A 53,616-nucleotide genomic window follows, 5' to 3' on the forward strand; every position below is an offset into this window, starting at 1 on the left:
TCAATCTCCCAGGTCAGCACCAGATGCCGCTGGCCCTCGAGCTCGAGGGCCACCCAGGGCCGCCCCTGGCCGGGGGGGGGCCGCGGGGTTTCGGTCAGCAGCCCTTCCGATATGAGCTCGGCAACGGCTTCACTCACCGCAGAGGGCGAGAGGCCCAGCTTGCGGGCCAGCCTAAGCCGGGAGATTCCCTTCTCGGCCCGGATGGCCCGCAGGATGCGGGTGCGGTGCCAGCGCCGAAGCTGCCGGGTGCCGCCCTGGGGGGTGTTCTTGATTGCTTCAGACATAACCTGGTTATAGATGGGGGCCTGGGGAGGAATTTTTTCTTATGCCGAAATAATATCGCCACCCGCCCATGAAGTCAATCTGGAATCCCCAGGAAAAACAGCGTTCTGGCTAGCGGATCGCGACCCAGCCTCCGTTCTGGGCGCTCTGCACCACCGCCTCAATCACCTTTTGCGCGGCCAGGCCGTCTTCCAGGCTCGGCTCGGGCTGCTGGCCGGTGCGAACCCCCTGAAGGAAGCGCCGGGCCAGCTCGACAAACTGGAAGTAGCCCCAGGGGCTCTCGGGGTTGCGCCCCCGCAACAGGCTGGGGTCGGGCGCAACTTCCAGAAACTGACCGGGACGCCGGGCCAGCAGAAGCCGGTAGCTCTTGCCCTGCCCCCACAGGGCAGGGGAAAGCAACAGGGCCCCCTTGCTGCCCTGGATCTCCAGCTTTAGCTGTTGGTCCTGGCCCACGTGCACCCGCGAGAGCGAGAACGCCCCGCTGGCTTCCCCCAACCGGGCCAGCAGCGCGCCCTCGTCGAAGTTGGTGACCGGGTCGGCCCGCCGGAAGTGGATGTGGGCCTGGGCCATCACCTGGGTGAACTCGAGGCCCGTGACCATCCGCACCAGGTCGAACAGGTGGGCCCCCAGATCGGCCAGCGCCCCACCGGCCCCGCCAGTCTCGGCCTTAGCCCGCCAGGGGGTCGGGCCCTCCGGGTCGCCCATAAAGCCCCCGTGGAAGTGGCCGCGCAGGTAGAGCACCTCCCCAATCTCGCCCGAACGCACAATCTGCTGAGCGGTTTCGGCGGCCAGGTCGCCCCGGCTGGTCAGGGCGGTCAGGCCGATGCGCCGGTGCTGCTGGGCGGCCTGCACGATGGCCTCGGCCTCGGCCAGGGTGCGGGCCAGGGGCTTTTCCATAAAAAGGTGCTTGCCTGCCGCCAAAGCCTGCAAGCCCAGCGGGGCGTGGGTGTCGTCGGTGGTGGAGATGGCCACCGCCTCGCAGTCTTGCAGAAGCTCCTGGTAGCTGGGGTAGGCCCGCAGGCCAAACCGCGCGGCGAGTTCCCGGGCGTGGGCCGGGGTACGGCTGTAAACGCCGCTCACCTGGGCCCCTGCCGCCTGGAAGGCCGGCAGGTGGGCGTACCCGGCCCACCAGCCCGCGCCGACGATGCCAATGCGCATAGGGAGTCCTCTCTTTCGGCGTTAGCCGGTGGGTAGGGGTGTCTGGGCTGGGCGGGCGTTTTTGGGCATCACACCGCCGATAATCATGCCCAGCACGTCGTCGTGGCTCACGTCCTGGGTGTAGACCGTGCCCACCACCCGTCCGTTTTTCATCACGGTAATCCGGTCGGCCAGGTCAAACACGTCGTGCAGGTCGTGGGAGATGAGAAAAATTCCCACCCCCTCGGCCTTGAGGGCTTTGATTAGCTCACCCACCTTGGCGGTCTCCTCAGGGCCCAGGGCGGCGGTGGGCTCGTCCATGATGAGGCAGCGGGCCTTGAAATAAAGCGCCCGCCCGATGGCCACCGTCTGGCGCTGGCCGCCCGACATCTGGGCCACCGGTACGCGTAAGGAGGGGATTTTAACCCTTAGGCGGTCAAGGGTTTTGCGGGCTTCCAGCTCCATGAAATCCTCGTCCAGCCTTATTCCCCGCACCTTTTCCCGCCCCAGGAAGACGTTGGCCACCGCGTCTAGGTTGTCGGCTAGGGCCAGGTTTTGGTAGATGGTTTCGATTCCCAGGGCCTGGGCGTCTTGCGGTGAGCGGATTTGGACCTCCCGCCCATCTACCCGAATCTGTCCCGAGTCAGCCTGGTAGGCGCCCGAGAGCACCTTGATCAGGGTGGACTTGCCGGCGCCGTTGTGCCCCAGCAGGCCGACCACCTCACCGGGGTATAGGTTGACCGAGACGTTGTCTAGGGCCTGGTTTCCACCAAAGCGCAAGCAGATATTCCGCATTTCCACAAGGGGGGTCATGCCTACCTCCGGTTTCTCAGGTAGACCGAGTTCCAGATCACCGCAGCCAGCAGCACCAACCCCAGCACCACGTTTTGCCATTCGGTTGGCAGACCCATCAGCACCATTCCGCTGCGCAGCGAGGACATCAGAAGCGCCCCCAGTGCGGCTCCCACAATGGTGCCGCTCCCGCCCGAAAGCGCAGTGCCGCCAATCACCGCCGCGGCGATTACGTCGAGCTCGAGCAGGTTCCCCATGCTGTTGGTCACAAAGTTGAGCCGTGCGGCCTGCACCGCCCCGGCCAGCGCGGCTAGGACCCCCATCAGGGCAAAAACCGCCACCAGCGTGCGCTTGACGTTGATTCCGGCCAGCAAAGCTGCCTCGGGGTTGCCGCCAATGGCGAACACATACCGTCCGAAGCGGGTGTTGAGGGCCACCCAGTTGAGCGCGAAGAGCACCGCCAGGGTAATCAGCACCGGCACCGGCATTCCCCGGGGGGTGTTGGTGCCGGGGTAGGGAAAGGCATTCATCACCAGCACAAAGGCCAGAACCACCAGCACGAGGAAGCCGTTCACCACAACTTCAGCCCAGAGGGGCCGCACCGGAAGGCCGTTCTTGAGCCGGCGGCTGCGGTTGCTCAGGGCTTGATAGACGATGTAGACCATCACCAAAAGCCCCACCACCCAGGTCCAGAACTCTCCGATGGAGCCGTTGAGCCCACCCCCCAGCACCTTGAAGTTGTCGTCGAGGGGGCCGATGGTACGACCGCTGGCCACAATGAAGGTGGCGTTGCGAAAGATGAGCAGCCCCGCCAGCGTGACCACAAAGGCCGGCACCCCCCAGTAGGCCACCCAGTAGCCCTGAAAGGCCCCTATCAGGGCTCCAAGCAGCAGTCCTGCCAGAAGGGCCAGCGCCCAGTGCCCGCCCCAGCCCAGCGGAGGGACTGTCTGAATAAGGGCCATGATCATCCCAGTGAAACCCAGGACGGAGCCTACCGAAAGGTCGATCTGGCGGGCGACAATGACCAGCACCATGCCGCCAACCATGATGCCTACCACAGCGGTTTGAACCGATAGGTTCCAAAGGTTCTGCGGGCTTAGGAACTGCCCCGGCTGGTTGAGGGTTAGAATTTGAAAAACCACCCAGACCACTGCCAGCACCACCAGCATGGTCAGGACGCGTACGTCCACCCCCAGGCTGCTAATCAGGTCGAGGCGGGCCCTTGTGGCGCTATGCATCTGCATGTGAAGGCTTCCTCCCGAGCACGGTTTTGTTGATTATAAGCAAGCGCTTTCTGGTCTTATGAAAAAGGGCAGGCCCGGCCCGGCCCACCCTTTTCGCTTTAGTAGAACTTCAGCGGCAGGCCGCAGGCGCAGTCGGGCCGCTCACCCCTTGACACAGAGCTTGCTTGCTGATCCATCCGGCTTTCAGCACCACATCCAAGTTGTCTTTGGTGATGGGAATGGGCTTGAGCAGCACCGCATTCATGCGCACCTTTTTAGGCCCATCGGCGAAGACAGTGCGGCCCGGGATTTTGTCCATAGGGGTGCCGCGGGCCAGCAACACCGCAATCTCGGCAGCGCGGCGGCCTAGTTCGCGGGCGTCTTTCCACACGCTCACGGTCTGAAGGCCCCGCGCCACCCGGTTGAGGGCGGCCTGGTCGCCGTCCTGGCCCGAAACCGGAACCTTCCCGGCCAGCCCCACCGCGGCCAGCGCAGCCACCACGCCCCCGGCGGTGCCGTCGTTGGAGGCCACCACCGCGTCTACTTTGTTGCCGTTAGCGGTGAGAATTTGCTCCATGTTGCGCTGGGCCACCTCGGGCTTCCAGCCTTCGGTGTACTGCTTGCCCACCACCTTGATATCCCCCCGCTTGATGGCCGCGTCGAGCACCTCGAGCTGCCCTTTGTGCAGGAAGTCGGCGTTGGGGTCGGTGTTGGCTCCCAGAATGAAGGCGTAGTTGCCCTTGGGCCGCACCTTGTATACCTCGCGGGCCTGCATCCGGCCGACCTCCACGTTGTCGAAGGTGATGTAGAAGGCGTAGTCGTTTTCGATCAGGCGGTCGTAGGCGATGACCGGGATTCTAGCGGCCTTGGCTTTGTCAATGGCGGGCAGGATGGCGTCTTTGTCCCAGGCCAGGATAATCAGGGCCTTGGCCCCCCGGGCAATAAGGGCATCAATGTCGTTGAGCTGCTTTTCTGAAGAGCTCTGGGCGTCGGCGCTGATGTAGGTTGCCCCCATTCGGCCAAGCTGTTCGCGGATGGCGCGCTCGTCAATCTTCCAGCGCTCTTCCTGGAAGTTCGACCAGCTGACCCCCACAATTAGCTGCTGGGCAAAACCAGGGGCTAACATTGCAAAAAGCAAAAGCACCAACATCTTGGCGAGCGACTTCATGTCCTCTCCTCCTTGGGTTGAGCCGAGACCTACAGGCACGTCGGAGAAGGCCTTGGTTTTTTCGACTCAAAAAAAAACTACCACTGCCTCATATAGATGTCAACATCCCAAACGCTTGTGCGCTTCAAAGCCGTGCCAGACGCTATTTCACATGCTCCGGTTGCCGGTGTCGTGGTGGCGGACCAACCCGGCCGTTGGGAGTGCCGGGGCTCGAGCTCAGGGCTCAAGCGGTGCAGGAAGGTCTCGAAAATAACCCGCTTCCCGCCAACAGCCTCTGGACTAGGCGGAATGAGGCCGCAGACCACCAACCTTGGCTTTCAGTCCTCGAGGTAGGTGTACCCCACCAGCTCCCGCGCGTAGAGCTCCATGAAGGCGCCCTTCTCGGCGGGGGTGAGCTTCCTGGAGGAGCGTACCAGCTTCTCCACCGCCTCAGCCAGCTCGCCCTCTTCGTAGCCCATTTTCTCAATGACCCGTCGCGCCTTTTCCCCCAGGATAAACCGCTCAATCTCGTAGCCGTCCTCGCTGACCACCACGTGGGCCTCCCCAATCCGCCCGAACAGGTTGTGGCTCATGCCCAGCACATCCTGGTAGGCTCCGGTGAGGAAAACCCCCAGGTAGTAGGGTTCGCCCGGGCGAACCTCGTGCACCGGCAGGGTGTGGCGCACATCGTGGGTGTCGATGAAGCGGTCTATTCTGCCATCCGAGTCGCAGGTGATGTCGACTAAGGTGGCCTCCCGGGTGGGCCGCTCGTTGAGGCGGGAGAGTGGCACGATGGGGAACATCTGCTTGATGGCCCAGGTGTCGGGGAGGCTCTGGAAGAGGCTGAAGTTGCAGACCAGCTTGTCGGCCAGCATCTTTTGCAGGTCCTCGAGCTCATCGGCGGGGTAGTCGAACTCCTGGGCGAACTGCAGGGTTTTGCGGGCGATTTGGTAAAAGAGTGCCTCGGCCGCGGCCCGATCGCGCAGCGAGATGAGGCCCAGGTCGTAGAGGCTCTGGACGGTGTCCTTGTTGGCGAAGGCGTCGTGGTAGACCTCCCGGTAGTTCTTGGCCGAGATGCTCCGGGCCAGCTCCTGCATCTCCTGCACCACCGGGTGGGCGTTCTTGGGGACCTCCACCCGCTCTTCCCCAGGGGGGCGGATGGTGTCGACGACCTGCAGCACCAGCACGCTGTGGTAGGCGGTGACCGCCCGGCCCGACTCGGTGACCAGGATGGGATGGGGCTCTCCGTGGCCGTCGCAGATATCCCGGGTCACATAGACCAGGTCCTCGGCGTACTCCTCCAGGGTGTAGTTGGCCGAGGCGTAGAAAGCGGTCTTGGAGCCGTCGTAGTCCACGGCCAGGCCGCCCCCCAGGTTCAAGTAGCGCACCGGGGCCCCTAGCTTGCGCAGCTGCACGTAGGTCTGGGCAATCTCCCGCACGGCCTGCTTGATGCGCCGGATGTCGGTGACCTGGCTGCCGATGTGGGCGTGCAGCATGGCGATGGTGCCGAGCATCCCGGCCTCCGCCAGTATGTCCACAGCCCGGATGATCTCCGGGGTGGTGAAGCCAAACTTGGCCGACTCCCCTCCCGACTCCTCCCACTGGCCTGAGCCTCTGGTCTTGAGCTTGTAGCGGATGCCCAGCTGGGGCTCCACCGCGAGCTCCCGTGCGATGCGGATTACCCGCTCCAGCTCGGCGAACTTCTCCAGGGTAATCACCACATTCCTGCCCAGCTTCTTGCCCATCAGGGCTAACCGGATGAAGTCGTCGTCCTTGAAGCCGTTGCAGGCGATGAGGGCCTCCCTGTGCAGGTCCTGGGCCAGGATAAGGGTCAGCTCGGCCTTTGAGCCAGCTTCTAGGCCATAGGCGTAGGGTTTCCCGGCCTTGGCTACGGTTTCCACCACGATTCGCCGCTGGTTGACCTTAACCGGGAACAGGCCCTGGTAGCCCCCCTGGTATCGGTACTTTTCGATGGCCCGTCGGAAGGCTTCGTTGAGGGCCACCACCCGGGCTTCTAGAATCTGGGGGAAGCGAAGCATTACCGGCAGGGGCCGGCCCTCGTCACGCAGGTCCTGCACGATCTCGAAAAGCGAGGCGCTGGGGCCTTTGGGACCCAGCGGGGTGACCTCGAGCTCCCCGTCCTCTCCTACGCGAAAAAACCCCGCCCCCCAGTGGGGGACGAGGTAGGTCTCTTCAGCGTCCTTGGGGGTGTAGCGCTTGAGCTTCTCCAACTTGAATCGGCTTCTCCTCCCACAGGCTACGGTGGGGATGTCGGCGGCATCCACCGTGCGCTGTCCAGCCCAAAGTCTAGAGCAAAACGCCTCCGGATGCCATAGCCCAAGCCCTGACAGAACCCCCTTTACTTCACGAAGAGCATCTCGCGGTAGCTGGGCAGGGGCCAGTACTTGTCGGCCAGCAAGCGCTCCAGCGCGTCGGCGGCCTTGCGCACCTCGGCCATCGCCGGGAGCACGTTGTCCCGCATGTGGTGGGCTTTTTCGTGCACCTCGTCCCCACCCAGCTCAGCGTTCTGCGCCTTGAGCTTTTCCAGCGCGTCCGAGAGGGCATCGGTGGCCTCTACCAGCTGCTCGATGGTGCGCTTTGCCGCGCGGGACTCCACCTCGATCTCGCTGAGTTCGGCCAGGTAGCTCAGGGCCCCGGGCAGAATCTGGGTTTGGGCAATCCACTCGGTGGTCTCGCCCTCAATGTTCACCTGCTTGAAGTAGATGTCGTACATGATCTCCTGGCGGGCCCGGATCTCCCGTTCGGAGAGCACCCCCAGGCGGCTGAAGAGCTTGAGGTTCTTCTCATCGGTGAAGCGCTCGATGGCATCCACCGCAGTGCGCAGGTTCAGAAGCCCCCGCTTGGCCGCCTCCTTGTGCCAGGCCGCTGAGTAGTTGTCGCCGTTGAAGACGATGCGCTTGTGCTTCTGGAAGGTCTCCCGGATTACCTCCAGCACGGCCTGCTCGAGGGTGCCCTTCTTCTTCAGCCGGGCCTCGAGGGCGTCGGTCATCTGGTCGATGGCGTCGGCCACGATGGTGTTGATGACGGTGATGGGGAAGGAGATGCTCTGCGAGGCGCCCACCGCGCGGAACTCGAATTTGTTGCCGGTGAAGGCGAACGGCGAGGTGCGGTTGCGGTCGACGGCGTGCTTGGGCAGGGGAGGCAGCACCGGCACGCCCAGCTCGAGCACCCCCGCGCGGCGGCTGGAACCCGCCTGGCCGTTGCCCAGGCCCTCAAGAATCTCGGTGAGCTGGTCACCCAGGAAGATGGAGATGATGGCCGGTGGGGCCTCGTTGGCCCCCAGGCGGTGGTCGTTGGAGGCCGAGGCCACGCTAAGCCGCAGCAGGTCCTGGTGCTCGTCCACGGCCTTTATGACCGCCGTGCAGAAGAAGAGGAACTGCAGGTTCTCGTGCGGCGTCTCGCCCGGCTCCAGCAGGTTGAGGCCGGTATCGGTGCCCATGCTCCAGTTGCAGTGCTTGCCCGAGCCGTTCACCCCGGCAAAGGGCTTCTCGTGCAGCAGGGCCACCAGCCCATAGCGGCGGGCGGTGTTCTTGAGCACCTGCATGATGAGCTGCTGGTGGTCGGCGGCCAGGTTGGAGGGCTCGAAGTGGGGGGCAATCTCGTACTGGCTGGGGGCCACCTCGTTGTGGCGGGTCTTCACCGGGATGCCCAGGGCGTACAGCTGGTTTTCCACGTCCGTCATGAAGGAGAGCACCCGGTCGGGGATGGAGCCAAAGTAGTGGTCCTCCAGCTCCTGCCCCCTAGGCGGTTTGGCCCCAAAGAGGGTGCGCCCGGTCATGACCAGGTCGGGGCGGCGGTAGTAGAACTCCTCGTCGATCAGGAAGTACTCCTGCTCGGGCCCTACGGTGGAGAAGACCTTGTTCACCTCCACCCCGAAGTGCCGCAGGGCCCGCTTGGCGCTTTTGTTCAGCGCCTCCATAGAGCGCAGCAGGGGGGTTTTGAGGTCGAGGGCCTCGCCTGTCCAGCTGGCGAAGGCGGAGGGAATGCAGAGCGTGGCCCCGTTGGAGTGGCGCATGATAAAGGCCGGCGAGGTGGGGTCCCAGGCGGTGTAGCCCCGGGCTTCGAAGGTGGCCCGCAGCCCACCGGAGGGGAAGGAGGAGGCGTCGGGCTCGGCCTGGATCAGCTCCTTGCCGGAAAACGAGGCGATGGCCTTGCCGCTGGAGACAGGCACGAAGAAGCTGTCGTGCTTCTCCGCAGTGTAGCCGGTGAGGGGCTGGAACCAGTGGGTGTAGTGGGTGGCTCCCCGCTCCAGGGCCCACTTCTTCATAGCCAGGGCGATGGTGTCGGCGATGCTCGGATCCAGCGGCGCCCCCTTCTCGATGGTGGCCTGAAGGGACTTCCACACCGGCTTGGAGACCAGCTCGCGCAGCTCGTCCAAATCGAGCACATCGCTGGCGAAAACCTCTCCGGCGATGTCGCTGGATACCTTGCGCACGTCCTTGAACCGCCAGTTTTTGGCCGCTGAGATTACGTCAAACTCGTGGGTCACACTGCCTCCTTATGCGCCGGGCTCCTGCTTATATGCACTCCGAAAATAAGTTGTGTGCAACTGACCCTCGCGCACGCTCCCACAATACCACAAAATCCCAAAAGTCAAGCCAGATGTTTCAGGTTATTTTGACAAACGACCAAGATTTTCTGGACGGCTTGCCACATACAAGGGGAAAATTTGGCGAGAGGGGCAGTTGACTTATTAGCGCAGTGCTTATATGCTTCTTGCAACTAAGTTTTGGCTATGCCGCCCAGCCGAGAGCCCCCCATAGAACCCCTAGACGCTGCCCTCTACGACCGCCCTTCGGTCACGGTAGATGTGGTGGTTCTTACCCTGCGCGGGGGGTGTTTGGAGGTTCTCCTGGTTCGGCGCAAGGAGCATCCATTTCTTAACTATTGGAGCCTGCCGGGGGGGCTTATCTGGAAGGGGGAGTCGCTGGATGAGGCGGCGGCGCGGGTGCTCAGGCACAAAGCAGGCCTCGAGGCGGAGGTCGGTCGGACCCGTCGTCCGGGGGGGCACCCCATCTACCTGGAGCAGCTTTACACCTTCGGCAACCCCAACCGCGATCCGCGGGCCCGGGTGATCAGCGTGGCCTACTACGCCCTGGTGGAGCAGAGCCATGTCCGGGAAATTTCCGAGGAAAGCGCCCTTTTTCGCCTTTTGCTCAGGGATGAGGAGAACGTGGCGGAGATTTATGATGCAAAGGGGAAAAAGTACTCTTTGGCCTTTGACCATGCCGAAATTCTGGCGGTTGCGGTGCGGCGCATCCGGGGTAAGCTTTCCTACACCTCCATCGGCTTCGAGCTGTTGCCCGAACGCTTTACCCTTCGGGAGTTGCAGGCCGTCCATGAGGCCATCTTGCAGAAGAAGCTCAACAAGGCCTCTTTCCGGCGAAAGATGCTGGCCTCGGGGCTGCTTCAGCCCACCGGAGAGTTTGAGCGCGGTACAGGCTTTAGGCCCGCCGAGCTCTACCGCTTCCGGAGGGAAGTGTGAAGACCGCAGTGTTCATAGGGCGCTTTCAGCCTCCGCACCGCGCCCACCTCGAGACCATTGAGCGCGCTTTGGCCCGCTACGGGCGTCTGGTGGTGGTGCTGGGAAGCGCCTTTGCCTACCCCACGCCCAAAAATCCCTTCAGCGAAGCGGTGCGGGAGGGGATGATCCGGGCCTGCCTGGGTTCCCAGCAGGAAGGTCGGCTTCAATTTGTGGCTGTTCCGGACGATTACTACGACGACCCCCGCTGGTTCCGTGCGGTGCGGGTGGCCGTGGAGGCCATTGCTGGCCCAGGGGCTGAGGTCTGCATCACGGGCTACCACAAGGATGAGAGCAGCTACTACCTGCATGGCTTTGGCAACTGGCCTTTTGAGCCGAGTGGGGTGGTGAGTTCTCTGAGCGCCACCGATGTGCGGAACAGCTACTTTGCTGGCAACAGCGACTGGAGGCTCATGGTGCCGGAGGCTGTTCGGCGATTTATGGAGCGGTTTGCCACCACCGCCGAGTTTGCCCGTTTACAGGCCGAGTGGAAAGCCCTGCAGCACTACCGCGCGCTCGAGGAGCGCTACCCTTACCCCATCCTCCACGTGGCCGCTAGTGCCTTTGTGCAGGCCCAGGGGCAGGTCTTGTTGGTGGAGCGCAAGGGGCCGCTGGGGCAAGGGGCCTGGGCCCTACCAGGAGGCTATGTGGAGCCTGACGAGACCCTGCTCGAGGCAGCCCTGCGGGAGCTGCGGGAGGAGACCGGTTTGCAACTGGAGCCCGCTGCCCTGAAGGCCACCAAGGCCTTTGACTACCCAGGCCGCAGCCTGCGGGGCCGGGTGATTAGTTTCGGGCACCACTTCAGCCTGGAGGGCCCCCCGCCCCGGGTGGAGGGCCGGGACGGCGCGGCGCGGGCCTTCTGGCTGCCCATAGCCGAGCTCGACCGGCACCAAGCCCGCTTTTTCGAAGACCACTACCAACAGGTCTGCTGGTTTTTAGGACGCGCACCCCAACCCCCAGAGGAGTTCAGATGAAAAGCCTCAATCCCCACAACCTAATCCTGAACACCGACAGCTACAAGGCCAGCCACTTTGCCCAGTTTCCCAAGGGCATGACCTACGCAAGCTGGTACATCGAAAGTCGCGGCGGCGACTACAACTTCGTGCGCTTTTTTGGGCTACAGGCCTTCCTTATCGAGTACCTAAGCAAGGGGGTGAGCCTGGCCGATGTGGAGGAGGCCCGGGAGGTCTTCCTGGCTCACGGCCTGCCCTTTCCCTACGAGGGCTGGCGCTACATCGCCCAGGAGCTGGGGGGGCGGCTGCCCGTGCGCATCCGGGCAGTGCCGGAGGGGATGGTCATCCCGGTGCACAACCCCCTGGTCATCATCGAGAGCACCGACCCCAAGGTGCCCTGGCTGCCGGGCTGGCTCGAGACCGCCCTCCTGCGCGCGGTCTGGTACCCCACCACGGTCTGCACCCTTTCCTGGGCCATCAGGAACACCATCCGGGAGTACCTGGAGAAGACCGCCGACGACCCCGAGGCCGAGCTGCCCTTCAAGCTCCACGACTTTGGCGCCCGGGGGGTGAGCAGCCTGGAGAGCGCAGGGCTCGGGGGAATGGCCCACCTGGTCAACTTCCAGGGTACCGACACCGTGACCGCGCTGGTCTACGCCCGCAACTACTACGGGGCGGAGATGGCCGGCTACTCGATTCCCGCCATGGAGCACTCCACCGTGACCAGCTTTGGGCCGGAGGGGGAGGCCCAGGCCTACCGCCAGATGATCGAGACCTTTGGCAAGCCGGGGGCGCTTTTTGCCATGGTCATAGACTCCTACAACCGAGAGCGGGCCGTGGGGGAGATCATAGGCGAGGAGCTGCGGGAGCCCATCCGGAACTCCGGGGCGACCGCGGTGATCCGCCCCGACTCGGGCGACCCGCCCTTCGTGGTGCTGCGCACGGTGCAGACCCTGGAGGCCAAGTTCGGCGCTACCCTCAACCGCAAGGGCTACAAGGTGCTCAACGGGGTGCGGGTCATCCAGGGGGATGGGGTCAACGCGGATACCATCCGCAAGGTGCTCTTCCTGCTCGAGCAGTGGGGCTACAGCGCCTCGAACGTGGCCTTTGGTATGGGGGGAGCCCTCCTGCAGCACCCCCACCGCGACACCCAGAAGTTCGCCCAGAAGCTGCACCTGGTTACCGTGGATGGGGTGACCTACGGGGTGGGCAAGAGCCCGGTGGACGACCCCTCCAAGCTCTCCAAAAGGGGCCGGCTGGACGTGATTAGGGACGAACGCGGCATCCGCACGGTCGAGCTGCCCCCCGAGCAGGAGGCCCCTCACCCCCAAAGCCTCCTGCAGGTGGTCTTTGAGGACGGCGAGATCAAGAAGCGCTACACCTGGGAGGAGGTGCGGGCCAACGCCTAGAGGACGCTGACGCCAGGACCAGCCCAGGAGAGCCCGAAGGCCTTGGCCCAGCTCGCCCCCAGGTCGGCAAAGGTGGCCCGGGTGCCCAGGTCGGCCCCGGCCATCCCGGGTCCCACCACCAGCAGCATCCCGTACTCCCGGGTGTGGTCGGTGCCGCGGTAGGTGGGGTCGTTGCCGTGGTCGGAGACGATGAAGAGGTAGTCCTCGGGGCCCAGGGCGGCCAGCAGCTCGGGGATGCGGGCGTCAAAGGCCGATAGGGCCTCGGCGTAGCCGCTGGGGTCGCGTCGGTGGCCGTATCTGGCATCGAAGTCCACCAGGTTGGTGAAGACCAGGCCGGCGAAGGGCTCGCGCATCAGTTCAAGGGTGCGCGCCAGCCCCTCGGCGTTGCTGCCAGCCTTGACCTCGCGGGTGAAGCCCCGGTGGGCGTAGATGTCGGGGATTTTGCCTACCCCCACCACCTCGAGCCCGGCGCCCCTAAGCTCGTCCAGCACGTTGGGAGGCGGCTCCAGGGCGAAATCCTTGCGCAGGTCTTCGCGGCGGTAGAAGTTCCCCGGCTCGCCCTCAAAGGGGCGGGCGATCACCCGGGCGCAGGCCAGCGGCCCCACCAGCATCTCGCGGGCGGTCTGGCACCAGGCGTAAAGCGTTTCCAGGGGCACCTTGCCGGTGTGCGCGGCTACCTGGAAGACCGAGTCGGCCGAGGTGTAGACGATGGGGAAACCGGTGCGCAGATGCTCCTCGCCGTAGTCGCGGATGGCCTCGGTGCCCGAGTAGGGCCGGTTGAGCAGGTAGCCTCCTACCCCGATGCGGGCGCAGTAGGCGGCCAGGAAATCCTCCGGAAAGCCCTGGGGGAAGACCTGGAAGGGGTGCTCGAGCCGGATCCCCACAAACTCCCAGTGGCCGGTGGAGGTATCCTTGCCAGGGTTCAGCTCAACCATGCGCCCGAAAGCGCCCAGAGGCGCTCCCACCTGGGGGAGGGTGTGCACCCCAGGCACCGAGCCCAGCCCCAGCGAGGCCAGGTGGGGTAGCTCGAGGCCGGTCTTGAGCACGGTGTGGTCCAGCGTGTCGGCCCCTTCGTCGCCAAACCGTGCGGCGTCGGGCAGATAACCCAGGCCCACCGAATCCAGCACGATGGTGGTGATTTTCATGCCCCCAGCATAGAGCAGGGGTCAGGAAGCCAGCATTTCCCGCAGGGCGTCGGCAGCGGGGTTGCCTGCCTCTTTGGGGTAGATGAGCCAGAAAAGCCGCCTCAGCTCCATCCCCTTGATGCGCAGGGTTCGCAGGTTGCCCACCTTTAGGTTGGGCCGCACCACCACGCTCGAGACGATGCCCACCCCAGCCCCTTCTAGCACCAGCCGCTTGGTCACCTCGTGGTTGTCGGTATAGAAGACCGGGTTAATCTCCAGTCCGGCCTGCTCGAGCGCCGAGCCCAAGACGCGGTAGGTCATGGCCCCCGGCTCGCGCACAATCAGCGGAACCTTGGCCAGCTGCTCGGGCTCAACCTCCTCCCTTTTTGCCCAGGGGTGCTCGGGGGGCACAATCAGCACCAGCTCATCCTCGTAGAAGAGGGTGCGCTCAAAGCCCTCCATGTGCTCTACCGCCTCCACCACGGCCATCTCGATCTCGCCCTGCAAAAGCCGCCGGGTGAGCTGCTCGGAGCTGCCGCTTTCCAGCCTGATGCGAATTTCTGGATGCAGCCGCTTGAACTCGGTCAGGTAGCGGGGGAGCACGTACACCGCCATGGTGGTGGCCGCCCCGATCTCCACTTGGCCTCGCTCGAGCCGCCCAATGGCTTGGGCGGCCTGCATGAACTCCTCCAGGGCCTGCACAGCCCGCCGCGCCTCGGGGAGCAGGTTCTGTCCGGTCTTGGTCAGCACCAGCCGGCGGCCCTGGCGGTGGAAGAGGGCTCGGCCGATTTGGGCCTCTAGGGCCCGTAGGTGCTGGCTCACGCCGGGCTGGGTCATGCCCAAGCTCAGGGCTGCGCGGCCCACGCTGCCTTCCTGGACCACACACAAAAAAACCCGCAGGGACTGAGGGTTGGGGAAGGGGCGCCGCTCTAGCATAAGCAAAGATTATCAAAAATCCCCAAAGCAACCCCGCACTACTTATCAATGGGCCCTCACCCAGGGCCTCCGGCTGCGGCCCTGAGCGGCCCCTCGCCCTCCTGCGTGCCCATTGGAGCCACCCCACCCCTCACCGCTTGCCATCGCGTATCATCTACGTATGCGCGAGCAGGCCATTCGAAAAGGAGCCTCGGCCTATGCCTAAACTTCTGGTGGCCCCCTCCATCCTCACCGCCGACTTCGCCCGGCTAGGGGAGCAGATCCAGGAAGCCGAGGCGGCAGGGGTAGACTGGATTCACCTGGACGTGATGGACGGGCGTTTTGTGCCCAACCTGACCTTTGGCCCTTTGGTGGTGGAGGCTGTTCGTAGGGTTACCAGGCTCCCTCTGGACGTGCACCTGATGATTGTAGAGCCCGAGCGCTACCTGCGGGACTTTGCCCAGGCCGGTGCCGACTGGATTACGGTTCACTTTGAGGCCACCCCTCACGCTCACCGGGCGGTGCAGCAGGTGAAGGAGCTGGGCAAAAGGGCCGGTCTGGCCATCAACCCGGCCACGCCCCTGGAGTCCCTGCTGCCCCTGCTGCCTGAGCTCGACCTGGCCCTTCTGATGAGCGTGAACCCTGGCTTCGGTGGTCAGAGATACATCCCCGGAACCACCGAGCGCATCCGCCGCTTGGCTGGGCTGCGCGAGCACATGAACCCGGCCTGCTTGGTAGAGGTGGACGGAGGTATCAAGCCTGAGAACGTCGCCGAGGTCTACCGGGCTGGGGCGGATGTGGTGGTGGTGGGCAGCGCTTTGTTCAACAACCGGCCGGTGGCCGAGAACATGGAGAAACTCCTAGGAAGGGTGTATGCCGTTGGCCCCAGGTGAGGACGCGCTGGAGAAGGCGCAAGGGGAAGGCTACGCTGCACCCAGCCGTGGCGCCGACCTGCCCCCGACCTTTGCCGCGGGCATCCGCAAGGTGGTGATGGGCAGCCCCAAGGGGTTCGGCCCGCGTAAAATAGGGGCGGGAGCACCTGAAGCAGGTCTCCGTTGGGGGGTTTGGGCTAGTGGGGAGGGTGGGAAGGGTTTGAACCGCCTTGAACAGCTCATCCAGGGCCTGCTCTGGCAGGCCCGCTGGGTTATGCTCCTACCGGTGGTGGGCCTCCTGGTCGGTGCGGTTTACTTCGCGGTGCAGACCGCGGTGGAGGTCTGGCGGGCCCTGAGCCTGGGTAGCCTGGAAAAGGCCCTGCCCCTCATGGTGGGCGCGGTGGATCTGGCCCTTCTGGCCGCGGTGCTCATCATCTTTGCGCTTGGTATCTATGAGCTTTTTATTGCAGAAGTGAACCGCTCGGAAGGGATCAACAATGTGCTGGTGGTGCGCAGCCTGAACGACCTGAAGACCAAGCTGGGCCAGGTCATCCTGATGATCCTGGTGGTGAAGTTCTTTGAGAAAGCCCAGGCCTTCTCCCCTAAGGGGGCGCTGGACTTTCTTTACTACGCTGGGGCAGTGGCCCTTCTGGGGGCAGCTTTGTGGCTGGTACAGGCCAAGGATAAGGCGGAAAAATAACCGCTGGTTACTAAGCGAATAACCACGAGTTAATCAGCAATCACTTGCAGGAAGGGCTTTTTCGGTCATACTGTTGGGGGGAGGTGAACAGCTTGCGCAGAGTTAAGCTTATCTTGAAAGCCGCTTTGGTCCTGGGACTGGGGGCGCACCTCCTTGGCGCCCAGAACGCCCTTGCCCAGGCCACCCCCCTCTACGCCCAGTGCCAGGGCTGCCACCAAGCCAACGGGGCTGGGATTCCCGGGGTCTTCCCCCCGCTGGCAGGCCATGTGCCTGAGATACTGGCCGTCAAAGGCGGCCGGGAGTACCTGATCCAGACCTTGCTCTACGGCCTGCAGGGGCAGATCACCGTCAAGGGGAACAGGTACCAGGGTGTGATGCCAGCCTACGCCCAGCTCAAGGACGAGGAGATTGCCGCCCTCCTAAACCACATCTCCACCCAGTGGGGCAACAGGTTCCCCCCTGGTCAGGGGCCCTTTACCGCTGCTGAGGTCAGGGCTCAGCGGGCCAAGCCCATGACCGCGGCCCAGGTGCTGGAGGCCCGCAACAAGCTCGGCCTCAAGTAGCCCCCGCCCGACGGGTAGGACCGCCCAGGGAGCCCCCTGGGCGTGTTTTGGTGGGGCTACTCCGGTAGGTAAAGCCGGCCGCGAACGGCGGCGATGGCCAGCTCATGGCCCAGCTCCTGTCCTACCCTTTGGTAGGCGCTCACCCACTCCTCGTCGCTCATCTCGCTGTCGGTGACCAGCCGCAGGAGCAGGTTGTAGGCGTGGGTGCCCTCGGCTAGGGCCCGCGCGGCGTCAGTAAGGCTAGCTGCGTCTTTGAGCTCCCGCATCAGCGCCAGGGCGTCAAATTGCACTGTGGAAAGGGGCAAAAACTCCTCTGCGCCTCGGTAGGCCAGGCTGCTCACCCGCTCCAGCACCCCTACAGCCCTGCTTCGCAGGGCAGCCTCCTCCAGGGCCTGGCGGTGGGCCCTCAGGGCCCCTAGGGCTTTTGGTAAGTCCGGCTCGAGCGGGGCTGGTAGGATGCGCTGGACCCGCTCGAGCCAACCTTCAAAGGCTTTGGTGGCCTCAATGAGGGGCGCTGCCGCGCCAGGGGAGGGCGGCTGGCCTTGCTCGAGCCGCTCCGCGGTCTGGCGCAAAGCCTGGGCCAGCTCGCCCAGCCGCTCCTGCAGCACCAGTCCCTCGTTCAGCAGGCTTTCTACCTCGCCGATGCATTCTGGCCCTTCAGGCGGTGCGGTGGCCATGGTTGGCCTTAGTCTACACCCAGATGTGCTATAAGGGGCTATGGCTTTGGACCTGCTGGTGATAGCACCCCATCCTGACGACGGCGAGCTGGGCTGTGGAGGTCTTCTGGCCAGGGCTAGGGCAGAGGGGCAGAGCACGGGCGTCCTCGACCTAACCCGGGGCGAGATGGGCTCCAAGGGCGACGCAACTGTCCGGGCTCAGGAGGCAGCCGAGGCGGCTCGGATTCTGGGCCTGGACTATCGGGGCAACCTAGGGCTACCGGATGGAGGACTGGCCGATACCGAGCCCCAGCGCAGGACGTTGGCTGAGGCCCTGCGGGCCCTAGCCCCTCGGGTGGTGCTGGCCCCCCTCGAGGCCGACCGTCACCCCGACCACACCGCGGCCCACCGGCTTGTGCTGGCCGCGGTTCACCTAGCCAGGCTACCCAAGGCCCCTCTGGGGGGAAGGCCTCATCGGGTGGAACACCTTTTCTTCTACCCAGGCAACTACCCTGCCATGCCCAACCTGGCGGTGGACGTTACCGAGTTCATAGGGGTTTGGGAGGCTGCAGTGCGCGTCTACCGAAGCCAGTTTGAGGGCGAGCGGGTCTCTGAAACCGTGCACGAAGGGGGGGTGGAGGCCCGGCTTGCCCTCAGGCGCTATTGGGGCAACCTGCTGGGGGTGGGCTACGCAGAGCCGCTGGTGAGCCCTCTGCCCTGGTTGTTTCGGCCCTGGTAGCGGCGCGGTTGACGCAAAGGGGTGCCTTCGTATATAGTTCGTTTGCTGAACTTACTAAGTGCCCCGCCTTGGGAAGCCCTGTGGTCTGAGCTGGCCTGCCATCTGTTTGGCCTGCGCCCCTTCCTAGGGCAAGCGATGGGTAGACGCCTATTCTTTGAAAAGACGCCGTGGCCCGCCTTACACCCCTTGACCAGCACAGCATCAAGCGGCAGAACCGCCGCCGCATACTGGAGGCCCTTAGGCGCAGCGGGCCCATCAGCCGGGCGACGCTGGCCCGGGCAGTAGGGCTGACCAAGAGCACGGTCTCCTCGCTGGTTCAGGAGATGCTCGAGGAGGGCCTGCTGAGCGAGGGCGCCCCGCAAAGCGTGGGGCCGGGGCGTCCTGGGACACGTTTGGAGATTCGTGGCGAGAGCACCCTGGCCCTGGGGGTTGAACTGGGGGTGGAGAACACACAGGCCATCGTGCTGGACCTGAACAACCGCACCCATGGGGCCTGGAACTGGGCGGTGAGCCCTGAGACCCCCCTCGCCCAGCGGCTTCAGGAGCTTGCTACAGAAGTTCGGCGTCGCGTTCCGGACCCCTCGAGGTTGCTGGGGGTAGGCCTGACCCTCCCTGGGGTGGTGAATGAGCGGGTCCTGCTCTATGCCCCAGGTCTAGGCTGGCGCAACGAGCGCCCTGCGGAGATGCTCGAGGCCCTGCTGGGGCTTCCCGTGCTGGTGGAAAACGATGCCAACGCTGCGGCGCTAGGGGAGACCTTTTGGAACGAATGCCAAAGCCCGCTGCTGTACGTTGTGCTGACCACCGGCTTGGGCACGGGTCTGGTGGTGGAGGGTCAGGTCTACCGGGGTCGGTTTGGGGCAGCAGGGGAGTTGGGCCACTGGCTTTCTGGGCAGGCTAGGAGCCGCAAGGAAGCCCAGGACGCTGAAGACGCTCTGTCGCTTAGGGCGATGCTCAAGAGCTATCAGGCCGCGAGCGGCCGCAAGGAGGACTTTTGGGTGCTGTTGGGGCGGGCGCAGGTTGAGGATGCCTACGCCCTGGCTGCTCTTGACCGCTTGGCCCGGGAGTTGGGCCGCTTCGTGGCCAACCTCTGCGTGGCCTTTGACCCGGCGGTGGTGGTGCTGGGGGGGCCTGGTGCGGAGGCCTGGCCTTGGCTGGAGGCCCCTTTGCGCCAGACTCTTCGAGACCTGGCCTTCCTCCCCGAACACGCCGAACTGCCCATAAAGCCCAGCGCATTTGGGCACCTGGCCCCGGCCATGGGCGCTGCTGCCTTGGTGTTGCAGCGCTTTTTAGCAAATGGCGGGTCCCGGTTGCGGAGTCCGCCAACCTCCCACCGGGTGGCCCCATCAACGGTTGGCGCATGGCAGTGAAAAAAGGAGGCTCAACGATGCGGAATTGGCTTTTATCCCTGGTTTTGCTCCTCGGTTCCCTGGGAATGGCCCAGTCCGGAAAACTGGAGATTTTCTCCTGGTGGGCCGGTGATGAGGGTCCAGCCCTGCAAGCCCTCATTGACCTGTACAAGCGGCGCTACCCAAACGTGGAGGTTATCAACGCCACGGTGACTGGGGGCGCAGGGGTCAACGCCCGGGCGGTGCTCAAGACCCGGATGCTGGGGGGTGATCCCCCGGACAGCTTCCAGGTGCACGCTGGGCAGGAGCTGATTGGCACCTGGGTGGTGGCCGACCGGATGGAGGATCTAACCCCCCTCTTCCGCCAGGAAGGCTGGCTGGATAAGTTCCCTAAGGGGCTCATAGAGCTTATCTCCTACAAAGGCAAGATCTACAGCGTTCCGGTGAACATTCACCGCTCCAATGTGATGTGGTACATTCCGGCCAAGCTGCGGGAGTGGGGTGTACAGCCGCCCAAGACCTGGGCTGAGTTCCTCACCGTTTGCCGAACCCTGAAGGGCAAGGGTCTAGAGGCCCCATTGGCCCTTGGCGAAAACTGGACGCAACAGCACCTTTGGGAGTCGGTAGCCCTGGGGGTGCTGGGTGCGGCCGACTACGCTAACCTTTGGACCGGTAAGCTCCGCTTTACTGACCCCAAGGCGGTAGCGGTGTGGAATACCTTTGGCCAGGTTCTGGACTGCGCCAATAAGGACGCTGCTGGCCTCTCCTGGCAGCAGGCGGTAGACCGAATGCTGGAAGGTAAGGCTGCCTTCAACATCATGGGCGACTGGGCGGCGGGCTACATGACCACCACCAAGGGCCTCAAGCCCGGTCAGGACTTCGGCTGGGCCCCTGCGCCAAGTACTGCGGGTGTGTTCATGATGCTCTCCGACTCCTTTGGCCTGCCCAAAGGGGTGAAAAACCGCACCAACACCATCAACTGGCTGCGCCTTTTGGGTTCCAAAGAGGGGCAGGATACCTTCAACCCCCTCAAGGGATCCATTGCTGCCCGCACCGACTCTGACCCCAGCAAGTACAACGCCTACCTGCAGTCCGCGATGCGCGACTGGAGGACCAACCGCATCGTGGGTTCGCTGGTGCACGGTGCGGTGGCTCCAGAGTCCTTCATGAGCCAGTTTGGCACGGTGATGGAGATCTACCTCTCCAGCCGCAACGCCCAGGCGGCGGCCAACGCGGCTCAGGCCATCGCCAACCAGGTACGGTTGGGTCAGTAATTTCCTTGGGGCGGGCCCAGCAAAGGGCCCGCCCCTTTTTCAGAACACCGGGTGAAAGCCCGGTAAGGCTACGAGGCTGCAATGCGCTGGTTCAGAAACAAAGACACCCTCTATGGGTTCCTGGTACTCCTGCCTTCGCTGGTTCTGCTGGGTGTTTTCGTCTACGGCTTCATCCTGCAGACTTTTCTGACCTCCCTCACCGACTGGGGGCGGGACCCCACCCAGGCCCTCTCGGCCAACCCTCAGATCAACCTGATCGGTTTTGAGAACTACCGTGAACTCTTCACCGGTTTTGTAGATGCGCGCTTTCGCCAGGACCTGGTCAACACCTTCTTCTTTACCCTTTTTTTTATCCTGGGCTGCATAGGGTTGGGCTTAGGCCTGGCCATCGCCCTGGACCGGGCGCCGCGAGGTGAAGGCTTTTTCCGCACGGTCTTTCTCTTCCCAATGTCCCTCTCCTTTATTGTGACCGGCACCATTTGGCGCTGGATGCTGCAGCCTGAGGGGGGGGTCAACCAGCTTCCCACCCTGGTAGGTCTTCCCAAGGGGACGTTTGCCTGGCTCACCAGCCGCGATCAAGTCTGGCGTTTTAGTTGGAATGACCTACCCTTTTTCACGGGGCTGACTGTGGGATTGGTGCTCCTTTTGGTCGCCATAGCGGCTTTCCGGGCAGGGGAGCGGAAGAGGGGTTTGATGGCCTCGGTTTCGGCGGGTGTGTTGTTCCTTTGGGCCTTTACCCTTGGTCGGGCCCTGAAGCCCCTGCCCTACGATGAACTGCACGGGTTTAACCTGGCCTTCATCGGCATCATCCTGGCGGCGGTTTGGCAGATGTCGGGCTATACTATGGCCCTTTACCTGGCAGGGTTGCGGGGCATACCCGAGGAGCTCCGGGAGGCTGCCCGGGTGGACGGGGCCACCGAGTGGCAGCTTTACCGGCACGTCATCCTGCCCATGCTGGCCCCCATCACCCTCTCAGCGGTGATCATCCTAGGGCATATCTCGCTCAAAATCTTCGATCTGGTCTTTGCAATGGCTGGAGCCGACAACGCCCCCACCGATGTGCCGGCCCTGCTGATGTACCTCACCACTTTCCGGGCTAACCAGATTGCCAAGGGAGCGGCCATCGGGATGGTGCTTTTGGTCATGGTGGCTTTGGTGATTGTGCCCTACCTGTACCGCCAGCTCAAGGGGGAGGTGCGCAGATGATAGGCCGTGCCCTTCAGTACACCTTTCTCCTTTTGGCTACGCTGTTCTTCCTGCTGCCGGTCTATCTGGTGGTGGTCACTGCCTTCAAGGAGCCTTCGGCTATCAGTTTAAGCACCACCTGGCAACTGCCTGACCGTTGGTACTGGGAGAGTTTTGCGCAGGCCTGGAACGCCTTTTTGCCAAAGCTACAGAACAGCTTTTTCCTCACCGTCACCGCTACCCTTCTCTCGGCCGTTCTAGGCTCACTGAACGGGTATGTGCTGGCCAAGTGGCGTTTCCCTGGGGCCAACATCGTCTTTCCCCTGATGCTTTTTGGTATGTTCATCCCTTACCAGGCGGTGCTGATACCGCTGTTTCAGTTTGTTCGTGATATTGGGCTAGGGGGGAGTCTTTGGGGATTGATTCTTGTGCATGTGGTGTATGGCCTGCCCATCACCACCCTTATCTTCCGCAACTACTACGCGGAGATTCCCGACGAGTTGGTGGAGGCGGCCCGGATAGACGGCGCCGGTTTTTTTGGTATTTATCGCAGAATTGTCCTACCCCTATCGTTGCCTGGGTTTGTGGTGGTGATTATCTGGCAGTTCACCCAGATCTGGAACGAGTTTCTGTTCGCTGTGACGCTGGTGAGCAGTCCAGCCAACCAGCCCATCACCGTTGCCTTAGCCCAGCTTGCGGGGGGTGAGGCGGTAAAGTGGAACCTGCCCATGGCTGGGGCCTTGTTGGCAGCTCTGCCCACGCTTCTGGTCTACATCTTCTTGGGGCGCTACTTCATTCGGGGCCTTCTGGCAGGCTCGGTGAAGGGGTAGACCGAGGGGGAGCTGCTATGATGGGGGAGGTTTTGGAGGTGCTATGAAGCGGGTATTTGCCTTGCTTGCGGTTGTGGTAGGTTTGGCCCTTGCCCAGGTCCCGGCGTATCCAGAGAACACCGTGGGGGTAGGGTATGGGGTGGGTCGGGGGCTCATACTGCAGGGCAGTACGGGCCTGCCCCTGAGCCCTTTGGGCATTGACACCGGTCTGGATTTTGAGGCTATCGTACCGACGAGCTTTGATAACCTCGAGGTCTGGGCCCTTTTCAAGCTCAACCTTTTTCCGGCGCTTGTGGTGGCCGACCTCCCGCTTTCGGCAGGGCTGGCTTTGGATTTGAGCTACAACACCCAAAGCCGCCTGCTGGGGTTGCATCTGGGGCCCATCGCCAGCCTGGAGATTCCAGGAGGAGCCCTTTCGGGGTACGTGGGTTTGGGCTATGAAGGGGGTTTCAACCTGGCCTATGGCCTGGGGGGTCGGCTCTACCTGGAGCCAATCGCCCTGGAGGTGGGCCTGTCCGACCGCTACCCCCTTAAGGTGGCCTTGGTCTACCTTTGGTAGGGTCCCCTAGCCGCCCGGCCTCTCCGGGCGGCCTTGCTTTCCCATGTACACCTGGCCTAAGGCGTAGGCCACCGACAGGGCCCTGTCGTAGTGCATCCGAAGCGGCCCCAGCAGAGTGAGTTCTCCTACCCGGTCGCTCAATCCAATTCCAGCCTGTACCAGTGAGATGCCCTCCTCCTCGCCTACCCGGATGTTCATGCCGCCGGGTGGGGTGAGGGTGGCGTCGCCAGGGCTCTCAAAGACCGCGATGGCCTGGCGCAAGAAGGCTGGGTTCTGCGCCTCAGGTTGGCTCAGAAGCAGGGCCATACCCTCGCGGTACTCCTCCGGGCTGCCCTGGGCAAAGGCCCGTGCAACCGACTCGTAGAGCTCCAGCATGGCCGGGGTGCTGGCCCTGAGCGACTCAGAACTGCGGAACATCCAGCGTTCGGCCTCGGCGAGCTGGGCTTCGGTAGGGGTGAAGGAGAGCTCGAGCCGAGCCTCCCGCACCTTTCCCCCCTCTAAAACCGCCACGGCCAGCACCTGACCTGGCGTAAGGGTGGAAAGGTGCACCTGCAAGGGCCGGGGGGTCTTGCGTGGTTTGAGCCGGAGCATCGCCGGGTAGCCCGATAGCTTAGAGGCCACCTGGACCAGAAGGGCTTCACGCCGCGCCCCCGCCCCCTCCAGCACCTGGGCTAGCTTGTCCAGGGTGGCCTGGGGTAGGGGTTGGGGCGGCAATTTGGAAAGGGCGTAGTGGCGGAAACCGGCCCGCGTGGGTATGCGCCCGGAAGAGGCGTGGGGCTTGCTGATAAAGCCCTGCTGCTCGAGCTCTATGAGCTCATAGCGCACGGTGGCGGGCGACAGCGAGAGGCGCTCCGCTAGGGTTCCCGAGGCCACTGGGGCCCGGGTCTCTATGTATTGGCCCACCAATAGATGCAATATGCGCCGCTGCCGCTCCGTCATCCCCCTGACCAGTTTAGGTCCAAATTCCCTTTGGGGGTAGGATAGCTGCACAAACTAAAAGGTCAGTTTTGCTGGTGCGATTTGTCAAAATCGCCGGTCTTATTGCAAAAAGTGTCCGTTCTTATGGAAGATCGTAATGCTATAAGGACACATATGTCCAAAAAGTTATTGACATTTTGCAAAAATGCGGGTAGCCTCATGTGCAGGAGGTGAAGGGTTGATGAAAAACCTTCGACTGCCCTTGTTCGTGTTGGGGCTACTGGGGGGTCTGGCGCTGGCTGAGGACCCTGCGATGAGCGCCGCCGACACTGCCTGGATGTTGGTGGCGACGGGGCTGGTGCTCCTCATGACCCCTGCCCTGGCCTTCTTCTACGGGGGGCTGGTGCGCTCCAAGAACGTTCTCAACACCATGATGATGAGCTTCTCGGCCCTGGGGTTTGTGGGGGTGGCCTGGGCCCTTCTGGGCTACAGCCTGGCCCTCTCGGGGGAGGGCAACTTCATTGGGGACCTGCGTTTCGCTTTCTTGAGCAACGTGGGCCTCGAGAACAGCGGCGCCATTGCCTCCATCACCATTCCCCACCTGCTTTGGATGGTTTTCCAGGGCACCTTCGCCATCATCACCGCAGCCTTGGTTTCGGGGGCAATTGTGGAGCGGATGCGCTTTCCGGCCTTCCTGCTCTTCATCACCCTTTGGAGCCTGGTGGTCTACGCACCCATCGCCAAGTGGGTCTGGGGTGGTGGCTTTTTGGCTGACCTAGGGGCCTGGGACTTTGCCGGGGGTACGGTGGTGCACATCAACGCGGGCATCGCGGCGCTGGTTGCGGCGCTCGTGCTGGGACCGCGCAAGGACTTCGGCCGTCAGGCCATCCTGCCCCACAATGTTCCGTTTGTGCTCCTGGGGGCGGCTTTCCTCTGGTTCGGCTGGTTTGGTTTCAACGCGGGCAGCGCCTGGGCGGCGAACGCCACTGCTGGGCTGGCCCTGGCCAACACCATTTTGGCCCCGGCGGCTACCCTGGTGGTCTGGTCGCTTCTGGACCTGTTCCGTACCGGCCGGGTTACCGCGGTGGGCCTGGCCACGGCGATTGTGGTAGGCCTGGTGGTCATCACCCCTGCGGCGGCTTTCGTCGCCCCCATCTATGCCCTGGCCATGGGGGCGATTGGGGCCTTCCCCAGCTACTTTGTGCTCCTTTGGCGGGCTAAAAGTGGCCTGGACGACTCCCTGGACGTGTTTGCTGCGCACGGCGTAGCGGGCATGGCCGGTGCGGTCTTGACCGGGGTCTTCGCCCAGGAGTCCGTTAACGGGCTTTTCAACGGTCTCATCGCGGGCAACCCGGCCCAGGTGCTGATACAGGCCTTTGCGGTTTTGATCGCGGTGGTCTACAGCGCTGGGATGACCTTCTTGCTCCTCAAGCTGGTGGGGCTTCTGACCGCCCTCAAGGCCTCGCCGAAAGAGGAGGGGCTTGGGATGGACGTCACCCAGCACGGCGAGGAGGCCTACACCAGTGGGGAAGGGGCGATCCTGGTGCGCAGTGAGGCGCCCAAGCCCTCGGCTCAGCCCAAGCCGGTAGGGGGCACCGATTAGGAGGTCGGCATGAAGCTGGTTGTGGCGATTATCCGCCCAGAGAAGCTCAACGATGTGCTCGAGGCCCTGTTTAGGGCTGAAGTGCGGGGTCTTTCGATAAGCCGGGTCCAGGGGCACGGAGGGGAGACCGAGAGGGTAGAGACTTACCGCGGCACCACCGTAAAGATGGAGCTTTCCGAGAAGGTTCGCCTGGAGATTGGGGTTTCCGACCACTTTGTGGAGCCTACGGTGCGGGCCATCCTGGCCTCGGCGCGCACCGGGGAGGTAGGGGACGGCAAGGTCTTTGTGTTGCCGGTGGAGAAGATTTACCGCATCCGCACCGGCGAGGAGGACACCGCTGCGGTGACCCCGGTGGGCTGATACCCAGGCCCAAAGGGTCCCGGTGGGGTAACCCACCGGGCTTTTTAGTGAGGCGGGCAGCTCGAGGAGGTTTGAGGTCGAGGCCTACTTCAGCAACCAAGGGCCAGTTGTTCTTCCCTCAACCCAGCCCGAACCCCCTGGCTGTGGGCGACTACCTGCGGATCGCCAAGGCATCGACGAGCTTTAGCGTGGGCGGCGTACGATGAGCCTTCCTTAGGCTGAGGGGCCCTGCGCCTCCAGGGGGCCGAGGAAGGGGGCTTTTTGGAGGCCGGCGGCGCTCAGGCGGGGGTTGCTTGGCCCTGCGCGGTGGCGAAAACCTTTCCGACAACCTCTTCCAGGGCAGGTTCGCGCACCTCGAGGTCGTCCAGAGGGAGTTCCCCCAGCAGCCGGCTGACCTGGGCCACGAGCTGGTCACGCTGGATGAGGAGCCGGGCCTCCCGCCCTTCCAGGGCTCTGAGCTCTCCGTAGCGCTCGAGCCGTTCCTTTTCCACGGGCAGGGCGAGCTTTAGGTGGACCTCCCGGTAGGGGGCAAAGCGCTCCAGCAGGCCCGAAAGCGGCCCATCGTAGAACAAGCGCCCTTGGTGGATCATCAGGACCCGCTCGCACAAGGCGGTGATGTCGGCCATGTAGTGGCTGGTGAGGAGAATGGTGGCCCTGTAGCGTCGGTTGTATTCCAGGAGGAACTCACGCACCGCAACCTGGGCGTTCACGTCCAGCCCCAGGGTGGGTTCGTCCAGGAACAAGACCTGGGGGCGGTGCAGCAGGGCGGCCAGCAACTCGGCCTTCATCCGCTCCCCCAAGCTCAGCTTGCGCACCGGCTGGTGGAGTTTGTCGATTAGGCCCAGCATCTCGCCCAGTTCCCCCACCCGCCTCTTGAATTCGGCCTCGGGAATCTCGTACACGGCGGCGTTCAGCCGGAGGCTATCGGCCGCTGGCAGGTCCCAGATGAGCTGCTGTTTGTTCCCCATCACCAGGGTAATCTTGCGCAAGAAGGCGTATTCCCGCCGAAATGGCTCGTGCCCAGCCACCTCCACCCGGCCCTCGCTGGGGTGGATGAGGCCTGAGAGGAGCTTTAGGGTGGTGGTCTTCCCGGCCCCGTTGGCCCCAAGAAAACCCACCACCTCCCCGGCCTCAATCCGAAACGAGACCTGCCGTACGGCCTCCACGTGCCGGTACTGGCGGCGGAAGAAGTGCAGCAGTGTGCCCGTCAGCCCTGGCTCCTTGAGGGCCACAGGGTAGCGCTTGGACAGGTTTTCGGCCCAAATTTGGCTCACCCCATAGAGTATAGCCGGAAAAACAGCCGCCTTTTCACGCGAGGGCATAATGGATTCATGTTCCGCGAGCTCCGCAGTGAGTACACCCGGGGGAGCCTGAGCGAGGCTGAGGCTGACCCCAATCCCCTCCGGCAGCTCGAGCGGTGGCTTACCGAGGCCATTGAGGCAGGCCTTTACGAGCCCCACGGGATGACCCTCTCCACGGTGGGCCCCCAGGGGCGGCCCAGCAGCCGGGTTGTGCTGTTGCGAGAGGTGGATGAGGGGGGGCTGGTCTTCTACACCAACTACGAGAGCCGCAAGGGCCGGGAACTTGCCCAGAACCCCTGGGCCTGCCTCAACTTCTGGTGGCCTACCCTGGAGCGCCAGGTGCGGATAGAAGGCTGGGTGGAGCGGCTTCCGCCTGAGCGCTCCGACCGCTACTTTGCCGGCCGCCCTTACGAGAGCCAGCTTGGGGCTTGGGCCAGCCCGCAAAGCCAGGTGCTGGCCAGCCGGGAGGAGCTGGAGGAGCGGCTGGCCCAGTTCAGGGCGCGTTTTCCGAAAGAGGTGCCTCGCCCTCCCCACTGGGGAGGGTACCGCCTGAGGCCCGACTACTTTGAGTTTTGGCAGGGGCGCCCCAGCCGGCTGCACGACCGGCTGGCCTACCGGCTGACCCAGGCGGGCTGGCAGATTGAACGGTTAGCCCCTTAGCTGGAAGGGGGCCTTTGCAGTAGCCCCAGCACCTCCTCGTCGGAGACCTGGGGGAAGTGCTCGTACCATAGGCCCACCGCACGAAACTCGGCAGGGGTCTTCAGGCAGACCACCGCATCGGCCAGTGCCTCTACCTCCCGCAGGATGTCAGGGGGAGCCACCGGCACCGCCACCACCAGCTGGGCAGGCCCTCGGGCTCGAGCGGCGGCGATGGCGGCTTTCATGGTGGCCCCGGTGGCCAGCCCGTCGTCTACCAGGAGGACGGTTTTTCCTGCCAGCTCCGGCAGGGGTCTTCCCCCTCGGTAGAGCCTTTCGCGCCGGAGAAGCTCCTGGGTTTCGCGTGCTTCCACCTGGGCTATGGCCTCAGGGGTGATGCGCAGTTCCCGGACAACCTCCTCGTTGACAACCCGTCCTCCCCCTGCGGCGATGGCCCCCAGGGCCAGCTCCTCATGGCCGGGGACGCCCAGCTTGCGCACCACCCAGACGTCCAGCGGGGCGCCCAACCTTTGGGCAATGGGGTGGGCCACCGGAACACCGCCGCGGGGCAAGGCGAAGACCAGCACCTGGGGCACCCGGCCATACCCCAGCGCCACCAGCCGATCGGCCAAACGCTCCCCGGCCTGCCGGCGGTCCCGGAAGCGGTCCATGGGGGTATTCTACGCCGGCCTCAAAGGACGCCGTAGTTGTAAGTTTCGTTCCGCCCGTTTTTGTCCACAATGGCCCACCAGCGGTGCTCGGACAGGGTAGGCATCTGGAGTAAAAACACCCAGAACTTCTCGGGGCTCTCTCCCCCATCCGGTTGCAGGGGACTTTCAGGGGTGATAAGGGTGAGCTGGGAGTCGCCGGCGTTCATGAAGTCCCGAACAGCGCTTTGCAGCTCCTCCAGGTCGGGCTCCTCAGAGAGGTCGTAGGCTGAGGGGTCGGCCTCAATCAGGCCCAGCGGGCTTTGCTCGTCGCTACCATCCTCGATGAAGCTGCGGATGGCGGCCTCCAGCGCTTCGAGGAAGCCGTCTTCGTCGGCTATATGGGTGGGCACCTCCACGCTCAGGTCGGGCACCTCGAGCGCCTTTAGCAGGGACTCTATGCGCTGCTGTAGGGCCATAGTGGTCGCTGGATTACATAACCACAAACGCCCGCTCTGGTCAAGCCGTTTTTCAGTGGACCCTGGCCTCCTTGAAGCGTTCAATGCAGGCCTTGACCTCGGCCAGCGCGGCGGCCCTGTCCTTCCAGCCTGAGACCTTAACCCACTTGCCCTTGTGGGCCTCTAGGGCCTTGTAGGTTTCAAAGAAGTTCTGGATTTCCTGCTTGTGGGCGGTGGGCAGGTCGCTCAGGTCTTGGATGTGGTCGAAGCGGGGGTCCTCAGCCACCACCCCGATAATCTTGGCGTCGCCGCCCTTTTCATCCTGCATGTCCACCATGCCGATGATCCGCACGTCCACCACCACCCCGGGCAGAAGGGGGTAGGTGGAGAGGATGATGCCGTCCAGGGGATCGCCGTCCTCAGCTAAGGTGGAGGGGATGAAGCCGTAATCACCCGGGTAGAACTGGGCCGTGGGGAGCACCCGGTCGAGCTTGATGGCCTCGAGGTCGGGGTCGTACTCGTACTTGTTGGAAGAGCCGCGCGGCACTTCAATCACCATGTGGACAATTTCGGGGGCTTTTTTGCCAACCGGCAGGTTCTTGAGGTTCGCCATAACGCTCCCATTCTGCCACAAAGCGCTGCTGGCCTGGGTGGTTCTGACCTGGGTACAGGCCCTCGGTAGGCTGGCCTCCCTCAGGGCCCCTAAAATTGCCCTTGGCCATGAACCCCTGGGTCTACCTCACAGCCGCGGCGGTTCTATGGGGCTCCGGTTTTGCCCAGTCCCTCACCTTCGGGCTCTACGGCCGCCTGTCTGACCGCTTCACACCCACCCTCGAGGCCACCCTGCCGCTGGGGAACTTCGACCTCGGGGCCCGCCTCCAGCGCGATGCACTGGGGCTGGGGCTTTTCGGCGCAACCGAGTTTAGCGCTCTGGGGCGCCTGACCTATGGCGTGCGGGCCGGTCTGGGGTTTGCAGGCTGGGGGGTCGAAGGCCGTGTGGGTGGAACCGTTGGGCCGGTGGCGGCCGGCCTCGAGGCCCTCTACAGCACCACCCTGCGCTCCCATTTGTGGGTGGGCGACGAGGCCGAAGGGGGGCTCAGACTGGACTTGTGGGGGCGGTATCGTCTGGGCCCCCGCGAAACTTTGGGCCTGGGGCTGGGCTTCAAGCGCGACCTGGCGGGCTTTTCCAGCGGCACCGGCGAGCTCAGCTACGCCCTGCGCCAGCAGCAGACCTACACCTTCGGGCTGGGGGTGGACGATTCGCGCCTCTATGCCCTCCTGGGCTGGCGGGGGGAACTCGACGAGGCCGGAACGTTGCTCGAGGCCACCCTGCGGGCCGGTCAGCTCTGGCGGCTCGAGGCGACCCTCACCGCACCCCTGGATGAGGGACTCAGCAATCTTAAGCTGCGCCTAACCGCAGCCTACCCCTGGGCGGCTACCCTGGAGCTGGAGGCGTACGGCTTCCGCGCCGATGCAAGCTACGACGGTGGGTTTTCGCTGTGGCTACGCTACACGCTCAGTTTTGGAGGCGATGAATGAAGAAGTTGCTGGCAGTTGCCGTTTTTTTGGGCCTGGCTATGGCCCAGACCATTGCCGAGATTACCCGTCAGGTGCAGGCCAACCTGGAACGCTCGCCCTGGGAAGCCACCCTCACCGGCAGGGTTCAAATGCCCGACGGCAGCACCCAAGAGGCCGAGTTCCGGCTCCAGGTGATTCCCAGGGAGCTGGCCCGGGTGGAGTTCAAAAAGCCCGCCGCGCTCGAGGGCAACTTTGTGGTGATCTCCGAGAAGGAGGTCTGGAACTACCTGTTCTTGACCAACCAGCTCATCATCCAGCCCCGCGCCAAGGCCCGCGTGGAGGGCCTGGGGGTCAACCTGACCGACCTGAGTGACCTTGAACAGCTCACGGAGCGGGTCACGCTCAGGCTGCTGGGCGAGCAAAACACCCCCGCCGGGGCCGCCTGGCGGATTGGTGGGGTTCCCAAGGACGCCTCGCTGGGCTTTGCCAGCATGGAACTCCTGGTGCTCAAGGCCGACCCCCGCCCGCTGTACGTCACCCTGCGCGACGCCAACAACAGGGTGCTGGCCGAACTCGGCTTCAGCGGCTTCCGCCGGACCAACCTAACCCCCCAGGCCCTGCGCAAGCGCCCTGCCGACGCTGAGGTGATCCGGCGCAACTGAGGTGGGGACTCCGGGGTTCAGGCCACATCTGGGAGCAGTTGCTGTAGGACCTCCTCCCTGACCTCTGATAGGGTGTCCTCTATCTTCTTCCGGGCCACGCTCTTTAGGGTCTCTATGAGGGCAGAAGCCGATGGAACGTCGCTGCGTAGGGTGATTTTTTGCTCCGAAAGCGGCGCCCCTTCGGGTTCACACAGGAACAGCCCAGCCGAGATGAGGCTGAGCAGCCCTAGCTTGGCCGCCTCCGACGACACGGTGCTGAGGCCACCGACGAGGTTCTCTATGGCTGTGCCAAGGTCGACCCCTTGGATTGGGTTTTGGACCAGCCAGCTCGAGATGGCGTAGAGGTCTCCTGGCGACGGCAGGCGGAGAATTGGGCTCCCCGTCGATAGGATGAAGCGGTAGGTGTCCACGGAGTGCCGGTTTTTGAGGTCTAGGTCGGGCAGCACCTCCATTTCGCTCTGCACCGAACCGCGGCCGACGACGACCACCTGCGACCCTGGAAGGCGCGCTATGCACAGCTCCGAGTCTTTGCAGGCGAATTGCATGTACTCAACGAACTTGGTGAAGCCGAACTTGATGGGCTGAAACCCGGGGACCGCGTACCTGATGGCCTCCTGGACCACCGAGAGGTTGATCCCATTTTTCATCAGGTCGGCCCGGCTGACCGCGTCCTTTGTGTACCAATCGAGAATCTCCCTTGTTTTCGCGACCACAGCCTCCAGGGTGAGGGTGGGGGTCTTTTTAACCTGCCGCGCCAGGCGGACGTTGCGGGGGTCGGTGACCTCGGTCTGCGCTGAGGGTTGGGTTTGGGAGGCCGGGCGGTCCTGGCGCTCTTCCTCTTCTGGGTCGGGTATCCAGACAAAGGCGTCGCAGACCGCCTGGAAGGTGCTGCTGGCAGACGACCTGTAGGCGCAGCCGATTACGGTTTTCCCGTACTCGTGGAGCTTCTTTGCCAGAGCTGCAAAGCCCCCATCGCCGGAGACGATTACGAACACCTCCAGCGCTGGGCGCACATGGGCTAGGTCCACCGCGTCAATAGCCAGCTGAAGGTCGGCAGCGTTTTTCCTGGGTTCCCTAGAAAACCCGAAGACCTGGATGGGGTCGATCCCAAGCTCGTTGATTTCCCCTCTCATTATCGCAAGGCGAGGGTCGCTCCAGTTGGCGTAGGCCCGCTGAACGGCGATCTGGCCTATTTTTTCCGTCCGCTTTATCTCCTCCAGGATCTGGCTGAGGGATAGGTTCGCAAGCATCCGTTGGGAGAAGCTGTACCCTTTTAGGAGGTTTTCAATGTCGTAGAAGATGGCGGTGTTGAAGCGGGTGTTCATTGCGGTTCCTTGTTTTTTGGGTTGCCGTTCTGAACGAGCGGCTCTGCCTGCCAGATTTTACCCGGGCGGCCGGGGGTTCTCAGGCGCGCGGGACCCCCGCCCCACTGGGTTGGGGTGTACCCCAAGGCTACAGCGGAGGGCCCAGACCTTGTAGACTCTTTCCCGTGCGCCGGGCCCGGTTTCTGGGACTGCTCTACCTTAACCTAGCCACCCTGTTCTGGGGCAGCACCTTTGTCATGGTTAAGGATGGCCTGGCGACCCTCGAGCCCAGCCAGATTAACTTTGCCCGCTTCAGCGTGGCCGCCTTGTTTTTTCTCCCCGTTCTCCTGGGCCAAAACAGGGCGCTTTGGTGGGCCGGCCTGGAGCTGGGGGCCTGGCTTTTTTTCGCCTACCTGACCCAGACCGTTGGGCTCCAGTACACCACTGCCAGCCGCAGCGCCTTCATCACCACCTTGTACGTGGTGGCCCTGCCCCTGTTCATGGGGCTCTTTGGCCGCCGCTTGCAGTGGCCGGTATGGGTGGGGGCGGGCCTGGCCATCCTGGGGGTGGGGCTGCTCTCCTACGACGGCTCCCCGCCCAACCTGGGTGACCTGTGGACCCTGGGCACCGCCCTTTGCTTCACCTTCTACATATGGCGCATGGAAAGCCACACCCAGCGCTTCCCCGCCTTGCCCCTGACCGGCGTGCAGATGCTTGTGGTGGCGGTGGCTTCCGGGCTTTGGACGCTGTTTGAAAAGCCCACCTGGGACTTCGGTGCCTTTCCCTATGGCTCTATTCTCTACCTGGGGGTGGTGGCCTCAGCCCTGTGCATCTGGTTGCAGGCCCTGGGCCAACGGACGGTGCCCGCGCCGCAGGCAGCGGTGGTTTTCACCCTCGAGCCGGTCTACGCAGCGGCGTTTGCCTACGTGCTTTTGGGAGAGCGGCTTGGCCTTCAGGGGGTGGTCGGGGCGCTCCTAATCGTAGCGGCTACCCTGATCAGCCAGCTCAGCGGCGAAAAACCGCGCCCTGAGCGGGCCACGGAGGTTACCTGAGGCCTCAGGCCAGCGGTTCCAGCCGCACCGGGTTGCTGTGGAAGGTGGAGCCCGCCCCCAGGTCGGTGAGGTGCTCGCCGGTGAGCCAGTTGATGCCCTTGCCGTCGGGGGCCGGGGCCTCCCACCAGGTGCCCTCCTGCACCACCGTCCCCGGGATGGGGGCCTCCGAGACCCGCACCCGCCGCACCACCGCGCCGTGGGGGGAGCGGATCCGCACCCGCGCCCCGTCCTTCACCCCAAAAGCCTGGGCGTCCTGGGGGTGCACCAGCAGGATGGGCTCCCCCCCTTCGGCCCGCACCAGGCGCTCGACGTGCCCGTAGGTGCTGTTCAGGAAGTGCTTGGCCGGAGGGGTCAGCAGAATCAGGGGAAACTCCGGGGTGGGCTCGGTCAGGATGACCGCGGGCGGCGGGTCAAACTGCACCTTGCCCGAAGGGGTGCCCGCACCATCGGTGAAGGGGCGGTGGCCGCGGGGGATGTTGAGCCGCACAAACCCCTCGGCCTTGAGGCGCTCGAGGGTGATGCCCGTGAGCCAGGGGTGGGGGGAGTCCAAAAGCGAGCGGGCCAGGGTCTCGGCGTCCCAGTAGAGGGTGGGCTCCTCCAGGCCCAGCCGCCGGCCCAGCTCGGCGAAGACCCAGGTGTTGGGCCGGGCCTCGCCCTGGGGGGGCATCAGGGCCTCGTTCCAGGAGAGGTAGTAGTGGCCGTAGGCGGTGTAGAGGTCGGGGTGCTCCAGGAAGGTGGTGGCCGGCAGCACAAAGTCGGCGAAGCGGGTGGTCTCGGTCAGGGCCTGCTCGAGCACCACCGTAAACAGGTCTTCCCGCAGAAGGCCCTGCTGCACCAGGTCGGAGCGGGGGGCCACCACCGCCGGATTGGTGTTGAAGACGAAGAGGGCCCGGATGGGCGGCTCCAGCCGGGTGAGGGCGGTGCCGAGCTGGGTCATGTTGACCCGCCGGGGCGGGGTGGGGCGGGCCTGGAGCAGGTGGGCTCCCCCTAGGTACTTCCGGTTCAGGGGGAAGGCCCCGCTGGTGCTGAGCAGGGCTCCCCCGCCGGGGTACTGCCAGGCCCCGATCAGGGCAGGCAGGAGAATCACTGCCCGCAGGGCCGAGCCCCCGCCGGGGTGGCGGGTTAGGCCGTAGCTGGTGCGGATGAAGCTGGCCCGGGCCCGGGCGAACTCGAGCGCCAGCCGCTCCACTGTGGCCGCCGGCACCCCGGTGGCGGCCTCTACCCGCTCGGGCGTCCAGGCCTCGGCCACCTCCATAAAGGCCTCGAAGCCGGTGGTCGCGCGGGCGATGTAGTCCGCGTCGTGCAGGCCGGCCTTCACGATGGCCCGGGCCATCCCGTAGGCCAGCGCGGCGTCGGTGCCGGGCCGAATTTTGATGTGCTCGTCGGCAAAGCGGCTGGTGAGGTTCTCGTAGGGGTCAATGTGCACGATGCGCGCCCCGTTGTGCCGGGCCTGCTTGAGAAAGGGGGTCAGGTGGGTGTGGGTGTGCAGGCTGTTGATGCCCCACAGGAGGATGAAGCGAGCCTTCGGCACCTCCTCGGGGTCGGTGCCGTAGCGGTGGCCGTAGGTGGCCTCCCAGGCGGCCCGCCCGGCGGTGGCGCAGATGGTGGTCTCGAGCTCGCTCGCCCCCAGGGCGCGGAAGAAGGCCAGGGGGTGCTCGTACTGCATCAGGCCCATGGTGCCGGCGTAGTGGTAGGGCAGCACCGCCTCGGGGCCGTGTTGCGCCAGGATTTGCTGGAGCCGCTCGGCAATCTCGTCGAGCGCCTCGGCCCAGCTCACCCGCGCAAAGCGGCCCTCCCCCTTCGCCCCCACCCGCCGCATGGGGTACAGGGGCCGCAGGGGGTGGTGCTGGCGCTCGGGGTAGCGGTAGGTCTTCACGCAGGCGAAGCCCTGGGTGATGGGGTGGGCGGGGTCGCCCCGAACCTCTAAGAGCCGGTTCTGGGCCGGGTCGATGGTAACCAGCAGCGAGCAGGCATCGGGGCAGTCGAGGGGGCAGGTGGCGCGGGCCTGGCGGAGCTGCATGGTGCCATTATAGGGTTTGGGCTAGGCCACCCGCTCAGCAGCAAAGCGCTGGCTCGGGTTGGCGTACTCCTCCTGAGCGGCCACGAGCTGAATTTCTCGGGCGCCGAGCTGGTGGGTGAGCTGAAGCAGGTTGTAGGTGGCGGAGACCGCGTTCTCCAAACTCAGGGCCAGCCTGCCGGTCCTGAGGTAGTGCCCCAGGAACAAGGCGGTGATGGCGTCTCCAGCGCCGTTGCGGGGGGGGTCCAGGGGGATGTAAGGGGTGCGCACGCGGTAGGCCCCCTCCTCGCCCACGGCCAGGGTCTCTATGCCGCTGGGGGAGGGCTTTTCCGGCAGGAAGCTGGTGACCATCACCACCCTGGGGCCTTCGGGGCGCATTCTTTCCCGCAACTCATGGGCGGCCTCCAGGGCTTCCTCCAGGTTCCGGACGCGCCGCCCGCTCAGAAGTTCCAGCTCAAACTGGTTGGGGGTGAGGAGGTCCGCCTGGGGCAGCACCTGCGCCTTCAGCACTGGGGGGATTTCAGGATGGACGAAGACGCCCCGGCCCGCGTCCCCCATTACCGGGTCGCAGCAGAAGAGGGCTTGGGGATTCTGCGTTCGCACCCGCGCCAGCGCCGACAGGATGGCCGCCGCGGTACCTGCACTGCCCATGTAGCCCGAGAGCACCGCGTCGCACTGGGCAAGCGCTCCTCGCTCGGCGATGCCCTCCACCATCTCCACCAGGTGTTCTGGCGGCAGTGTCAGGCCCCTCCAAGCGCCGTAGCCGGTGTGGTTGGAGAAGAGTACGGTGTGAACTGCCCAGACCTCAAAACCCAGCCGTTGCAGAGGAAAGACCGCCGCGGCATTGCCCACATGGCCGTAGGCAACCCAGCTTTGGATGGAGAGGATGCTGCGGGGCAAGCCCATGGCGGAAGTTTACGCAACTTCGCCGTGGCCTTGTTGTTCGGTTGGGTTTTCGTGACCCCTTCCTCGGGTTACCCTCCTGAATCTTTTGTGCTAAATTGCCCGACGTCTGGTGTATGAGAGCCAGGCACGGAGGTTGTGTATGAAGAAAATTCTCGGTTTGTTGGTGGTAGCCCTGCTCAGCGGGGCCCTGGCCCAAGGCCGGTTGTTTGGTGAGGTAGCCTCTGGCAACCTGAGCATGGTGCCGAACTTTGGCCTTTCGGCCAGCGCCCGCGTAGGAGCGGAGAACCTGCTGGGCCCCCTGGCCCTGCGGGGTGGGTTTGGCCTTGGGGTCTTTGGGGGAAGCACCAACTTCAACCTTGGGGCGGATGTGCTCTACTTCCTGCGCGGCTCGAGCCCGACCTTTTACCTAGGGGGTGGGCTGGGGTTGCAGACGGGCGCCGTCACTGCCTTTGACCTGAATGGGGCGGCGGGGCTCGAGCTGCCCATAACCCGCGATTTCAACTTCTTCCTGGAGCTCCAGCCGACCCTCAGGTTCGTGAGCGGGAGCAGCCAGTTCATTCTGGACCTGGAGTTCGGACCCCGGCTCTACTTCCGCTAGGCTAGGGTCTTTGGACCGGGGGGCAGGACCCCCCGGTCTTTTCCCTCGTAGCGCAGGGCCTCAATGGGGTCCAGTGCGGCGGCCCGAGCGGCGGGCCAGACCCCAAAGAAAAGCCCCACCAAGCCGCTTACCGCGAGGGCCAGGAGGACTGTGCCGGGGCTTAGGATGTAGACGAAGAAGGGCACCGCCAAGGTGATGAGCAGCAACAACCCGGCGGCCAAGGCCACCCCCAGGATGCCCCCCAGCAGGGTGAGCACCACCGCCTCTATCAGAAACTGCTGCCGAATCTGGCTCGAGGTAGCCCCCAGGGCCTTCCGCAGCCCGATTTCTCGGGTGCGCTCGGTGACCGAGACCAGCATGATGTTCATGATGCCGATGCCCCCCACCAGTAGGGAAAGACCGGCGATGCCCCCCAGCAGGGCCTGCAGGATGCGGGTAACGGAGCGCAGGGTGTCTTGGAAGCTCTCGGTGGAGGCGACCTGGTAGCGGCCCTTGCCGTAGCGGGCTTCGAAGATGCGCTGCACCTGGCGTTTAACCTGGGCGGCATCGGCCTCTTTCCGGAGCGAGAGCATCAAAAAGGCGTACTCTCCCCGCCGGGCGGTGGGGGAGGTGTTCCACACCAGGGGAATGGGGACGTAGACCGTAGCCGCGGCCCCCAACCCCCCAAAGATGCCGGCAGGGGGTGCCAGCACCCCCACCACGGTCAGCTCGAGGCGGCCACCCCCGGGGTAGAAGAGGCGCACCACCTGGCCCACCGCCTCGCGGCCGGGGAAGAGGTCTTTGGCCGCCCGGTCGGAGAGCACCGCTAAGGCCAGACCCCCGCGGGCCTCGGACTCGGTGAAGTAGCGGCCTTGGGCAATTCTGAGGGTGGGGTCGAGCCGGGGGAGGTCGCCTGGGGTGCCCTGGAGCTGGATGGAGCGGCGTTCGCCAGGGCGGACCTCGTACTGCAGGTTGCCGAAGAGCAGGGGTATGACCGCCGCTGGAAGCCCCTCCAGGGGCCTCAGGTCCTCCTCCCGGATGGGGGCGGTGCTGAAGTCGTACCCCTCGTTGAAGTTGGGCTGGACGAAGATGGAGCGCCCGGCGATAGCCTCCAGGTCTTGAGCGATGCCCGCAGAGGCCATCTGCCCCAGCGAGACCATTGCGGTGACCGAGAAGACCCCGATCACGATGCCCAAAAGGGCCAGAAAACTGCGCAGTTTGTTGGCCCAGAGGGACTCAAAGGCCATGCGCAGGTTTTCCAGAGGGTTCATGCCCCCGGCTTCCTCGGTGGCGCTTGGCGGGTTCAAGGGGCCCCTCCTTCCACCACCCGGCCGTCCCGCAGCCGCACAATCCGCTGGGCCCGCGCGGCCACATCGGGCTCATGGGTAACCAGGAGGATGGTTTTGCCCTCCTGGTGCAGGGCTCTGAAGAGGGCCAGTATCTCCTCTGAGGAGCGAGAGTCGAGGTTGCCCGTGGGCTCGTCGGCCAGCAGCAGGTCGGGCTCCTGGACCAGCGCCCTGGCGATGGCTACCCGCTGCTTCTGCCCGCCGGAAAGCTCGGCGGGCAGGTGGTCCAGCCGGTCGCCCAGCCCCACCGCCTCCAGGGTCCTTCGGGCCCGCTCGAGCCGGAGGGCCGGGGGCAGGCCCCGGTAGACCAGGGGCAGGGCCACGTTCTGCAGCGCGGTGAGCCGGGGCAGCAGGAAGAAGGCCTGGAAGACAAAGCCGATTCGGCGGTTGCGGATACGGGCCAGCTGGGCCTCGCTCAGGCCCCGCACCGAGGTCCCCCCCAGGCGGTACTCCCCTTCAGTAGGGGTGTCCAGCAGGCCGATGATGTGCATGAGGGTAGACTTTCCCGAGCCGGAAGGTCCCATCAGGGCCACAAACTCGCCCTTTTGCACGGTGAGGTCCACCCCGGCCAGGGCCCGTACCTCCACCGTGCGGGCTCCCGTACCCGAGCGGTAGACCTTGGTCACGCCCCGCATCTCCACCACCGGAACCATGCCCTAACCCCCTCGGTAGCTCACCCTCAGCCCCTCTCTTAGGGACTCAGGCGGCAGCGAGACCAGTAGGCTGCCCTCACCGATTCCCTCTACCACGGCCCGGGTGAGGTTGCGGGCCTTCAGCATCACGGGAACCTTTCGGACCCGCCGGCTCTGCTCGTCTATCTCCCAGACATAGTGCTGGTCTCCCTCCTCTACCAAAGCTTCCAGAGGGACCTGGAGGGCCTCTTGGAGGTGCAGGGTGGTGATGCGGGCGGTGACGCTTAGGCCAGGGCGGACCAGGGCCTCGGCTTTGGGCTCCGTGAAGCGGATGAACACCGGGAGCACTGCGCTGCCCCCGCTCCCTGCTACCTCGGCCTGTGTGCCCAGCCGTTCCACCTGGCCCAGGAGGGGCTCTCCGGGAAGGGCGTCCAGCTCGAGCCGCACCGGCTGCCCTGGCTGGACCCCAGGGATGTCGGCCTCGGCTAGGCGGGCCTGCACCCGTAGGCTCCCCGCCTCCACCAGCCGGATGGCTCCACCCCCAGCCGCCTCTACCCCCACCAGGTAGCCCACGCTGGCTACCGTACCGGCCACCGGTGCCCTCAGGGTGGACTGGGCCAGGGCCCGCTCGAGGGCCACCACCTCGCTTCGCCGGGCCTCCATCTGGGCTGAGAGCTCGAGCTGGGTCCCACGATGGGCTTCGGATAGGCTTCTGAGCTGGGCCTCCAGTTCGGCCGTCCGCCTTTGGGCCTGCTCCACCTCGGTCCGGGCCACCCCTCCAACCCCAAGCAGTTCCCGGAGGGTCTGCAGGGTTCGCTGGGCCTCCTCGAGCTGGTTTTCCAGACGGACGCGGCTGCTTTGGAACTCGGCCTCCTGGGCCCGCCGCCGCAGCCGCAAGGCCTCCAGGGCTTTCTTGGTGGCCTCGAGCCGGGCCTCTTCATCCCCGGTCTCGAGCACCGCCAGCACCTGCCCAGCCTCCACCCGGTCTCCCTCCCGCACCCTCACCGCGGCCACCCGGCCCGGCCGAGGGAAGCTGAGGGTATAGACTCGAGCCTCCACCACCCCGTTGGCCCGCACCTCTCGAACGAAGACCCCCCGCTCTGCCCGCACCACGTTTACTGCCAAAGCCTGCTCGGGGCGGGGCCGCAGCAGACCAAAGGCGGTGAGGCCCAAGGAGAGGAGCAACAACCACCCCAACCAGCGTTTCATGGTGGAGCGCCTCAACCCTGGCCTAGGATACCCCACAGGGTGAAGGCCAGGGAAGCCGCAGCCACCCCTAGGGTGGCCAGCCAGGCCCTTTGGGGTACCAGAACCCGCAGGCCTGTGCCGATGATCCAAAGGGACCAGGCCAGGCTCACCAGACCCAGGCCCTGCACCACCCGGGTGGTGGGGGCCGAGGCCACCGCTGCCTGGTAGGTTCGTTGCCAGGCCCGAAAGGCCTCGGTGTCGTTGAGCGGGGGTAAGGGGGGCAGCTCGGCGGTGATAGGGAAGAGGGCCCCTATGGGCAGCAGCACCAGCCCTACCAGCAACCCCGGGACGTTGCCCCAGCCGTAGACCTCCCAGGCCCGGCTGTCGGGGCCCGCCAGCAAGCGGATGATAAGCCCGCCCAGCCCCCAGAACACGATGCCCCCCACCACCCCTCCCACAAGGCCGAGCAGGAGCTGCAGGGCGAATCCACCAGGGGTGGAGGGCGGCAGCAGGCGCACCAGGAGCAGGTTGCCCAAGGTGGCCAGCGTGCTGGCGGCCAGAACGATCAGAAACGGCGCTGTCAGGTTGGGCCTGCGCTCCTGGAGGGCCTGGAAGAACTGCCTAGGAGAGAGAAGAGCCTCAACCATGTTCACCTCTCCCAAAGTTTTCCCCAGCCCCCTCCTTTGGGCAAGGGCCAGAATATTTGGGTAATCTGGGGTTCATGAAGGCGCTCGCCCTGATTGCCCACGATCGCAAGAAGACCGATATGGTGGCCTTCGCCATGACCCACAGGGAGCTCCTTTCCCGCTTTCCCCTGGTGGCTACCGGAACCACTGGCCGGCTCTTGCAGGAAAAGGTAGGGCTCAGTGTGACGCGGATGCTCTCGGGGCCCTTGGGCGGCGACCAGCAAATTGGGGCCATGGTGGCTGAGGAGCGGGTGCTGGCGGTAATTTTCCTGCGCGACCCCCTGGAGGCTCAGCCCCACGAGCCCGATGTGCAGGCCTTGATGCGGGTCTGCGATGTGCACAACGTGCCCCTGGCAACCAACCTGGCCGCGGCGGAGGCGGTGCTGGCCTGGCTGAACAGCGACCTCTCAGCCAACGAGCGAAGGTCTCAGCGGATATAGTGTCAGGGGACCCTAATGTTAGGAAAGTTGAGTGCTATATTGGCAAGTAGCTATGACGCCTGTGGAATGGATTCGCCAAATGGTTGAGGCCAACCGAGAGGCCCTTCAGCAGATGCCCTTTCCACCTGGGCTGGCTGAGTACATAGACGAGCTGGTCAAGGCTGGTCAGACCGAGCAGATCATCGCCATGATGAAGATGAGCTTTTTGATCGGTGTCCAGCAGGGGGCCCGCAGTGAGGAGGTCTCCCTTCCCCCCCGGGTTCGCATCCAGGCCTAGCCGGCGGCTGGATGTTATCCAGCCCGGTTAGGGCCCCGCATCCCGAGGGCAGGGGGTGCTCTAAAGGTGAGAACCTAGGGGGCCATCTGGGCGGGCTGAGGGGCCAGGATGCGAGGGTAGGGCAGCGCCAGAATGCAGCGGCCCCCGCCCTCCAGGTAGCCCGGCAACCAGCGGCTCACCTCCTCGAGGTTCTCCTGGAGGAGCAGGAGGTAATCGGTGGGGCGCTCGAGCAGCCTCTGCGGACCTTGGACGGGCACGTGGACCCCTGCTATGTAGTGCCCTTGCTTGCGCGGGTCGGGGTCTACCAGGCAGTCCACCACCTCGGGCCCTAGCCCAACGAAGTTGAGAAGGAGCGCACTCTCTGGGCAGGCTCCGTAGACCGCAATCCGGCGGCCTCGGGCCTTCAGCTCGGTCAGAAGGGTCAGCAGGGCCTCCCTCAGGGCGGCCACCTGGGAGCCGAACTCGAGGTAGTAGGCCGTCCCTTCCAGACCCAGCCTGCGCTCCTCCTCCAGGTACCGTTCCACCCCTGCTTCGCTGGGCCCGGTCCTGCCCAGATGGACCCACAACAGCCCCGGTGCGGGCGCTTCCACCCGTTGGAGCTGAAGTCCGTGCCGCTGGGCCAGCCGCTTCAGCGCTCCCACGGAGAAGTAGTTCTGTTGCGGGGGGCTAAAGCGGGTGAAGCGGCGGCCCTCGAGCAGCTCGCGCAGGTTGGGCAGCTCCAGGACCAGGTGACCCTGCTCCGCCAACACCTGGGCAAGCCCCTCGAGCAGCCCGTTGGGGTCGTGGGTGTAGGCGAGCAGATGCCCCGCCAGGATGAGGTCGCTTTGGAACCCCTCCTCCTTGAGCCGGAGGGCCAGGGCGTGGTCAAAGCGGGCCCGGCGGGTGGGAATAGCCCAGCTCAGGGCGGTTTGGCTGCGTTCAGGGTGGGGGTCGAGGTAGAGCACCCGGGCTCCCCCCCGCTCGAGCCGGCTCAGGAGTTCCAAGGGGCAGCCCTCCAAGGCCAGCACCTGCTTTGGGCGCCGGATTTCCATCTGGGCCAGCAGCGTCCTCCAGCTTCCGTAGACCGACCCGCTTTCGATGGCCTCCTGCGCTCCGCCTAGGAGCTGTACCAGCCCGCAGCGGGGGCAGAAGCCCAGCTCGAGTTGCGGGCGTTTTTCCACCACGTTGAGTTGATCGAGCCTGCGGAGGCTGCCCAGGGGTAGCCGCCCTAGGCTCAGGAAGCTGAGGAGCTCCCTGGCTCCGCATGCACGGCAGGTCTTGAGCCTGTTCATTCAAGCCCCCACAGGCCGGTGGGCACCGGCACCTATCGCCCAAGGTAGGGCCTTCTCCGTAATCCTGGCGTTATGCCGCTGCCCTTGCCCATCAGGCCTCCGGGCTTGGGCGGGTTAAGGGCGGGGAGGGTTGGCTGGGAGGGCCCAACGTGGGGTTAACGCCCGCCATAACGGGGCTTGGTTTGTAGCCCCCGTCCACACGTTGGCCCTCGGGTGGCCTAATTTTTTAGATGGGTGGGTGAGCGCTACGACTTCATCGTTGCGGGTGCGGGAGCGGCGGGGCTCAGCCTGGTCTACCACCTGGCTCAGGCGGGGGTGGAAGGCCGGGTGCTCCTGCTCGAGCGAGCCCCCAAGACCGAGAACGACCGCACCTGGTGCTTTTGGGAGGTGGAGGCGGGTCCTTTTGAGCCCCTGGTTTTCCGCCGCTGGGAGCACCTTTGGTTCTTTGGGGAGGACCAGGGCCAGCGGCTCAGCATCGCCCCATACACCTACAAGATGATCCGCGGCCGCGATTTCTACGCCCACATGGAGCGCTGGATGTCCACTCAGCCCCAGCTCACCCTGCGTTACGGCGAGGTCACCCGCATAGGAGAGGATGAGGAGGGGCCCTGGGTGGAGCAGGGGGGCCGGGTGTACCGGGGCCAGTGGGTCTTCAGCAGCCTGTACCAGCCCCCACCGCCCAGCCCCCGCTACCACCGCCTTCTTCAGCACTTCAAGGGCTGGGTGGTGCGCGCCTCCAGGCCGGTTTTCGACCCCCAGGCCGCCACCCTGATGGACTTTCGCCTGCCCCAGCGGGGGCCGGTGTGCTTTGGCTACGTCCTCCCCTTTGATGCCCAGACCGCCCTGGTGGAGTACACCCTGTTTTCCCAGCGCCTTCTGCCCCCCGAAGCCTACGACCAGGGCCTGAAGGAGTACCTGGAAGGCGTGCTGGGTGTGGAGCGCTACGAGGTGCTGGAGCGCGAGTTCGGGGTTATCCCCATGACCGATGCGCCCCTCCCACAGCAGCCCAGCCCGCGGGTGGTCCACATTGGCACCGCCGGTGGCTGCACCAAGGCCTCCACGGGCTACACCTTTCAGCGCATCCAGGCCCAGGCCCGCCGCATTGCCCAGACCCTGCAGGAAAGGGGCCGGCCGGTGCTCGAGCCTGGCTCGATTCGCCACGCCCTCATGGACAGCGTTTTGCTGCACCTCTTGGAGAGGGGCTATTCTTCGGGGGAGAGGGTCTTTAGCCGGCTTTTCCGGAAGAACCCGCCCCAGCGGGTGCTGCGCTTTTTGGATGAGGCCACGGGGTGGCTCGAGGACCTTCAGGTTATGGCCAGCGTGGACGTACCGGTTTTTGCCCGGGCGGCCTTGGGGGCGCTTTGGCGCCGCTGGGGGGTGGGCTTGTGGGGGTAGGGGTGTTGGCGGCGGTGCTCGTGGGCCTGCTGCCGGCGCTTTGGGTGAGGCCCTCGAGGGTGGGGTCCAGCCCGCCTGGGCTGCGATGGTTGGGAGGAGGGGTGGGGCTGGGCCTGGCCCTGCTCGGGGCAGGGGTTTGGGTGGGCGACCGGGAAGCTCCCCTAGGGGCGCTGTTGGCCGTGGGGGGGGCTGGGCTGGCCGCTTTGTGGTTTTTGGGGGCCGACCTGCTCTGGCCTGGCCGGGCTGTTCTGCTCCGCTCGGGGTTGCCGGTGGGGCTGCTGGGGGGTGGGGTAGGCTTCTGGCTGGGTGGGGGGTGGGCGGCCTGGGTTGGGGGTGTGCTGGCGGGTGTCTGGGCCGCCCAGCTCGGCTGGCTGCTGGGTCATCCAGGCGCCCGGGCCCGGCTGGGGTGGCTGGGCAGGCGGACTGAGCCGTGGATGGTCTTTCTGGCCTTGGCGGTGCTGGTGCGGGTTCCGGTGCCGATTTACCCTCAGGAATTCCCCCTTTTGGCCCTGGCCCAGATGGTCCTTCTGGGCCTTTCCGCTCTGCTTTGGGCCTTTGGGCGCCTGGGGTGGCGGGCCCTTGGGCTGGCGGCGGTGGCCTTTGGCCTGGGCCTTGGGGTGGAGTTTGTGGGGAGCCGCACCGGCCTGCCCTTTGGGCGCTACACCTACGAGGGCGCCCCGGGGCCGCACCTTTGGGGGGTTCCGCTGATTGTGCCTTTGGGCTGGTTCGCTCTGGTGCTCTCTGCGCATGCCCTCGCCCGGGGTCGGGTGGTTCGGGTGGGGCTTATGGCGGTGGCCTGGGACCTGGGCCTAGAGGCCTTGATGACCGCCCAGGGGTACTGGACCTGGCAGGATCCCCACCCCTTCTGGTACGGGGCGCCCTTGCTCAACTACCTGGCCTGGTTCGCGGTGGGTTGCGGCCTCTCCTGGGTCTACGGTCGGCTGGCCCCCAGCCTTTCAGCGGGAGGGTTCGGTTGGGCCTATCGCCTAGAGGCCCTCTTTCTCCCCACGGGGCTGGCCCTGCTGGGGTTTTGGCCTGCGGCTTTGGTCTGCGGCCTGGCGATGAACCTTCTGGCCTGGGAAAAGGAGCGGTGTGGTGAGGGGTGAGTTGCGGCCTACACACTGGCTCCTCCGCCTTGGCTTTCACCTCCTGTTCCGGCGGAGTTTGCGGCGGGGGCTGCGGGGGGTTTGGATCCGGGGGGGGCTGCCCGGGGGGGCCTGTGTGCTGGCGAGCAACCACCATTCCTGGTGGGACAGCTACCTGCTGCCGGTCCTGCTCAGCCGTTCCGGGCGGCCCTTCCGGGTGGTGGTAGGGGAGGCCCGGCTCAGGGAGTTCCCCTTCTTCAGGTATCTGGAAACGGTGCCGGCGAACCGCCCCCGGGAGGCGCTGCGGGCCCTTGGGCGAGGAGAGGTGTTGGTGCTCTTCCCCGAGGGCGAGCTGCGCCCGCCGGGGGCTTTGGGGGAGTTGCGCCCCGGGGCGGTCTGGCTGGCCCGGAAGGCCGGGGTGCAGGTGGTGCCGGTGGCCTCGAGGGTGGTGCTGCGCGGGCATGAGTTTCCCGAGGCCTACTTGGTGTTCGGGGAGCCCGTGGAGCCCGAGCTGGACCTTCTGGGCAGGGCCTTGGGGGAGGCCCTGGGCCTTTTGGACGACCTGGTGCGGACCTCCCCTGCCGAAGAACCCCTGCCGGGGTTCTCCCTGGCCCTCCCTGGCCGGAGGAGCACCCACGAGCGGATGGCCCGCTGGGGAGCCTGGCTGGGGAGGCTGGTGGGTGGGGGTGGGTAGGGATGGGGTGGCTCGAGCCCCTTCTCTACGCGGTTCTCCTCTGGCTTGGGCTAAAGCTTTTGGTGTTGCTGGTAAACCTATTTTCCTTCCCGGTGCTCCGCGGAGGCCAGGATGGGCCCTTTCCCGAGGTTTCCCTGCTGGTTCCGGTTCGCAACGAGGCCCACAACCTGCGGAAGACCCTCCCGGGCCTGCTGCGGCAGGAGGTGGGGGAGGTGCTGCTCCTTGACGACGGCTCCACCGACGGCACGGCTGGGGTGGTGGAGACCCTGGCCCGGGGCGACAGGCGGGTGCGCCTGATCCCGGGCCGGCCCAAACCCGAGGGGTGGGTGGGCAAAGCCTGGGCCTGCCACCAGCTCGCCCAGGTGGCCCGGGGCGAGGTGCTGATCTTCACCGATGCCGACGTGTGCTGGAGGGAGGGGGGGGTGGGGGCGGTGCTGGACTTTATGCGCCGGGAGGGGGCGGGCCTGGTCTCGGTATACCCGCGCCAGGTAACCCCCACCCTCCTCGAGCGGGTCCTGCTGCCCCTGATCGACGACGTGCTTTTGTGCTATCTGCCCTATCCACTGGTCCGTACCCCCTTTCCCCAGGCCGCGGCGGCCAACGGTCAGGTGATGGCCTTCCAGCGCGAGGCCTACTGCGTGGTGGGGGGGCATGCCGCGGTGCGCGGCGAGGTGCTGGAGGATGTGCGCCTGGCCCAGCGGGCCAAGGCCAGGGGGGTGCGGTTGGCGGTGGCCCTGGGGGACGGTTGGGTATCGGTGCGGATGTACCGGAGCTACGCCGAGGTGGTGGAGGGATTGGGTAAGAACCTGATTGAGTTCCACGCCCGAAGCCGCTGGCTGCTCCTCCTTTCCTACCTGGCCCACCTTTTGGCCTACACCCTGTGCTGGCCCCTGGCCCTGGTTGACCCCCTGTGGCTTTGGGTGGGAGGCATGGGCTTTTTAGAGCGGGTTATGCTGGGCCTGAAGACCGGACGGGATGGGTGGGAGTTCCTGTTGGTACCCCTGGCCCCCCTGCTCAGCGCTCCCATTTACTGGCGCTCCGCCCAGCGGCGCTACACCTGGAAGGGGAGGGAGTACACCCGGTGAAAGCGATTGTGGTAGGCGCGGGTTTCGCGGGTCTGGCCGCGGCGCTCAGGCTCCGCAGGGCGGGGCTCGAGGTGGAGGTTGTCGAGCAGCTCCACCAGCCCGGGGGTAAGGCGGTGGGCTGGGAGGGGGTGCCCACCGGGCCCACCCTGCTCACCCTGCCGGAGGTGCCCCTCCGCATCCTGGCTGAGTGGGGCCAGGGGATTGAGGGGCTCAGACCGGTCTCCCCCCTCACCCGCTACATCTGGCCGGATGGCCGGGTGTTTGCGCCCGAGCTCGAGCCGGAGCCCACCCTGGCCCAGCTCTCCCAGGAGGAGGCCCGGGACTACCTGCGTTTGCTAGGGGTGGCGAGGCGGCTCTACGAGGGGGTGAAGGGGACCTTTCTGTTCGGCCCTCCACCCCCTTTGGGGAAGCTCCTGCGCTACGGTTTGCTCGAGGGTCCCAGGGCCTACCCCTTTCGCACCCTGGCCGACCTGGTGGCCTCTGGCCCCTACCTCACCCCCTTCTTCCTGCGCTTCGCCACCTACCTGGGCGCCAACCCCTACAGGGCCCCGGCCGTGCTGCACAACATCGCCTGGGTAGAGCTGGGGCTGGGGGTTTTCCACCTGCCGGGGGGCTTGCGGGCCCTGGTGGACCGGCTGTACGGTCTGGCCAAGGGCCTTGGGGTGAGGTTTCACTTTGGCCAGAGGGTTCTGCGGATGTGGGCCGCTCGAGGGCGGGTGCTGTCTTTGGAGACCCCAGGAGGAAAGATGTGCGCCGACCTCTACGTCTCGGCTGCCGACCGGCACTTCACCCTGGGGTGGCTGGGTCTCCCCATGCCCCGCTATGCGCTGGGGGTCTCCGGTTTTGCGGTGCTCATGAGGTTCAAGGAGCCGGTTCCGCTTGGCCACTACGTCTACTTTTCCCCCGACTACCGGGGTGAATGGGGGGAGATAGAGCGGGGCCACTGGCCCAAGACCCCCACCCTCTACCTGCATACGGATGGGGAGGCCGGGTTTCTGCTGGTCAACGCCCCCCCTCTGCGAGGGAGAGGAAACCCCCCAGTGGGGGTTCAGGAGTATGCCCGCCACCTGCTCCTCAGCCTTCGCGGCCTCCACCCCCTTCCCATAGCCGAGTGGCGGGCTTTGAGCCCTTTGGACTACAGCCAGACCGCCTACCGGGGGGCCCTGTACGGCCGAGCCCCACACGGCCTCCTTGGGGCCCTGCGGCCGGGGTGGAGGGTGGGGCGTCTGGCCAACCTGGTCCAGGTGGGGGGGACGGTGCACCCAGGCGGGGGGGTGCCTCTGGCCCTGCTCTCCGGCTGGAATGGGGCTGGGTGGCTCCTGCGGAGGGTGGAGGATGGGGCGCTCTAGCCTGCCAGAACCCAAGGGCTACCCCTGGGGTCCCTTCGGCCACCTGCCCCGCTGGGCGGGGGAGCCGCTTTCCCTTTTGGAGGAGGGGGCGGCCTTGGGCTCTGTGTTTGGCCTGAGGCTGGGCCGCAGGGCGGTGGTGGGTTTTAGCCCCGCCTGGAACCGCCTGGTTCTCTCCGACCTGAACGCCTTCCGCTCCCGCGGGAGCCTTGCCAGCCTTACCCCTTACCTGAGCGGGGGGATCATCACCACCGACGCTCCCTTCCACAAACCCCAGCGGCAGACGCTCAACCCCCACTTCCACGCTCGAGCCCTGATGGCCCTGGAGGAGCGCTTGCGGGAGGCCCTGAGGGCCGTTCGGCCGCAAGGGGCTTTTGAGGCGGTGGCCTGGTCTTCTAAGGCTGCCCAGACCGCCCTCAACCTCCTCTACTTTGAGGGGCGCTTTCCCCCAGGGCTCCTGGCCCGGTTCCTGGCCCCTCTGAAACGGCCCTTTCCGGCCCCTTTGGTGCCGCGTCCCTTGCTTTTTGCCCGGGTGCGCCGGATGGTGCGGGGTTTGCAGCAGGCAGGGTGTGGTCTGGCCGCCCACCTGCCCCTGGAGGAGGTGGTGGTGGGCCTGGCCGCGGGCTACGACACCACGGCCCATACCCTGGCCTGGGCCCTCTGGCACGCGGCCCTGTACCCCCAGTGGAACACCCCCGAAGGGCTTCCCCTGCTCCTCAAGGAGACCCTGCGCCTCTACCCTCCGGGCTTTGTGGGAAGCCGCCGGGCGGCACGGGCGGTGGAGTGGGAGGGCCACCTGATTCCCAAGGGGAGTCTGGTGCTCTACAGCCCCTACCTGACCCACCGCCACCCCGAGCTCTGGCCCAATCCCCTTGACTTTGACCCCTCCCGCTTCCTGGGGCGGATTCCGGCCTGGGCCTACCTGCCCTTTGGCGGGGGAGAGCGCACATGCTTGGGCATGCACTTTGCCCAGATGACCCTCCGGGTGGCCCTGGGGCTCTTCTCCCGCCTGCGGCCGCTTAGGGGCGACCCGAGGCCCTGGCCCGCGCTGACCCTGGCTCCGGCTGGGGAGCTTTGGGTGGAGGCCTAGACCGAAGGGGGAGGCTCGTCCACCGGAACCGGCCGGCCCTGCTCGTCCACCGCCACGTAGGTCAGGTTGCCCTTGGTGGCAAGCATCTTAGGTTCGCGCAGGTTTTCCCGGTACACCTCCACCTCGACCGTGAGGGAGGTGCGCCCCACCCGCACCACCCGGGCCACCACCTCGAGCAGGTCCCCTACCTTGATCGGCACCTCAAAGACCACCTCCCCCACCCGCACCGTTACGCACCGCTTGCGGGCCCGGCGGATGGCCGCGTATGAGCCTACCTTGTCCATCAAGCCCAGCACGAACCCCCCAAAAGCGTTGCCGCCGGGGTTGGCGTGCTCGGGAAAAACCAGCTCCAAGGTGCGCGCCTCGCTCATGGGCAAGAGCCTACCGGACGCCCTGGGGTTGGGCAACGGGCGGGTATACTCTTGAACGGCTGTTCGTCTACGCGAAGGAGGTTCTCATGCCACTCAGAAACGCCTACCGTCCCCCAGGCGAAGCCGGCCTTTGGGAGAGCTTCCTGCGCCGGCTCGAGGCCACCATCCGGGTCGCGCAGATTCACCCTGCCACCATCCAGTACCTCACCCACCCCAAGCGCGTCGTGGGGGTTTCCCTCCCGGTGGTGATGGACGACGGAAGCGTGCGCAACTTTACCGCCTACCGGGTGATCCACAACATCGCCCGGGGACCGGCCCTGGGCGGGGTGCGCTACCACCCCGAGGTGAGCCTAGGCCAGACCTGCGGGATGGCGGCCTGGATGACCCTGAAGGCGGCGGTCTATGGCCTGCCCTTCGGGGGGTCGGCGGGGGGGGTGGCGGTGGAGCCGGGGAAGCTCTCCCGCCGCGAGCTGGAGCGCCTGTCGCGCCGCTACGTGACCGAGCTCATAGAGCTGTTGGGCCCGGATGAGGACGTGCTGGCCCCGGATGTCGGAACCGACCAGACCATCATGGCCTGGTTCCAGGATACCTTCACCATGACCCGAGGCCAGACCATCCTGAGCGCGGTGACCGGGAAGCCCCTCCCCCTGGGGGGGGTCTCCCTGAGGGACGAGGGGGGAGGGCAGGGGCTGGTCTACGTGCTGGCCGATTTGGCTCGAGCCAACGGCTGGCCCCTGGAAGGGGCCACGGTAGCCATCCAAGGCTTTGGTCAGATGGGCGGTGCGGTGGCCCGCTACGCCCTGAAGGAAGGTCTGAAGGTGGTGGCGGTCTCCACCAGCCGGGGTGGGGTCTACAACCCCGAGGGGCTCGATGTGGCTGCGCTGGAGGCCTACTACCAGAAGTGGGGCCACCTGGCGGGTTTTCCGGGGGGGCGCCCGATTGCCAACCTCGAGCTTCTCAGCCTGAAAGTGGACTACCTGGTGCCAGCGGCCCTGGAAGGCGCAATCAACGAGCAGAACGCCCGGCAGGTGCAGGCCCGGGTGGTTGTCGAGGGGGCCAACGGGGCGGTGACCCCTGAAGCCGAGTACCTTCTGCGGCTGAACGGGGCCGAGGTGGTGCCCGATGTCCTGGCCAATGGGGGAGGGCTGGTGCTCTCCTACTTGGAGTGGGTGCAGGATCTCTCGATGCTCTTCTTTGAAGAGGGGGAGGTTCAGCAGCGGCTGCGCCAGTTCGTTCACCAAAGCCTGCAGGCGGTGCTCGAGCGGGCCCGCCCCTTGGGCGGCGACCTACGGGTTGGGGCTTATGCCCTGGCCCTGGAACGCATCAACGAGGCCACCCGCCTGCGCGGGGTTTACCCATGAGGAGAAGAGGATGAAGTCGGAACCGCTTTCGTACCTTTCCAGCGAGAACATTGGACCATGGGAGATCTACTTGGCCCAGGTGGACCGGGTGACCCCCTACCTGGGCAAGCTGGCCTTCTGGGTGGAGGACCTCAAGCGGCCCAAGCGCATCCTGGTGGTGGATGTGCCCGTCCAGCTTGACGACGGCTCCGTGGCCCACTTTGAGGGCTACCGGGTCCACCACAACACCTTCCGCGGCCCGGCCAAAGGTGGGGTGCGCTACCACCAGGACGTAACCCTCTCCGAGGTGATGGCTTTGGCGGCTTGGATGACCATAAAGAACGCCGCGGTGGGCCTTCCCTACGGAGGCGGTAAGGGTGGGGTGCGGGTAGACCCCCGCAAGCTTTCGCCAGGGGAGCTGGAGCGCCTGACCCGCCGCTATACCTCGGAGATCGGCATCATCATCGGGCCGGATAAGGACATCCCGGCGCCTGACCTGGGTACTGGCGCTCGTGAGATGGCCTGGATGATGGATACCTACTCCATGAACGTGGGCCGCACCGTCCCTGGGGTGGTGACCGGAAAGCCCATTGCCGTCGGGGGTTCCCTAGGGCGCCAAGACGCCACGGGGCGGGGGGTTTTTGTAACCGCGGCAGCCGCAGCGGAGAAGATAGGCCTTTCGGTGGAGGGCAGCCGGGTGGTCGTCCAGGGTTTTGGCAACGTGGGCAACGCCGCGGCCCGTATCTTCCACGACCATGGGGCCCGGCTGGTAGCAGTTTCCGACGTCACCGGGGCCATTCGCAACGACGGGGGTATTGACCCCTACGACCTCACCGCCTACGTGCGGCAGATGGGTGGGGTTAGGGGCTACCCCAAGGCCGAGCCCATTCCGGCCCCGGAGCTCTTCTCCACCCCCTGCGAGTTCCTGATACCCGCGGCCTTGGAGAAGCAGATTACCGAGGCCAACGCCTGGAAGTTGCAGTGCAAGGTGATTGCTGAAGGGGCCAACGGCCCCACCACCCCTGCCGCTGACGACATCCTTGCCGAGCGGGGCATTGTGGTGGTGCCCGACGTGATCGCCAACGCAGGCGGGGTTACGGTGAGCTACTTTGAGTGGGTGCAGGACTTCAACAGCTTTTTTTGGACGGAGGGAGAGATAAACGCCAGGCTCGAGCGGTTGATGCGCCAATCCTTCGAAGCGGTCTGGCAGGTGGCTCAGGAGAAAAGGGTCACCCTTCGCACCGCGGCCTATATCGTGGCGGCCACCCGTGTGCTTGAGGCCCGGGCCATGCTTGGCCTCTACCCATAGCCCCACCTGGTCTTGGCGTATGCTAGGGTTGTGACGGCTAGCAGCACCTGGCCCCGCCACGGCAGGGTGACCCTGAAGCCCTTTACCGAGCCCCTGAGCGAGACCGAGTGGCGCCGTTTCTACGATTGCTTTCGTGACCCCGAGATTGCCGAGTGGAACGGCAGCCGGCCGCTCAGGATGCCGCTTTGGCTTTTCAAGCGGGTGGTGATGGGCGAGGTAGCCCGGGGTGACCGGTTGGGTTTTGGCATCCTGGACGAGCGGGGGGAGTGGCTGGGCACGGTGGAACTCTACGAGCTCACCCCCAGCGAGGCCACCTTGGGCATCCTGATTGGGGCCAAGGACCGCTGGGGGCAGGGCTACGGCACCGACGCCGTCAAGGCAGTGCTGGAGTACGCCTTCTGCAAGCTGGGCCTAAAGAAGGTCAAGCTCCGCACCTACAAGCACAACCTGCGGGCCCAACGGGCCTTTGAGAAGGCCGGGTTCCGCCACGTGGAGAAACCGCCCCAAGGCGGGCTGCGCCTAGGCCTAAGCCTGGGCCCTAAGCACGAGTTTATCCCCATGGAGATCACCAAAGAGGAGTGGGGCTGCTGAGCGGGCCTACCTGACCCGCACCCGTTCTCGCAGGGCCAGGGCCTCTAGCTCCTCCCGGGCGCTCGAGGCCGGCAGGAGGCGCAGGGCCCCCAGGGCAGCCTCCACCCGCGCCGCAATGGCGGCCTCCACTTGCTGGGCTACCCCCGACTCCACCGCCAGGGTTCGCAGCCTGGGGATGTCCTCCGGCTGCCCCCCCCTGCGTTTGAGGATGGCCCCCACCTCCTCGGGGTAGCGCTCCAGGAGCCATAGCGTGATGAGCGTAA

The 53,616-nt window shown here is 65.3% G+C and carries 55 protein-coding genes (1 of these 55 only partly in view); 30 read left to right on the forward strand and 25 right to left on the reverse strand.

What is annotated here, in order from left to right; translation table 11 throughout:
- From NZ849_RS01355 to NZ849_RS01385, 7 genes are all read right to left on the reverse strand, one after another.
- A partial coding sequence (locus NZ849_RS01355) for a winged helix-turn-helix domain-containing protein (protein ID WP_295403226.1) occupies positions 1 to 284 on the reverse strand: 284 nt, incomplete at its 3' end.
- 109 nt (positions 285 to 393) lie between these two features.
- Positions 394 to 1,440 (reverse strand): Gfo/Idh/MocA family oxidoreductase, encoded by a 1,047-nt coding sequence (locus NZ849_RS01360; protein WP_295403229.1) that lies wholly within the window; start codon positions 1,438 to 1,440, stop codon positions 394 to 396.
- Between the two features lie 21 nt (positions 1,441 to 1,461).
- On the reverse strand, positions 1,462 to 2,232 hold the full coding sequence (locus NZ849_RS01365) for an ATP-binding cassette domain-containing protein (RefSeq protein ID WP_295403232.1): 771 nt from the start codon (positions 2,230 to 2,232) through the stop codon (positions 1,462 to 1,464).
- Positions 2,233 to 2,234: 2 nt separating this feature from the next.
- Complete coding sequence (locus NZ849_RS01370) at positions 2,235 to 3,455, reverse strand: sugar ABC transporter permease (protein ID WP_295403234.1); 1,221 nt, start codon at positions 3,453 to 3,455, stop codon at positions 2,235 to 2,237.
- Positions 3,456 to 3,564: 109 nt separating this feature from the next.
- A complete protein-coding gene (xylF, locus tag NZ849_RS01375; protein WP_295403237.1) occupies positions 3,565 to 4,602 on the reverse strand; it encodes a D-xylose ABC transporter substrate-binding protein in 1,038 nt (345 codons plus the stop codon).
- A gap of 317 nt (positions 4,603 to 4,919) precedes the next feature.
- The gene (speA, locus tag NZ849_RS01380; protein ID WP_295403365.1) at positions 4,920 to 6,812 is read right to left on the reverse strand and encodes a biosynthetic arginine decarboxylase; all 1,893 of its coding nucleotides are present in this window, start codon (positions 6,810 to 6,812) and stop codon (positions 4,920 to 4,922) included.
- Between the two features lie 128 nt (positions 6,813 to 6,940).
- A complete protein-coding gene (locus tag NZ849_RS01385; RefSeq protein ID WP_295403240.1) occupies positions 6,941 to 9,091 on the reverse strand; it encodes a glutamine synthetase III in 2,151 nt (716 codons plus the stop codon).
- 246 nt (positions 9,092 to 9,337) lie between these two features.
- Here NZ849_RS01385 and NZ849_RS01390 point away from each other — a divergent pair, with 246 nt between their 5' ends.
- The 3 genes from NZ849_RS01390 to NZ849_RS01400 are packed head-to-tail and all read left to right on the forward strand — an operon-like array spanning position 9,338 to position 12,485.
- Entirely contained in the window at positions 9,338 to 10,087 is a 750-nt protein-coding gene (locus NZ849_RS01390; protein WP_295403244.1) for an NUDIX domain-containing protein, read from the forward strand.
- Positions 10,084 to 11,097, forward strand: a complete 1,014-nt coding sequence (locus NZ849_RS01395; RefSeq protein WP_295403247.1) for a bifunctional nicotinamide-nucleotide adenylyltransferase/Nudix hydroxylase — start codon at positions 10,084 to 10,086, stop codon at positions 11,095 to 11,097. Before NZ849_RS01390 ends, NZ849_RS01395 begins: the two co-directional genes overlap by 4 nt.
- Positions 11,094 to 12,485, forward strand: coding sequence for a nicotinate phosphoribosyltransferase (locus NZ849_RS01400; protein WP_295403250.1), 1,392 nt, complete (start codon positions 11,094 to 11,096; stop codon positions 12,483 to 12,485). The genes NZ849_RS01395 and NZ849_RS01400 overlap by 4 nt, the downstream gene beginning before the upstream one ends.
- Here the strand turns inward: NZ849_RS01400 and NZ849_RS01405 are convergent.
- On the reverse strand, positions 12,482 to 13,630 hold the full coding sequence (locus NZ849_RS01405) for a phosphopentomutase (RefSeq protein ID WP_295403253.1): 1,149 nt from the start codon (positions 13,628 to 13,630) through the stop codon (positions 12,482 to 12,484). The two genes, NZ849_RS01400 and NZ849_RS01405, sit on opposite strands and share 4 nt — an antisense overlap.
- Before the next feature lie 21 nt (positions 13,631 to 13,651).
- Positions 13,652 to 14,545 (reverse strand): LysR family transcriptional regulator, encoded by an 894-nt coding sequence (locus NZ849_RS01410; RefSeq protein WP_295403256.1) that lies wholly within the window; start codon positions 14,543 to 14,545, stop codon positions 13,652 to 13,654.
- A 197-nt stretch (positions 14,546 to 14,742) separates the two neighbouring features.
- Here NZ849_RS01410 and rpe point away from each other — a divergent pair, with 197 nt between their 5' ends.
- From rpe to NZ849_RS01425, 3 genes are all read left to right on the forward strand, one after another.
- Entirely contained in the window at positions 14,743 to 15,417 is a 675-nt protein-coding gene (gene rpe / locus NZ849_RS01415) for a ribulose-phosphate 3-epimerase (protein WP_295403259.1), read from the forward strand.
- Entirely contained in the window at positions 15,398 to 16,096 is a 699-nt protein-coding gene (locus tag NZ849_RS01420) for a YqhA family protein (protein WP_295403262.1), read from the forward strand. The genes rpe and NZ849_RS01420 overlap by 20 nt, the downstream gene beginning before the upstream one ends.
- A gap of 131 nt (positions 16,097 to 16,227) precedes the next feature.
- On the forward strand, positions 16,228 to 16,659 hold the full coding sequence (locus NZ849_RS01425; protein WP_295403367.1) for a cytochrome c: 432 nt from the start codon (positions 16,228 to 16,230) through the stop codon (positions 16,657 to 16,659).
- Positions 16,660 to 16,715: 56 nt separating this feature from the next.
- Here the strand turns inward: NZ849_RS01425 and NZ849_RS01430 are convergent, their stop codons facing one another.
- Entirely contained in the window at positions 16,716 to 17,336 is a 621-nt protein-coding gene (locus NZ849_RS01430) for a hypothetical protein (RefSeq protein WP_295403265.1), read from the reverse strand.
- A gap of 40 nt (positions 17,337 to 17,376) precedes the next feature.
- Between NZ849_RS01430 and bshB1 the strand changes: the two genes are divergently transcribed.
- From bshB1 to NZ849_RS01460, 6 genes are all read left to right on the forward strand, one after another.
- Positions 17,377 to 18,054, forward strand: coding sequence for a bacillithiol biosynthesis deacetylase BshB1 (gene bshB1, locus NZ849_RS01435; RefSeq protein WP_295403268.1), 678 nt, complete (start codon positions 17,377 to 17,379; stop codon positions 18,052 to 18,054).
- A 167-nt stretch (positions 18,055 to 18,221) separates the two neighbouring features.
- Positions 18,222 to 19,421, forward strand: a complete 1,200-nt coding sequence (locus tag NZ849_RS01440) for an ROK family transcriptional regulator (protein WP_295403271.1) — start codon at positions 18,222 to 18,224, stop codon at positions 19,419 to 19,421.
- A gap of 17 nt (positions 19,422 to 19,438) precedes the next feature.
- Positions 19,439 to 20,674 (forward strand): extracellular solute-binding protein, encoded by a 1,236-nt coding sequence (locus NZ849_RS01445; protein WP_295403274.1) that lies wholly within the window; start codon positions 19,439 to 19,441, stop codon positions 20,672 to 20,674.
- 81 nt (positions 20,675 to 20,755) lie between these two features.
- A complete protein-coding gene (locus tag NZ849_RS01450; protein ID WP_295403278.1) occupies positions 20,756 to 21,880 on the forward strand; it encodes a carbohydrate ABC transporter permease in 1,125 nt (374 codons plus the stop codon).
- Positions 21,880 to 22,689 (forward strand): carbohydrate ABC transporter permease, encoded by an 810-nt coding sequence (locus NZ849_RS01455; RefSeq protein WP_295403369.1) that lies wholly within the window; start codon positions 21,880 to 21,882, stop codon positions 22,687 to 22,689. The genes NZ849_RS01450 and NZ849_RS01455 overlap by 1 nt, the downstream gene beginning before the upstream one ends.
- A gap of 43 nt (positions 22,690 to 22,732) precedes the next feature.
- The gene (locus NZ849_RS01460; RefSeq protein ID WP_295403281.1) at positions 22,733 to 23,248 is read left to right on the forward strand and encodes a bioflim formation protein; all 516 of its coding nucleotides are present in this window, start codon (positions 22,733 to 22,735) and stop codon (positions 23,246 to 23,248) included.
- 6 nt (positions 23,249 to 23,254) lie between these two features.
- On the opposite strand, the gene NZ849_RS01465 is transcribed toward NZ849_RS01460, so the two are convergent.
- Positions 23,255 to 24,187 (reverse strand): HrcA family transcriptional regulator, encoded by a 933-nt coding sequence (locus NZ849_RS01465; protein ID WP_295403284.1) that lies wholly within the window; start codon positions 24,185 to 24,187, stop codon positions 23,255 to 23,257.
- 220 nt (positions 24,188 to 24,407) lie between these two features.
- Between NZ849_RS01465 and NZ849_RS01470 the strand changes: the two genes are divergently transcribed.
- Together NZ849_RS01470 and NZ849_RS01475 are read left to right on the forward strand one after the other, a co-directional pair.
- Positions 24,408 to 25,769 (forward strand): ammonium transporter, encoded by a 1,362-nt coding sequence (locus NZ849_RS01470; RefSeq protein ID WP_295403287.1) that lies wholly within the window; start codon positions 24,408 to 24,410, stop codon positions 25,767 to 25,769.
- Positions 25,770 to 25,778: 9 nt separating this feature from the next.
- The gene (locus NZ849_RS01475; RefSeq protein ID WP_295403290.1) at positions 25,779 to 26,129 is read left to right on the forward strand and encodes a P-II family nitrogen regulator; all 351 of its coding nucleotides are present in this window, start codon (positions 25,779 to 25,781) and stop codon (positions 26,127 to 26,129) included.
- A 278-nt stretch (positions 26,130 to 26,407) separates the two neighbouring features.
- Here NZ849_RS01475 and NZ849_RS01480 read toward each other — a convergent pair whose 3' ends face one another.
- Entirely contained in the window at positions 26,408 to 27,451 is a 1,044-nt protein-coding gene (locus tag NZ849_RS01480; protein ID WP_295403293.1) for an ATP-binding cassette domain-containing protein, read from the reverse strand.
- Between the two features lie 9 nt (positions 27,452 to 27,460).
- Here NZ849_RS01480 and pdxH point away from each other — a divergent pair, with 9 nt between their 5' ends.
- A complete protein-coding gene (pdxH, locus tag NZ849_RS01485; protein ID WP_295403296.1) occupies positions 27,461 to 28,090 on the forward strand; it encodes a pyridoxamine 5'-phosphate oxidase in 630 nt (209 codons plus the stop codon).
- On the opposite strand, the gene NZ849_RS01490 is transcribed toward pdxH, so the two are convergent.
- The 3 genes from NZ849_RS01490 to NZ849_RS01500 are packed head-to-tail and all read right to left on the reverse strand — an operon-like array spanning position 28,087 to position 29,784.
- Positions 28,087 to 28,737 (reverse strand): phosphoribosyltransferase, encoded by a 651-nt coding sequence (locus NZ849_RS01490; protein WP_295403299.1) that lies wholly within the window; start codon positions 28,735 to 28,737, stop codon positions 28,087 to 28,089. The two genes, pdxH and NZ849_RS01490, sit on opposite strands and share 4 nt — an antisense overlap.
- Positions 28,738 to 28,757: 20 nt before the next feature.
- The gene (locus NZ849_RS01495; protein WP_295403302.1) at positions 28,758 to 29,192 is read right to left on the reverse strand and encodes a hypothetical protein; all 435 of its coding nucleotides are present in this window, start codon (positions 29,190 to 29,192) and stop codon (positions 28,758 to 28,760) included.
- Positions 29,193 to 29,244: 52 nt separating this feature from the next.
- Complete coding sequence (locus NZ849_RS01500) at positions 29,245 to 29,784, reverse strand: inorganic diphosphatase (protein WP_295403305.1); 540 nt, start codon at positions 29,782 to 29,784, stop codon at positions 29,245 to 29,247.
- Positions 29,785 to 29,891: 107 nt separating this feature from the next.
- On the opposite strand from NZ849_RS01500, the gene NZ849_RS01505 reads away from it, so the two are divergent.
- On the forward strand, positions 29,892 to 30,710 hold the full coding sequence (locus NZ849_RS01505) for a hypothetical protein (protein WP_295403308.1): 819 nt from the start codon (positions 29,892 to 29,894) through the stop codon (positions 30,708 to 30,710).
- Complete coding sequence (locus tag NZ849_RS01510; protein WP_295403311.1) at positions 30,707 to 31,351, forward strand: outer membrane lipoprotein carrier protein LolA; 645 nt, start codon at positions 30,707 to 30,709, stop codon at positions 31,349 to 31,351. Before NZ849_RS01505 ends, NZ849_RS01510 begins: the two co-directional genes overlap by 4 nt.
- 17 nt (positions 31,352 to 31,368) lie before the next feature.
- On the opposite strand, the gene NZ849_RS01515 is transcribed toward NZ849_RS01510, so the two are convergent.
- Complete coding sequence (locus NZ849_RS01515; protein ID WP_295403314.1) at positions 31,369 to 32,676, reverse strand: NYN domain-containing protein; 1,308 nt, start codon at positions 32,674 to 32,676, stop codon at positions 31,369 to 31,371.
- Positions 32,677 to 32,840: 164 nt separating this feature from the next.
- On the opposite strand from NZ849_RS01515, the gene NZ849_RS01520 reads away from it, so the two are divergent.
- Complete coding sequence (locus tag NZ849_RS01520; RefSeq protein ID WP_295403316.1) at positions 32,841 to 33,707, forward strand: EamA family transporter; 867 nt, start codon at positions 32,841 to 32,843, stop codon at positions 33,705 to 33,707.
- A 4-nt stretch (positions 33,708 to 33,711) separates the two neighbouring features.
- On the opposite strand, the gene NZ849_RS01525 is transcribed toward NZ849_RS01520, so the two are convergent.
- Together NZ849_RS01525 and pdxY are read right to left on the reverse strand one after the other, a co-directional pair.
- Complete coding sequence (locus NZ849_RS01525; RefSeq protein WP_295403318.1) at positions 33,712 to 35,727, reverse strand: molybdopterin oxidoreductase family protein; 2,016 nt, start codon at positions 35,725 to 35,727, stop codon at positions 33,712 to 33,714.
- A 21-nt stretch (positions 35,728 to 35,748) separates the two neighbouring features.
- The gene (pdxY, locus tag NZ849_RS01530) at positions 35,749 to 36,630 is read right to left on the reverse strand and encodes a pyridoxal kinase PdxY (protein ID WP_295403321.1); all 882 of its coding nucleotides are present in this window, start codon (positions 36,628 to 36,630) and stop codon (positions 35,749 to 35,751) included.
- Positions 36,631 to 36,769: 139 nt separating this feature from the next.
- Here pdxY and NZ849_RS01535 point away from each other — a divergent pair, with 139 nt between their 5' ends.
- On the forward strand, positions 36,770 to 37,228 hold the full coding sequence (locus NZ849_RS01535) for a hypothetical protein (protein ID WP_295386625.1): 459 nt from the start codon (positions 36,770 to 36,772) through the stop codon (positions 37,226 to 37,228).
- Here NZ849_RS01535 and NZ849_RS01540 read toward each other — a convergent pair.
- Genes NZ849_RS01540 through NZ849_RS01555 form a run of 4 tightly spaced genes read right to left on the reverse strand, consistent with a single transcriptional unit; the run spans position 37,225 to position 41,020 of the window.
- Positions 37,225 to 38,514: an ABC transporter permease gene (locus tag NZ849_RS01540; RefSeq protein WP_295403324.1), complete on the reverse strand. Its 1,290-nt coding sequence runs from the start codon at positions 38,512 to 38,514 to the stop codon at positions 37,225 to 37,227. The genes NZ849_RS01535 and NZ849_RS01540 overlap by 4 nt on opposite strands.
- A complete protein-coding gene (locus NZ849_RS01545) occupies positions 38,511 to 39,206 on the reverse strand; it encodes an ABC transporter ATP-binding protein (RefSeq protein ID WP_295403327.1) in 696 nt (231 codons plus the stop codon). Before NZ849_RS01545 ends, NZ849_RS01540 begins: the two co-directional genes overlap by 4 nt.
- Before the next feature lie 3 nt (positions 39,207 to 39,209).
- Entirely contained in the window at positions 39,210 to 40,394 is a 1,185-nt protein-coding gene (locus NZ849_RS01550) for an HlyD family efflux transporter periplasmic adaptor subunit (protein ID WP_295403330.1), read from the reverse strand.
- Positions 40,395 to 40,405: 11 nt separating this feature from the next.
- Positions 40,406 to 41,020: a YIP1 family protein gene (locus NZ849_RS01555; protein ID WP_295403335.1), complete on the reverse strand. Its 615-nt coding sequence runs from the start codon at positions 41,018 to 41,020 to the stop codon at positions 40,406 to 40,408.
- A gap of 74 nt (positions 41,021 to 41,094) precedes the next feature.
- Here NZ849_RS01555 and NZ849_RS01560 point away from each other — a divergent pair, with 74 nt between their 5' ends.
- Complete coding sequence (locus NZ849_RS01560) at positions 41,095 to 41,499, forward strand: methylglyoxal synthase (RefSeq protein ID WP_295386608.1); 405 nt, start codon at positions 41,095 to 41,097, stop codon at positions 41,497 to 41,499.
- A 52-nt stretch (positions 41,500 to 41,551) separates the two neighbouring features.
- Positions 41,552 to 41,776 (forward strand): hypothetical protein, encoded by a 225-nt coding sequence (locus tag NZ849_RS01565; RefSeq protein ID WP_295386605.1) that lies wholly within the window; start codon positions 41,552 to 41,554, stop codon positions 41,774 to 41,776.
- A 74-nt stretch (positions 41,777 to 41,850) separates the two neighbouring features.
- Here the strand turns inward: NZ849_RS01565 and NZ849_RS01570 are convergent, their stop codons facing one another.
- Positions 41,851 to 43,047 carry a class I SAM-dependent methyltransferase gene (locus tag NZ849_RS01570; RefSeq protein ID WP_295386603.1) on the reverse strand — a complete coding sequence of 399 codons (1,197 nt, stop codon included), beginning with the start codon at positions 43,045 to 43,047 and terminating at the stop codon, positions 41,851 to 41,853.
- A gap of 234 nt (positions 43,048 to 43,281) precedes the next feature.
- Here NZ849_RS01570 and NZ849_RS01575 point away from each other — a divergent pair, with 234 nt between their 5' ends.
- From NZ849_RS01575 to NZ849_RS01600, 6 genes are read left to right on the forward strand one after another with little or no spacing between them, the layout of a single operon-like run.
- Positions 43,282 to 44,442, forward strand: a complete 1,161-nt coding sequence (locus tag NZ849_RS01575; protein WP_295386600.1) for a lycopene cyclase family protein — start codon at positions 43,282 to 43,284, stop codon at positions 44,440 to 44,442.
- Positions 44,409 to 45,548 carry a carotenoid biosynthesis protein gene (locus NZ849_RS01580; RefSeq protein WP_295403337.1) on the forward strand — a complete coding sequence of 380 codons (1,140 nt, stop codon included), beginning with the start codon at positions 44,409 to 44,411 and terminating at the stop codon, positions 45,546 to 45,548. Before NZ849_RS01575 ends, NZ849_RS01580 begins: the two co-directional genes overlap by 34 nt.
- Positions 45,538 to 46,221 (forward strand): lysophospholipid acyltransferase family protein, encoded by a 684-nt coding sequence (locus NZ849_RS01585; protein WP_295403339.1) that lies wholly within the window; start codon positions 45,538 to 45,540, stop codon positions 46,219 to 46,221. Before NZ849_RS01580 ends, NZ849_RS01585 begins: the two co-directional genes overlap by 11 nt.
- 2 nt (positions 46,222 to 46,223) lie before the next feature.
- Positions 46,224 to 47,306, forward strand: a complete 1,083-nt coding sequence (locus NZ849_RS01590) for a glycosyltransferase family 2 protein (protein WP_295403342.1) — start codon at positions 46,224 to 46,226, stop codon at positions 47,304 to 47,306.
- Positions 47,303 to 48,655 (forward strand): NAD(P)/FAD-dependent oxidoreductase, encoded by a 1,353-nt coding sequence (locus tag NZ849_RS01595; RefSeq protein WP_295403345.1) that lies wholly within the window; start codon positions 47,303 to 47,305, stop codon positions 48,653 to 48,655. The genes NZ849_RS01590 and NZ849_RS01595 overlap by 4 nt, the downstream gene beginning before the upstream one ends.
- The gene (locus NZ849_RS01600) at positions 48,642 to 49,742 is read left to right on the forward strand and encodes a cytochrome P450 (protein WP_295403348.1); all 1,101 of its coding nucleotides are present in this window, start codon (positions 48,642 to 48,644) and stop codon (positions 49,740 to 49,742) included. The genes NZ849_RS01595 and NZ849_RS01600 overlap by 14 nt, the downstream gene beginning before the upstream one ends.
- Here NZ849_RS01600 and NZ849_RS01605 read toward each other — a convergent pair.
- Positions 49,739 to 50,113, reverse strand: a complete 375-nt coding sequence (locus tag NZ849_RS01605) for a hotdog domain-containing protein (RefSeq protein ID WP_295386582.1) — start codon at positions 50,111 to 50,113, stop codon at positions 49,739 to 49,741. The two genes, NZ849_RS01600 and NZ849_RS01605, sit on opposite strands and share 4 nt — an antisense overlap.
- An 86-nt stretch (positions 50,114 to 50,199) precedes the next feature.
- Between NZ849_RS01605 and NZ849_RS01610 the strand changes: the two genes are divergently transcribed.
- Genes NZ849_RS01610 through NZ849_RS01620 form a run of 3 tightly spaced genes read left to right on the forward strand, consistent with a single transcriptional unit; the run spans position 50,200 to position 53,353 of the window.
- On the forward strand, positions 50,200 to 51,474 hold the full coding sequence (locus tag NZ849_RS01610) for a Glu/Leu/Phe/Val dehydrogenase (RefSeq protein ID WP_295403351.1): 1,275 nt from the start codon (positions 50,200 to 50,202) through the stop codon (positions 51,472 to 51,474).
- Between the two features lie 10 nt (positions 51,475 to 51,484).
- Positions 51,485 to 52,762, forward strand: a complete 1,278-nt coding sequence (locus NZ849_RS01615; RefSeq protein WP_295386577.1) for a Glu/Leu/Phe/Val dehydrogenase — start codon at positions 51,485 to 51,487, stop codon at positions 52,760 to 52,762.
- Positions 52,763 to 52,792: 30 nt separating this feature from the next.
- Positions 52,793 to 53,353, forward strand: coding sequence for a GNAT family N-acetyltransferase (locus NZ849_RS01620; RefSeq protein ID WP_295386574.1), 561 nt, complete (start codon positions 52,793 to 52,795; stop codon positions 53,351 to 53,353).
- Positions 53,354 to 53,359: 6 nt separating this feature from the next.
- On the opposite strand, the gene NZ849_RS01625 is transcribed toward NZ849_RS01620, so the two are convergent.
- On the reverse strand, positions 53,360 to 53,616 hold the end of the coding sequence (locus NZ849_RS01625) for a polyprenyl synthetase family protein (protein ID WP_295386571.1). It continues 703 nt past the right edge of the window; 257 of the gene's 960 nt are visible here — the last part of the coding sequence; the start codon falls outside the window, past its right edge — the gene reads right to left on this strand; the stop codon is at positions 53,360 to 53,362.

It is taken from the genome of Meiothermus sp. (assembly GCF_025060375.1).
Taxonomy (GTDB): Bacteria; Deinococcota; Deinococci; order Deinococcales; family Thermaceae; genus Meiothermus.

What these genes read in the sequence shown, in the direction of transcription:
- NZ849_RS01360 (WP_295403229.1), bottom strand. Translation starts at nt 1,440, where the DNA reads ATGCGCATTGGCATCGTCGGCGCGGGCTGGTGGGCCGGGTACGCCCAC.
- NZ849_RS01365 (WP_295403232.1), bottom strand. Translation starts at nt 2,232, where the DNA reads ATGACCCCCCTTGTGGAAATGCGGAATATCTGCTTGCGCTTTGGTGGA.
- NZ849_RS01370 (WP_295403234.1), bottom strand. Translation starts at nt 3,455, where the DNA reads ATGCAGATGCATAGCGCCACAAGGGCCCGCCTCGACCTGATTAGCAGC.
- xylF (WP_295403237.1), bottom strand. Translation starts at nt 4,602, where the DNA reads ATGAAGTCGCTCGCCAAGATGTTGGTGCTTTTGCTTTTTGCAATGTTA.
- NZ849_RS01390 (WP_295403244.1), top strand. Translation starts at nt 9,338, where the DNA reads ATGCCGCCCAGCCGAGAGCCCCCCATAGAACCCCTAGACGCTGCCCTC.
- NZ849_RS01400 (WP_295403250.1), top strand. Translation starts at nt 11,094, where the DNA reads ATGAAAAGCCTCAATCCCCACAACCTAATCCTGAACACCGACAGCTAC.
- NZ849_RS01405 (WP_295403253.1), bottom strand. Translation starts at nt 13,630, where the DNA reads ATGAAAATCACCACCATCGTGCTGGATTCGGTGGGCCTGGGTTATCTG.
- NZ849_RS01410 (WP_295403256.1), bottom strand. Translation starts at nt 14,545, where the DNA reads ATGCTAGAGCGGCGCCCCTTCCCCAACCCTCAGTCCCTGCGGGTTTTT.
- rpe (WP_295403259.1), top strand. Translation starts at nt 14,743, where the DNA reads ATGCCTAAACTTCTGGTGGCCCCCTCCATCCTCACCGCCGACTTCGCC.
- NZ849_RS01420 (WP_295403262.1), top strand. Translation starts at nt 15,398, where the DNA reads ATGCCGTTGGCCCCAGGTGAGGACGCGCTGGAGAAGGCGCAAGGGGAA.
- NZ849_RS01430 (WP_295403265.1), bottom strand. Translation starts at nt 17,336, where the DNA reads ATGGCCACCGCACCGCCTGAAGGGCCAGAATGCATCGGCGAGGTAGAA.
- bshB1 (WP_295403268.1), top strand. Translation starts at nt 17,377, where the DNA reads ATGGCTTTGGACCTGCTGGTGATAGCACCCCATCCTGACGACGGCGAG.
- NZ849_RS01445 (WP_295403274.1), top strand. Translation starts at nt 19,439, where the DNA reads ATGCGGAATTGGCTTTTATCCCTGGTTTTGCTCCTCGGTTCCCTGGGA.
- NZ849_RS01450 (WP_295403278.1), top strand. Translation starts at nt 20,756, where the DNA reads ATGCGCTGGTTCAGAAACAAAGACACCCTCTATGGGTTCCTGGTACTC.
- NZ849_RS01460 (WP_295403281.1), top strand. Translation starts at nt 22,733, where the DNA reads ATGAAGCGGGTATTTGCCTTGCTTGCGGTTGTGGTAGGTTTGGCCCTT.
- NZ849_RS01465 (WP_295403284.1), bottom strand. Translation starts at nt 24,187, where the DNA reads ATGACGGAGCGGCAGCGGCGCATATTGCATCTATTGGTGGGCCAATAC.
- NZ849_RS01470 (WP_295403287.1), top strand. Translation starts at nt 24,408, where the DNA reads ATGAAAAACCTTCGACTGCCCTTGTTCGTGTTGGGGCTACTGGGGGGT.
- NZ849_RS01475 (WP_295403290.1), top strand. Translation starts at nt 25,779, where the DNA reads ATGAAGCTGGTTGTGGCGATTATCCGCCCAGAGAAGCTCAACGATGTG.
- NZ849_RS01480 (WP_295403293.1), bottom strand. Translation starts at nt 27,451, where the DNA reads ATGCCCTCGCGTGAAAAGGCGGCTGTTTTTCCGGCTATACTCTATGGG.
- pdxH (WP_295403296.1), top strand. Translation starts at nt 27,461, where the DNA reads ATGTTCCGCGAGCTCCGCAGTGAGTACACCCGGGGGAGCCTGAGCGAG.
- NZ849_RS01490 (WP_295403299.1), bottom strand. Translation starts at nt 28,737, where the DNA reads ATGGACCGCTTCCGGGACCGCCGGCAGGCCGGGGAGCGTTTGGCCGAT.
- NZ849_RS01495 (WP_295403302.1), bottom strand. Translation starts at nt 29,192, where the DNA reads ATGGCCCTACAGCAGCGCATAGAGTCCCTGCTAAAGGCGCTCGAGGTG.
- NZ849_RS01500 (WP_295403305.1), bottom strand. Translation starts at nt 29,784, where the DNA reads ATGGCGAACCTCAAGAACCTGCCGGTTGGCAAAAAAGCCCCCGAAATT.
- NZ849_RS01505 (WP_295403308.1), top strand. Translation starts at nt 29,892, where the DNA reads ATGAACCCCTGGGTCTACCTCACAGCCGCGGCGGTTCTATGGGGCTCC.
- NZ849_RS01510 (WP_295403311.1), top strand. Translation starts at nt 30,707, where the DNA reads ATGAAGAAGTTGCTGGCAGTTGCCGTTTTTTTGGGCCTGGCTATGGCC.
- NZ849_RS01515 (WP_295403314.1), bottom strand. Translation starts at nt 32,676, where the DNA reads ATGAACACCCGCTTCAACACCGCCATCTTCTACGACATTGAAAACCTC.
- NZ849_RS01525 (WP_295403318.1), bottom strand. Translation starts at nt 35,727, where the DNA reads ATGCAGCTCCGCCAGGCCCGCGCCACCTGCCCCCTCGACTGCCCCGAT.
- pdxY (WP_295403321.1), bottom strand. Translation starts at nt 36,630, where the DNA reads ATGGGCTTGCCCCGCAGCATCCTCTCCATCCAAAGCTGGGTTGCCTAC.
- NZ849_RS01535 (WP_295386625.1), top strand. Translation starts at nt 36,770, where the DNA reads ATGAAGAAAATTCTCGGTTTGTTGGTGGTAGCCCTGCTCAGCGGGGCC.
- NZ849_RS01545 (WP_295403327.1), bottom strand. Translation starts at nt 39,206, where the DNA reads ATGGTTCCGGTGGTGGAGATGCGGGGCGTGACCAAGGTCTACCGCTCG.
- NZ849_RS01550 (WP_295403330.1), bottom strand. Translation starts at nt 40,394, where the DNA reads ATGAAACGCTGGTTGGGGTGGTTGTTGCTCCTCTCCTTGGGCCTCACC.
- NZ849_RS01555 (WP_295403335.1), bottom strand. Translation starts at nt 41,020, where the DNA reads ATGGTTGAGGCTCTTCTCTCTCCTAGGCAGTTCTTCCAGGCCCTCCAG.
- NZ849_RS01560 (WP_295386608.1), top strand. Translation starts at nt 41,095, where the DNA reads ATGAAGGCGCTCGCCCTGATTGCCCACGATCGCAAGAAGACCGATATG.
- NZ849_RS01565 (WP_295386605.1), top strand. Translation starts at nt 41,552, where the DNA reads ATGACGCCTGTGGAATGGATTCGCCAAATGGTTGAGGCCAACCGAGAG.
- NZ849_RS01570 (WP_295386603.1), bottom strand. Translation starts at nt 43,047, where the DNA reads ATGAACAGGCTCAAGACCTGCCGTGCATGCGGAGCCAGGGAGCTCCTC.
- NZ849_RS01590 (WP_295403342.1), top strand. Translation starts at nt 46,224, where the DNA reads ATGGGGTGGCTCGAGCCCCTTCTCTACGCGGTTCTCCTCTGGCTTGGG.
- NZ849_RS01600 (WP_295403348.1), top strand. Translation starts at nt 48,642, where the DNA reads ATGGGGCGCTCTAGCCTGCCAGAACCCAAGGGCTACCCCTGGGGTCCC.
- NZ849_RS01605 (WP_295386582.1), bottom strand. Translation starts at nt 50,113, where the DNA reads ATGAGCGAGGCGCGCACCTTGGAGCTGGTTTTTCCCGAGCACGCCAAC.
- NZ849_RS01610 (WP_295403351.1), top strand. Translation starts at nt 50,200, where the DNA reads ATGCCACTCAGAAACGCCTACCGTCCCCCAGGCGAAGCCGGCCTTTGG.
- NZ849_RS01615 (WP_295386577.1), top strand. Translation starts at nt 51,485, where the DNA reads ATGAAGTCGGAACCGCTTTCGTACCTTTCCAGCGAGAACATTGGACCA.